Origin of the sequence: Streptomyces sp. NBC_00670 (genome assembly GCF_036226765.1) — a bacterium.
Taxonomy (GTDB): Bacteria; Actinomycetota; Actinomycetes; order Streptomycetales; family Streptomycetaceae; genus Streptomyces.
Genome location: NZ_CP109017.1, coordinates 3,211,580 through 3,268,778, shown reverse-complemented (window position 1 = coordinate 3,268,778; position 57,199 = coordinate 3,211,580). Strand labels below are relative to the sequence as shown.

The following is a 57,199-nucleotide window of genomic DNA, read 5'->3' as shown; positions in this document are numbered from 1 at the left end:
CAGCCCGAGCACCGCGAGCAGCAGGACCGTGAGGGTGTCCGCGTGCGCGTGGCCGCGCAGGGCGATCAGCCCGACCAGCTGGAGCAGCGCGAACAGCAGGACGAGGACGAGCGAGGTCATGTACACGGCCCGGCGTCCGCCGGACTGCCGCAGCCCGTTGCGCAGCAGGGACAGCTTCAGCCGGACGACGACGGGGGTCAGCCCCACCGTGCCCGGCACGGCGGGGGCGGCGGTCCGCGTGGCGGCGGTCATCGGGTGCCGCCGCCGAGCCAGTCCAGATCGGTCCCGGCGGACCGGCCGCCGGCCCCGACGAGTTCGAGGAACGCCTCCTGCAACGAGGACGCCCCGCCGCGCACCTCGGCGAGCGGGCCGTCCGCGCGGATCCGGCCCGCCGCCATCACCGCCACCCAGTCGCACAGGGACTCGACGAGCTCCATGACGTGGGAGGAGAAGACGACCGTGGCGCCGGAGCCGGTGTACCGCTCCAGGACGCCGCGGATGGTCTGCGCGGAGACCGGGTCGACGCCCTCGAACGGCTCGTCGAGGAAGAGGACCTCGGGGTTGTGGAGGAGGGCCGCGGCGAGACCGATCTTCTTGCGCATGCCGGTCGAGTAGTCGACGACGAGCTTGTGCTGGGCGCCCGCGAGGTCGAGGACGTCGAGCAACTGGGTCGCCCGCTTGTCGACCTCGGCACCGGGCAGCCCGCGCAGCCGCCCGGTGTAGGAGAGGAGTTCGCGCCCCGACAGCCGCTCGAACAGCCGCAGCCCCTCGGGAAGCACGCCGATCCGTGCCTTGACGGCCGCCGGGTCGCGCCACACGTCGTGCCCGACGACCTCGACGGTGCCCCGGTCCGGGCGGAGCAGCCCGGTGATCATGGACAGAGTGGTGGTCTTCCCGGCCCCGTTCGGCCCGACCAGCCCGACGAACTTCCCGGCCGGCAGCACGAGATCGACGCCGCCCACGGCGATCTGCTCCCCGAACCGCTTCCAGAGCCCCTGGACACGCACGGCCGGACGCCCGCCCTCGCTTCCCCTCACTCCTTCACTCATACCAACACCCTAGGGGCCAACGCCTGCCTTCAGGGGCGCGGGGAACTGCGCGACAAGCCACGACGCAGCCGCACCCGGCAACGCACCCCAACCCGGCAGACGCACCCCCGCAACGCCCCCACCGCACCGCCCTACCGATCCCTCCCGCACGCATAGGAGAGGGAGGAGACCATCTCCTCCACATCCGGCAACCACCGATTCACCGCGGTCGGCCGGCAGGCCCACTGCACCGCACCCCGCGCCCCGAACCGCGACGGCGGCGCCGCCACGTACGTGCCCTCGCCGAGCCCGGTCATGTCCAGCGACTCCGGCGACCAGCCCAGCTTCCGTACCAGCTCGGGGAGTTTGGCCGCGCCGCCCGGCAGGACGAAGAACCGCATCCGGCGGTCGGGGGCCAACGTGACCGGGCCGAGTGTCAGTTGCATCCGCTCCATGCGGGCCAGCGCCAGGAATCCGGCCGTCTCAGGGACGTCGACCGCGTCGAACGTGCGCCCCGTGGGCAGCAGGATCGAGGCCGTCGGCTGCCGGGACCACAGTCGGCGCGCGACGGTCGCGCTGCCCGTGGCCTGCGTCGTCCAGTCCTCGCGCGCCGGGTGCACGCCCGGTTCCGGGCACGCGGGGTCCGCGCAGGAGCAGCGCTGCACGCCGTCGACGACTTCCAGCCAGGTGCCCGGGACGACGTCCCAGTGGCGCTCCTCGGCGTAGCGCACGGCGGCTTCCAGCAGCGATTCGCCGCGCTGCTGCGGGATGTGGGCAGCTTGGGTGGGGGCGGTTTCCGCGCCCGCGATGGTCTCTTCCACGAGGAGCACAACTCCCGCCGTCACGGGGGGTTACGCCCACCCGTGCGCGGGGGAGGGGCACCCCTTTGAGCGGCGGGGCGCACGGTTGCACGTACGGGGGCGCGTACGAGGAAGGACACCGTCGAGCGGGTAGCCAGGAAGGGCAGACAAGGGCCGGGTGGGGGAGGGACGACGGCCCGGGCCGTCACCATTACCCGGCAAGCCTGGCATGTCCCGCATTGTCGGCATGTAGCGCATGCAGTGCGTGCGGGCGGGGCATTGATCTTCACGGCCGGATCCTTGCGGTGCCCGACGGAAGGCGCCGGCCGCCGAAGGCACGTCAACCGGTGCGTGGGCAGGCACCGCAGCCGCCAGAAACAGGGGGTTTCGCCATGGCCGCAAGGCCTCTCGTCGCCAGGCAGCCGAACGAACGGCTCCAGGCGCTCATCCAGGAAGCGGGCTGCTCCAACGCCGGTCTGGCCCGCCGGGTCAACATGTGCGGCGCGGAGCACGGGCTCGATCTGCGCTACGACAAGACGTCGGTGGCCCGTTGGCTGCGCGGACAGCAGCCGCGCGGGCGCGCCCCGGCGATCATCGCCGAGGCGCTGGGCCGCAAGCTGGGCCGTACGGTCACGATCGACGAGATCGGCATGGCCAACGGCAAGAACCTGGCGTCCGGTGTGGGGCTGCAGTTCTCGCCGACGGTGCTGGGCGCCATCGAGCAGGTGTGTGAGCTGTGGCGCAGTGACGTGGGCCGGCGGGACTTCCTGTCCGGGTCCTCCGTCGCCGCGTCCGCGCTGGTCGAGCCCAGCCGGGACTGGCTGATCTCGACGCCCGACGCCCAGGTGGGGCGGACGGGCGGGCCGCGGGTCGGGTCGTCCGACGTGGCGGCGGTGCGGGCGATGACGCAGGCGCTGGTCGACCTCGACCACACGTACGGGAGCGGGCATGTGCGTCCGGTCGTCGTGCACTACCTCAACAGCGTCGTCTCCGGGCTGCTCGCCGGGTCCTACCGGGAGTCCGTGGGGCGGGAGTTGTTCGCGGCGGTGGCCCGGCTGACCGAGCTCGCCGGGTACATGGCGGTGGACACGGGGCAGCCGGGGCTGGCGCAGCGGTACTACATCCAGGCGCTGCGGCTCGCGCAGGCGGCGGGGGACCGGGGGTACGGGGGGTATGTGCTGGCGGCGTCCATGAGTCACCTGGCGGCGCAGCTCGGGAACCCGCGGGAGATCGCGCAGTTGGCGCGGGCGGCGCAGGAGGGGGCGCGGGGGCAGGTGCCGGCGCGGGCGCAGTCGATGTTCTGTGCGGCGGAGGCGCGGGGGCATGCGTTGATGGGGGACGTGCGGGGGGCGCAGGCCGCCGCGGGGCGGGCGGTCGCGGCGATGGAGGCGGCGGGGGGGTCGGGGGGTGGCTCCGGTGCCGGTGCCGGTGCCTCGGCCGACGCCGGTTCCGGTTCCGGTTCCGGTTCGGGTTCCGGGGACGATCCCGTGTGGATCGCGCACTTCGACGAGGCGTACCTCGCCGATGAGTTGGCGCACTGCTACCGGGATCTGGGGCAGGCGGACGCGGCGGAGCGGTGTGCGCGTGAGGCGCTCGCGGGGCATCCGGAGGGGCGGGTGCGGCGGCGGGCGATCGGGTTCGTGCTGCTGGCGACGGCGCAGGTGCAGAAGCGGGAGGTGGAGCAGGCGGTGCACACCGGGATGAAGGCGGTGGAGCTGCTCGGGGGGTTGCGGTCGAATCGGGGGGCGGAGTACCTGGAGGACTTCCAGCAGAGGTTGGAGCCGTTCGGGGAGGAGGCGGTGGTGCGGGAGTTCGGAGCCCGGCTGGAGTTGCGGGCCGCGTGATCTTTTCCCCTCGCCCCCGCCGCCCCTGCCCTTCCCTTCAAGGGGCTCCGCGCCCCTTGCTGTTGAGGGGCGCGGGGAACTGCGCGACCAGCCCCCACCGGCCGTCAGCCGACTACGTGCCGAACCGGGTCTCGGGGGAACCGCCGTTACGGTTCCCCCGAGTTCCGGCCGACCGCCGGGGGTACTCCGCATGGCATGCCCTCGCAGAGACCCGGTAGCGTGAGCCGCTGATTCTCTTGGTCGCCCAGTCGGAGGAGTCCCGGTGACGCAGAGTGGACAGGGTGGGGAGCCCTCGGCGCGGCCCGCGCGGGAGGGCATCGTGCTGCCCTCCGACGGCGGTGCCCCCCTGCTGCCGGGCAGCCAGGCCGAGCCGCCGGCCCCGGCGGGCGGTCAGTCCTGGGGCGGGCCCTGGGGCCCGGACCAGCAGGCCGCACCCGCACCGCCCCCCGCCCCCGGCTGGGGCGAGGACCCCGGCCCCCAGTGGGGTGCGCCGGGCGGCGGCGCACAACTGCCCCCGGAGAGCGCACAGGCGCCCACAGGGGGCGCACACCCCGGGCACGGAGCTCCACCGCACTCCGGGCACGCGGCCCCCACCGGCGGCTACTCCGCCCCGCTTCCCCCGGCCACCCCGCCCGGCGCGCAGCCACAGCCGCAGCCGTACCCCTCCGGCGCCTTCCCCTCCGCGCCGCTGCCCGCCACGAACGAGGGGGCGACGCAGTACATGCAGTCGCCCGCGGACGAGGGGGCGACGCAGTACATACCCCCCGTCATGAACGAGGGCGCGACCCAGTACATACCGCCGGTGGCGGACGAGGGCGCCACCCAGTACATCCCGCCGGTCCCGGGCGGCGCCGGTCCGATGCCGCCCGCGGCGGGACCGGACGCGCAGGCCACCCAGTACCTCCCGCCGGTTCCGAGCGGCGGCGGCGCCCCCGCGCAGCCCGCCCCGCCGGCCGAGTTCGACAACCTGTTCCGCACCGAGGGCGCCCCCGCCCCGGCACCCGCCACCGAGCAGCTGCCGCAGATCGGCGAGGCCGTCTCCGTGCCGCCTCCGGGCGGCGGCCGGGCCGGCGCCCGGCGGGGCGGCGACGAGGGCGGCGGCAACCGCGGCGGCCGCGGCGGCCGTACGGGCTCCCGCGTGCCGCTGATCGCCGCCATCGGCGTCGGCATCGTGGTCCTCGGCATCGGCGCCGGCGCGCTGCTCGGCGGAGGCGGCGGCGACAGCAAGGGCGACGACAGCAAGAACGTCTCGGCGACCGGCCCCGCCACCGCCGACTCCTCCGCCCCCGCCGCCGACCCGGCCAAGGCGCAGGCCGACGCGCTGGACAAGCTGCTCGCGGAGAGCGGCAACAGCAGGCAGAGCGTGATCGGCGCGGTGGCGAACGTCCGCGCGTGCAAGAACCTCGACCAGTCGGCCACCGATCTGCGCGACGCCGCCAAGCAGCGCAACGGTCTGGTGACGAAGCTGTCCGGGCTCGCCGTCGACAAGCTCCCCGACCACGCCGCGCTGACCGCCTCGCTCACCGCCGCCTGGCGGGCCTCCGCCTCCGCCGACAACCACTACGCGGCCTGGGCCGACCAGGCCAAGGGCAAGAAGGTGTGCAAGAAGGGCCACGCCCGCACCACCAGCCAGACCGTGGCGGGCAACACCGCGAGCGGCACGGCCACCGAGCAGAAGAAGAAGGCGGCCACGCTGTGGAACGCCATCGCGAGCAGGTACGGACTGACCCAGCGTCAGCCCACCCAGCTCTGAGCGCGCGGGTGGGCCGCGCCCAAGGCCCTACGACGACGTCGGTGTCTCCAGCGTCTTGGAGACGTTGACGAAGCCCTTGCGGGCCGAGACCAGCCGGCCCTCGCGCACCACCTGGTAGGTGACGTCCGAGTTGACCAGGCGGGGGTAGTCGATCACCGCCGCCAGGTCCTCGAAGCGCCAGCTCAGGGTGGGGGTGAGGCCGCCGGTGGTGACCTTCAGGCCGCCGTCCAGGGCGTGCTGCACCGCGCGGGCGGTCACCTCGCCGTCGCCGAGGGACCGTACGACCTGGCGGAGCGCGGTGTAGGCGAGCCAGGTGGTCTGCACGCCCGCGTCGGCGGCATCGATCCGGTTGTCGCCGAAGGCGTTGTCCTTGATGACCTTCTTCATGGTGTTCCAGCGGGCGTCGCTCGCCACCGGGTACCAACTCGTCGCGTACGCCCCCTCGTACGCGCCGGACGCCCCGCCGGCGGCGTCGACCACCGACTGGTCGACGCTGCCGAGGACGGAGGCCGTGCGGACCTCCGGGTAGTCCGCGCGGACCCGGCGGAAGGAGTCCACGAACGTGTCCGTGCGCTCGCCGAGCACCGGGACGACGCAGCCCTTGCCGGAGGCGCCCGTGGTTCCCCCGGTGCCGCCGGTGACCGTCTCCAGCGCCTGCTTCGCCTGGTCGTCGTACGCGGTGGCGCCCTCGGCGGCCCGTACGTCCGTCGCGGCGGCGTGCCCGGAGGCCTTCAGGCCCGCGTTGAAGGGCACGGCCAGTTCGTCGCCGGCGATCGTGTCGGGCCGTACCAGCGCCACCCGGCCGCAGCTGCGGCCCAGTTCCTCGCCGAGCCCGGCCAGCAGCGCGGGCTCGCCGCCGTTGACCGGGTACGACAGCGGGCTCTTGAACTCCTGCTTGGTCAGGCCGTAGCCGCCGAGGTAGGGGATGCCCGCCGACTCCAGCGGGCCGAGGAAGGAGTCGCTGTGCTGGCTGTAGGAGCCGACGACGGCGACGACGTGCTCGTCGGCCGCGCGGCGGGCGCACGCGGCGGCGTCCGCCGCGCTGTTGTGGTCGTTGCAGACCAGCACCTTCAGCGTGCGGCCGCCGAGGCCGCCGTGCGCGTTGACCCAGCGGGCGTAGGCCTGCGCCATCGCCGGCATGCCGGGCTTGTTGGTGGCGGAGGTGTCCTGGGGCGCCCAGGTCATGACGGTCACGGTGTCGCCCCCGCCGCCCATGACGCCGGGGACGGCACCGCAGCCGACGGCCACGGCCCCGCAGACGGCGAGCGCGCCCGCGGAGAGCAGGGCGGTCCGCACGGGGCGGGTGCGGCGGGAGCGGGGGATGCGGGGGGTGGTCGTGGACGTGCGTCGCCTGCCGGTCATGGGTCCGCACGATTCCGCCACACCGTCAACTGGGGAGTGAGCGAAGGGCAACACAGGGTGACGGGCAGGTGAATTACGGGGGCCGGTGATCACTCCGGCGGGCGGAACGTACGATCGATGACCGTGCAAGCTCCGGAGAACCCTTCCCGTCGCGGGCGTCGCTCGTCCACCATGGGCGCCATGCCCCTCAATGACATGCCGTGGTGGCGCTGGCGCAGCAACGTGCGTTCCGCGCTGCACATGCTTTCCGACCCGGCCTTCCAGCGGGACGTCTGGCTCGCGGGCACCGAAGGGTACGGGGACGTGACCGACGCCGTGTACCGGCTGGTGGAGGACACCTGGCTGGACAACTGGTCGGCCGAGAAGTACGTCGGGACGATCTTCCGCGACGCCCAGGAGGCGGCGCTGGTGGACACCGCGGTGCTGCGGGTGCTGCGGATCATGCACCAGGTCGGGCCCGACGCGCCGGTTTCCACGTACCTCGAGAACCCGTCCTGGCCGGACGCGGTGCGGGCGGCCCGGGAGGCCCACGTCCGGCTGGCGACGGCGGACGGGGAGGACCCGGAGACGCCGCCGCGCTCGCTGGAGGTGCTGCGGATCATGACGCGCTCGGCGTGAGCGGCGGCCGTGCCGGCGCGGCACGACCGGCCGGTGTGACCGGATCTGATCCACGGGGGTTCCGGCCCTTGGGACAGTTGTCCACCGCCGTCGGCCGTGTGCGACCCTGTGCTGCATGACTGAGCAGTCCACGCGAGACGCAGGTGCCGCCGCCGACGCCGGTGAGCAGTACGTCCTCACCCTCTCCTGCCCGGACAAGCAGGGCATCGTGCACGCGGTGTCCAGCTACCTCTTCATGACCGGCTGCAACATCGTGGACAGCCAGCAGTTCGGTGACCAGGACACGGGGCTGTTCTTCATGCGGGTCCACTTCTCCGCGGAGCCGTCCGTGACGTCTCAGAAGCTGCGGGCGAGCTTCGCCGCGATCGGCGACTCCTTCCAGATGGACTGGCAGATCCACCGGGCCGACGACCGGATGCGCGTCGTCCTCATGGTCAGCAGGTTCGGCCACTGCCTGAACGACCTGCTGTTCCGGGCGCGGACCGGGGCGCTGCCGGTCGAGATCGCGGCCGTCGTCTCCAACCACACGGACTTCGCCGAGCTGGTGGCGTCGTACGGGATCCCCTTCCACCACGTGCCGGTGAAGCGGGACACCAAGGCGGAGGCGGAGGCGCGGCTGCTGGAGATCGTGCGCGAGGCGGACGTCGAGCTGGTGGTGCTCGCCCGCTACATGCAGGTCCTCTCCGACGACCTGTGCAAGCAGCTGAGCGGGCGGATCATCAACATCCACCACTCCTTCCTGCCGAGCTTCAAGGGCGCGAAGCCGTACCACCAGGCGCACGCCCGGGGCGTGAAGCTGATCGGCGCGACGGCGCACTACGTCACGGCGGACCTGGACGAGGGCCCGATCATCGAGCAGGAGGTCGAGCGGGTGGGCCACGACGTGACCCCGGACCAGCTGGTCGCGATCGGCCGTGACGTGGAGTGCCAGGCACTGGCCCGCGCGGTCAAGTGGCACGCCGAACGCCGCATCCTCCTCAACGGCCACCGCACGGTGATCTTCGCGTAGCCCCGCACCTCCTACGCGGGCACCGCGAGTCCCGGGCGCCGTTCGCCGCGGATGCGGCGGATGGTCAGGGACATCAGGGCCGCCACCGCGCACAGCGCGCCCGCCGCGTACCAGACCACGTCGTACGAACCCGTCAGGTCGCGGACCACGCCGCCCGCGTAGGCGACGGCCGCCGCGCCCACCTGGTGGGAGGCCAGCACCCAGCCGAAGACGATCGCGCTGTCCTCGCCGTACTGCTCGCGGCACAGGGCCAGCGTCGGCGGTACCGTCGCCACCCAGTCCAGGCCGTAGAAGACGATGAAGAACACCATCGGCGGGTGCACCGACGGGCCGAGCAGCACCGGCAGGAACATCAGCGACACGCCCCGCAGCGCGTAGTAGAGCGCCAGCAGGCGGCGCGGTTCGAGGCGGTCGGTGAACCAGCCGGAGGCGATCGTGCCGAGTACGTCGAAGACCCCGATGACCGCGAGCAGCGAGGCCGCCGCCGTGATCGGCATGCCGTGGTCGTGCGCGGCCGGCACGAAGTGCGTCTGGACCAGGCCGTTGGTCGTGGCGCCGCAGATCGCGAACGTCCCGGCCAGCAGCCAGAAGGGGCCGGTGCGGACGGCGGACGCCAGCACGCCCACCGTGCGCCGGGCGGCGCCCCGTACGGGCTCCGGCTTCGGCACGAACTCGGCGGCCCCGTACGGCGCCTGGCCGATGTCGGCCGGGTGGTCGCGCAGCAGCAACCAGACGAAGGGGACCACCGCGAGCGCGGCGAGGGCGACCGTCACGGCGGCCGGCCGCCAGTCGTGCGTCTCGACGATCCAGGACAGCACCGGCAGGAACACCAGTTGCCCGGAGGCGGACGCGGCGGTCAGGATGCCGGTCACCAGCCCGCGCCGGGCGGTGAACCAGCGGTTGGTGACGGTCGCGGCGAAGGCCAGTGCCATCGAACCGGTGCCGAGCCCGACCAGCAGCCCCCAGCAGAGCAGCAGTTGCCAGGCGGCGGTCATCCACACGGTGGCGCCCGAGCCGACGGCGATGACCACCAGCGCGCCCGCGACGATCCGGCGGATGCCGAAGCGGTCCATGAGCGCGGCGGCGAACGGCGCGGTCACCCCGTAGAGCGCGAGGTTGATCGAGACGGCGGCGCCGATCGTGCCGCGCGACCAGCCGAACTCGTCGTGCAGCGGGTCGATGAGCAGCCCCGGCAGCGACCGGAAGGCGGCCGCGCCGACGATCGTGACGAAGGTGACGGCGGCCACGAACCAGGCCCGGTGCACCCGCGTCCGGCGTACGGGCAGACGGGCCTCTTCCGGGGCTTTTCCGAGGGCGTCTCCGGCTTCGGCAGTGTCTCCGGTTTCGACGGTGTCTCCGGCTTCGGTGGCTTCGGCGGTGTTGTCGGCTGTCTGGCTCACGTCACAGAGCTTCCGTGAGCCGGCCGTCCCGAACGAGTGGCCCGAAAGCCAGCATTCGCTAGGATCGGGCCATGGCCACCGTCGGCACGCCCTTCCGCCCGCACCGTGTCGCCGTCCTCGCCCTGGACGGACTGCTCCCCTTCGAACTGGGCATCCCGCAGCGCATCTTCCGGCGCGCGCGGGACGCCGAGGGCCGGCATCTGTACGACGTGCTCACCTGCTCGGTCCGGCCGCCCGGCCCGGTCGCCACCGACGCCGACTTCGACCTCCTCGTCGCCCACGGCCCCGAGGCGCTGGCCACCGCCGACACCGTGGTCGTGCCCGCCTCCTACGAGCTGGGCCCGGTGCACGAGGAGGGCAGGCTCACCCCCGAACTGGCCGCCGCCCTCGCGCACATCCGGCCCGGCACCCGGCTCGTCGCCATCTGCACCGGCGGCTACGTGCTGGCCGCCGCCGGCTACCTGGACGGCCGGCCGGCGACCACGCACTGGGCCTCGGCCGAGCACTTCCAGCGGCTCTTCCCCAAGGTCCGGGTCGACGCCGACGTGCTGTTCGTCGACGACGGCGACGTGCTCACCTCCGCCGGGGTCGCGGCCGGCATCGACCTGTGCCTGCACCTGCTGCGGCGGGACCACGGCACGGCCGTCGCCAACGAGGTCGCGCGGCACACGGTCGTACCGCCCTACCGGGACGGCGGGCAGGCGCAGTACATCCAGCGGCCGCTGCCCCAGCCGCAGCAGGCGGGCACGGCGGCGGCGCGCGCGTGGGCGCTCGGCCGGCTGCACGAGCCGATCCAGCTGCGGGACATGGCGGAGCGGGAGTCGATGTCGGTGCGGACCTTCACGCGGCGGTTCCGCGAGGAGGCTGGGATCAGCCCGGGGCAGTGGCTGACGCGGCAACGGGTGGAACGCGCACGGTACTTGCTGGAGTCCAGCGATCTGTCCATCGACCGGATCGCCCGGGACGCGGGCTTCGGCACGGCCCAGTCGATGCGCCAGCACCTGCAGACGGTCCTCGGGGTGACCCCGACGGCGTACCGCAGAACGTTCCGGACGGGCGGGGCCGACGGGGCGGACACCGCGGCGTAGGCCTGTACTGCCTGTACTGCCTGTACTGCCCGTGCGGTGGCGCGAAGTTGTCCACAGGGTGTGGACAACGCGTCGGCATCCCCCGTACGGTCCGGCCGGCGGCGCGCTGCCGGCCGCCCCGAGCACGGGACCGCGCGCCGCCGCACACGATCCGCACTCGCCGAGGTCCTCCGTCACCGGAATCCTCGCCGTCCCCTCGCCGCGAATCGCTCACCACAAGCGTGATCAAACGGACACCGATCGTCAACACCCCTTGCGCGAATGGTCCGTTATGTGCCTTTCATGATTCCGCGTACGGGAGCACGTCCCGGCGCATCCGGCTCCGGTTCGCGGCACGGGAGGGCGCCCGTGCGGTCGCATGCCCAGGCGCGCGCGTCCCGGGAGCGCCCCCGGGGAGCGCCGTACGCCGCTCCTGGACCGGCCCGCAGAGCGTCTAGACCGCCTCGTAGGCGAAGCCTCCGTGCGTCGCGGCCGTCCCGCCCGGGTTCCTGGGGCCGCCCGCGGGGTCCCCGGCCGTCGCACGGTCCATCTCGCACCAGATGCGCTTGCCGGTGCCCTCGGGGGTCCAGCCCCAGCGGTCCGCGAGGCCGTCGACGAGGGCGAGGCCGCGGCCGCCGGTGGCGTCGCCGTCGGCGTGTCTCGGCTCCGGCGCCCGGTCGCAGGAGTCGGCCACCTCCAGCCGTACCGTCCCGGCCGGCCCGCCGGCGGCGTCCTCGCACACGCCCGTCAGCAGCAGCCGCAGCACGGCCGGACACCCGGTGTGCACGACGGCGTTGGTGACGAGTTCGGAGACGAGCAGCACCAGCGTCTCGGCGACGGGCTCGTCGGCACTTATGCCCGACCCCGCGAGCCGCGAACGGGCCCACTTCCGGGCCCGCCCCACCTCAGCGGGGTCGGGCCGGATCTCCAGCTGCACTTGAAGCACCTGCACCGCTCACACCATCCGAACCGGCGGACACATCGCCTCGCGCCCCATGGGCGCCACGGTCGTGGTCATCCTCTGCACGCACGGAACCGGGATCACGGACCGTGATTCCCTTGCACGGCAGCATGGTTGACGTACAGTCACCTCAACAAGCGCTTCGGGCATATTCCAGCGCGAAGGAGTACGCGTACGGCATACTGTGCGACGCCTGCTCCGGTGAGTCGAACAAGCAACGGCGACGGTCCGCCCTGCCCTGCGAGCGGCGTACATCGCGCGATCCGGCGCCGTCCGCGGCGCCGCACCACGACGGCTCGGCCTGTGCACCACTCGCATCCACCACAAGGTACCGGAGAGACCCGCCGACGACGGTCCGTGACGGGTCGGAGGTGTGAGACGGCCCCGTGCCTACGCTCCGTCACCACATCCGGCGCGTGCCGCGGAACCGGTCATTCCGCCCCGGCCTCCGCCCCGGCCTCCGGCCCGGCTTCCGTCCCGGGTTCCGGGCCGGACTCCGGGACGGTGAAGTAGCGCGCGAAGGCCGTGACGACGTCCGGTTCGGCGATGCGGCCGTCCGTGTCGGGGTCCAGCGCCGGCGCGGCCGTCGCGGCCACGGGCTCCGGGACGCCGAGCGCCCTCAGCACTCGTACGGTCTCCTCGACCGTCACCGCGCCGTCCCCGTCGCCGTCCGCCACCGCGAACGCCGCGTGCAGGAAGGGGCGGGCGATCTCGGCGAACCGCTCGGGGTTGTCCCGCAGTCGCTTGACGGCGCCGCCGACGAACTCCTCGCGCGTGATGCGCTGGTCGCCGTCCCGGTCCGCCATCCCCGCCATGCCCTGCCAGAACGCCTCGGCCCCGGCGTAGAGGGCCTGGCCCTTGTCGCAGCGGGCCGTGGTGCCGAACTCGGCGAGCAGCGCCTTGGCCGCCGCGTTGAAGTCCTCGCGGTCGATCCAGCCGTTGCCGTCCTGGTCGAAGCCGGCGAACCGGGCCGCGATCCTGCGCTCGTACTCGGTGCTGACCATGTGTTCTGCGCCGCCTCACATGACGTCGGGTCCTTCTCGCCCGGAGCGTACGACGCCGGGGCGGCCCGGGGAGCGGGAAAACCACGCTTGTGCCAGGACCGGGGGAATTCCGCGACAACTCTGGGGAAAACCCGCACACGCGTGTGACGCGCGCCACCGGGCGTGGCGGTGGTGGCCGGGCCTGTCCTCTCAGGCCGAGAGCGGATCGGCGTCCTCCGTGACGGCGACGGCGACGTCCGGGTACACGTCGAACAGACGGCGCACGCCGAGCGCGGCGAGGACCCGGTTGACGTGGGAGCCCTCCTCCGTGCCGTGCGCGGGCAGGATCAGCCGCAGTCGTCCCCGGCAGGAGCGGATCAGACGGCGGGCGGCGATGAGTACGCCGACGCCGCTGGAGTCGCAGAAGAAGACCCCGGAGAGGTCGAGGACGAGCCGGTGGCGGCCGTCCGCCACCACGTCGTGCACGCGCCCGCGCAGCGCCGGCGCACTCACCAGGTCGAGTTCGCCCGACACACGGAGCACGGCCCACTCGCCGTGCCCGGCCTCCGTCACCGTGAGCGCCACCGCCAACGCCTCTCGCTCGCCCGCCCGTCCACTGACCGCCAAGGCGGCCGCCCCGGTCCACACCCCAACCGGAACCCGCCCCTACGTTTTTCGTCGGCGCGCCTTCCCCACCGCCTCACCATGAAACACCTGTTCTCGATCCAATGCCTGTGGTATATGAGCCATTCCAAACAAGTTCGGTCGAGTACGGTCATCTTTGGGCAGAGTTGATCTAGGTCGGCTCCAACGGACGGTCCTGCGGGCGGGCCCCCTACCATCCGTGGTCGGCCGGGGGGCGCGCATTGTCACAAAGGGGCGTGCGCCGTCGGACGTGCCGACTACATTCGAGAAGGCCTTGGGCACAGGCTGGACCAGGACAGGGCCGCGGACCGCACCGGGGAGGGGGCGCAACCGGATGGCGACGAAGGACGCACCACCCCGCTGGGACCGGCGGATGCAGCAGCGGCTGGCGCACGGCGAGGCGGCGGCGCTCGGCGAGCTCTACGACCGGTTCGCCTCCCTCGTGCACGGGCTGGCCCACCGCGTCCTCGGCGACGACCGCGCCGCGGACGCCCTCACGCGCGAGGTGTTCGTCCACCTCTGGGAGCACCCGGAGACGTACGACCCCAAGCAGGGGCCGCTGCGCTCCTGGGTCGCGGCGGTGACCCACCGGCTCGCGGTGCAGCGGCTGCGGGCGGGCGGGAACCGCGCCGGTGCGGAGCCGGACCCGGAGCAGGACCCGGAACTGGAGCGGACCGTGCGGCACGCGTCCGTCGCCGCTCGCGCCGACTACATCGTCACGTCGCTGCCCGCCCCGCTGAAGGCGGCGCTGGAGCGGGCGTACTTCCAGCGCCGTGACTACCGCCAGACCGCCGCCGACCTCGGTATCACGGAGGACGAGGCGCGCCGCCGGCTCCGGCTCGGCCTGCAACTGCTGGCCACGGCGCACGACGCGGGCGGCCCGGGCGCGCCGGCCGGCCCCGGCTTCCTCGAGGGCCCCGGCGGCCCCGGCGGCCTTCCGGAACCCGGGGGTCCGGTGTGAACGGCGGACCGGGGAACCCCGAGGAGTCGCGGGCGCACGGCGACGGACGGGACGGCGCGCCGCGCATCCCGCCGCCGCGCACGTCCGTCGAGGACGGCGACCGCCCGCTGCCGCCGGCACCGCGACCGCCCGCCGTGCCCGTCCTGGAGCACCGGGTGCTGATGTCGCTGCTCGGCGCCTGGGCGCTGGCCGCCTGCTCGCCGGAGGAGACGGCGGCCGTGGAGGAGCACCTCGGCGACTGCGGCGCCTGCGCCGAGGAGGCGCTGCGGCTGCGGGACGCCGTCGGGCTGCTCCACCCGCCCGAGAGCCTCGACCTCGACCCCGGGCTGCGCACCCGCGTCCTGGACACCTGCCTCGAACGCCGCCGGCCGCGCATCCCGGTGCCCGGCTGGGCGGCGCCGTACGACGCGGAGACGGCGCGCCTCGACGCGCTGCTGCAGGACATCGGCGACGCGGAGTGGCACGCGCCGGTGCGGCTGCGCTGGTTCGACGGGCAGGCACCGGCCACCCGCCGCACGACGGTCGCCGGCGTCCTCACCCATCTGCGGTGCGTCGACGGACTGGTGGCGGCGGCGCTCGGCCTGGAGGACCCGCTCGCGGAGACCAGCACGGACAAGGAAGCGACGACCGGTTCCCCCACCGGGCGGACGGAGGCGTACTGGAACGCCGCACGGGTGCCGCCGACCCGGGCCGTGCGCGGGCCCTGGCGGGAGCAGAGCCACGCCGTCGTGCGCACGGCCGCGTTCGCGGGCGGCAGCAGCGGCGAACTCGCCGTCTCCTACGGCGACTTCACGCTGCCGCTGCGGGACGCTCTGCTGGACCGCGCCTTCGAGTGCTGGGTGCACGCGGACGACATCGCGGAGGCCGTCGACTACCCGTACGAGCCGCCCGCGCCCCGGCATCTGCACGGCATGATCGACCTGGCCGCCCGGATGCTGCCGCTGTCACTCGCCGCACGGCGCCAGGCGGGACTGGCGGAACCGGCGCCACGCGGACGCCACCTGGTGGCGGCGGGCGCGCCGGGCCGGAGCCTGCGGCTGGAGATCGAGGGGCTGGGCGGCGGCGAGTGGCTGATCCCCCTCGACTCCCCCGGCGCGGCGGCGTCCCTGGACCACACGGTGGCCCACATCGCCCTGGACGGCATCGAGTTCTGCCGCCTGGCCGCGGGCCACGTCCCCCCGGCCGAGGCCGCCGCCGGCCACTCGGGCGACCGCACGGCCATCCAGGAGGTCCTGCTGGCGACGGCGTCGCTGAGCCGGCTGTAGTCAGGAGACGTGGCCTTGGCGGCCGCACGTCGAGCTCACTGTGGTACGGCTGAGTATCGCTCGATGCTCGCGCGTGCTGTCGATCGGTCGAGTAGGCGCAGCTCCCACGGGCCCGTGTTCACGTCGAAGTCCTTGCCGAACCCGACCCATTTGCCCGCCATGCGCCGGCCCGTCGGTTCGATCAACAGCTGGATCGCACCGTGGTACCGGGCGCCCTGGTAGTACCCGTCGGCCGCTGTCTGTTCGGTCCACGTGCCGGTGACGATGTTCCGGTCAACGGTGAGGTCCAGGGACAACGGGCTGTCCGGGTTGGTCGACGCTCCGGGCAGGCTCTGAGCCGTCAGCCGGTTACCGTGCTGGACAATCACGACGTGATGCTTGCAGTCGAACGTCTCGTCACGACTGGACGAGTAGAACTCGTAATGGGACAGCCAGATGCCCGTGTACTCGCTCTGCGGCTCCGACTCCGGGCGCGTGGCAGCGTCGGCCGTGCCGACTTCTCCAGCCTGCATGTCGTGGCCTCCTGCCCCGTCCGAGTGGACGCGCGCCATCGGGATCGCGAACCCCAGTGACTCCGGGGTACGGCCGGTGAACTGCTTCAGTGCCCGCGCATACAGCGGGCGGCATGTCCTGGTCTCTCCGGACTCCCAGCGTTGCACGAGTCGCTTGGAGGCGTCGTTCGGCTCTCCCAACTCCTCGCCTGCGCCACGTAAGCCCCGGGCGAACTCGTCTTGGCTGAGGTTCATCGACTTGCGCACAGAAGTCAGCACGTCATTCGGGATGCGCTCCCGCTCGGCCGGAGTCGTCATGATCCGAGGGTAGTCACGTCACGCCTGCAATGACACCGGTTTGACGCCCTTGGGGTGACACCGACATGACGCCCGAGGGGCGCCTTGAACGTCGCCGCGATGGCCGCGACCAATCCGGAACATGGTCGCCATGTCCATCCGTATCAGCGCTTACACGGTGAGAGCCGACGGCACGCAGACCAGGCCACGGACCCTGTACGAGGGTGAGGGCGGGGAACCTCTCGCCACTGGCCTCATGCCGCCGTGCCTGTGCCTCAAGTGCAGGAGCGGGCGACATGACCGGAGTACCACGGACCCCCAATTACGTGGAGGCAAGCCAGCATGAGTACGGCAGTAGTGATCCGCGACCCGAAGGCGTACGTCACCCCGGACGTGTGGGAGCGGGAGGTAGCCCTCCTCCTCCGCAACCCGGAGAACACGCGCGAACTCGCAGAGGCCAAGTTCGGACAGGCCATCGCCTACCTGGTCACGTGCGGCGAGAACCCGGACCTGCTCATGGGCCCGTCCAAGCAGGTGGACGAGGCATGGCACTCGTTCATGCTCGACTCGATCCCGTACCACCACTTCACCAGCCGGCACTTCGGCCGGTACATCCACCACGTACCGGAACTTCCGGGGACGGCGGCTGGTGCCCAGTGCGTCAGCGACGACAAGGCGACGCTGGACGGCCACGACCTCAAGACCGGCGGCCCGCTCGTCCTGGAACAGACGATCGAGGCCATCAAGGCGGCCGGGTTCCAGATCGACCCCCATCTGTGGGGCATGGAGGACGCAGCCGACTGCAACCAGTGCCACGCCGGGTGCCACGACTCGCCCAAGTAGTAGTGAGTGGCAGGTGAGTTGGGGCCTACCTTCGTACGTTGGGGGTGGGCCCCTCCTGCCGGAAAGGATCACTGCATGTCGTTGTCTGAGTCCTGGGACAGGTATGCGGTCGCGACCAAGCCACGCCGAACTGTGAACGCCATGGGCGATACGACCTGGCTGAACTGGACTCAGTACGCCGATCACGGACCGAACGAGAGCGTTCTGGGCCCCGTGGCCGGACGCCGGGTACTGGAACTCGGCTCGGGGAGCGGCAGCAACCTCGCGCACCTCGTGACGCTCGGCGCGTCAGGTTTGGGGGTAGACATCGCCCCCGCCCGCGAGCCGGTCGCGCGGGAGCGCTGGGGTGGCCTGCCGGGCATCGAGTTCCGTACGGCGGAGGCGACTGAGTTCCTGCACGAGACGGACGAGACCTTCGACGTCGTGCTCTCGATCTTCGGGGCCGTGTGGTTCGTCGACCCGGACATCCTGCTCCCGCTGATCCGCTCGCGCATGGCGCCCGGCGGCATCCTGGCCTTCTCGCACCTGCCTCCCGGCAGCCAGGAACCCCAGTCCGGCCGAGCCGGGGTGCGGTACGACCGCACCCCGGACGAGTGGGAACGCGCCCTGACGACGCACGGCTTCTCCGATGTGCGCGTGACGCTGATCGATCCGCCGGAGGGCAGGAGCGAGGGCACGATGCTCGCCCGTGCCCTGGCGGCCTGACCTCTGTTGCCGCGCGCCTTCGGCCGGAAGCCGCCTCGGCCGGAGGCGGCTTCCGGCTCCGGGCCGGTTTCAGTCGTCCGCTGCCGCGAGCCGTTCGCCGCGCAGTTCGGCGACGTTCACCGCGTCCGCCAGGCACTCCGCCGTTCGACGCAGCATGACCCAACTCTCGTCCGCCGTGAGGTGCGGTCCGGCGAGGACTTCGCGCACCAGCCCCAGGACGACGGCCGCGGATTGGAGCAAGTCGTTCTCGATGGCGTCGCTCATCGCCGCCACCATTCCGCCGGGCTGACAGAAGCCCGTGCGCCCGTCCGCACCCGGCAGCATGCGGCGAAGGCCACTCATGCCGACACTCCCATGGTTGTGCGGTGCGGTGCGCGGTGCCTTCCCCTGCCGGGGTCGAGCCCGCGAAGAAGTGCGCGCAGTAGGGTCGTCATCAGCCGGAGTTCCCTTCCGGTCAGCCCCAGGTGCCGGACCTTGCCCGTCCGCCCTGGGGTGTTTGCGTTTCCTGGGTTCACCATACCCGTAGTTATCCACGGTTATCCACGGATGCGTGGGAACCCGTGGTCACCCACGCTTGGCGGCATGGAGCTTGATCGCACACGTCCGCTGTGGCGGCAGATCGCGGCGGAGATCATCCGGCGGATCGAGGACGGGACCTATCCGCCGGGGAGCCGTGTGCCGTCCACGCTGGAGATCGCCCGGGAGTTCGACGTCGTCAACGCGACGGCGGCGAAGGCCATGCGGCATGTGCGTGAGGAGGGGTGGACGCGTGGGGAGGTCGGGCTGGGGACCTTCGTCGTGGATGCGTTGCCGGGGGCCGAGTAGAGGGTGGGGAGCGCCCCGGCTCACTTCCCCGTCCGTACCCCCCGCGCCACCGCCCGCGCGATCCGTTCCGCGTCCCGGGCCAGCTCCCGCAGCATGCCGCTGATCGGGTTCGTGTAGCCCGTGAAGTACAGGCCGGGGGCGGTCTGCGGGGTGCGGGCGCCGCTCACCACAGGGCGGCCGCGACCGTCCAGCACGCCGAGGTGGCCCAGCAGGGGTTGCAGGCCGCGGGCGTAGCCCGTTGCCGCGATGACCGTGTCCGGTTCGATGCGGGTGCCGTCGGTGAGCAGGACGCCGTCCGCGTCGAAGGACTCGACCGCCGCGACGATCTCGACCTTCCCCGTGCGGACCGCGTCGATGATTCCGACGTCCTGGACCGGGATCGCGCCCTGCTTCACCCTGCTGTACAGGCCCGTGTCCGGACGCGGCAAGCCCCGCGAGGACAGGTCGGGCACGCTGATCCGGCACATCACCTCGGACATCCGGTCCACCAGCCGCACCGGCAGCCGCCGCACCAGCACCGCGCTGTACTGCGCGGCCCACCCCGCCGTGGACCGGCGCACGATGTGCGGCACCGTCCGCACCGCCAGCCGCACCCGCCGCGCACCGCCCTCGACCAGGTCCACCGCGATCTCCGCCCCGGTGTTGCCGGCGCCGACGACGAGCACGTCACGTCCGGCGTACGGCTTCGCCGAGCGGTAGCTCCCGGCGTGCAGGAACTCGCCGGTCCAGTCGGCCCGGCCGGGCCACTCCGGCACGTACGGCGTGTGGTTGAAGCCGGTCGCGACCACCACCGCGCGCCCGGTCAGCTCACGCCCGCCGGACGCGCGCAGCAGCCAGCCGGCGCCGTCCGGCGCGGGCTCCACCCGGGAGACCTCGACCCCGGTGACGATCTCCAGCTCGTGGTACTCCGCGTACTTCTCCAGGTAGCGGACCACGTCGTCGCGCGCCACCCAGCGCCCGAAGGACCGCGGCATCGCCAGGCCGGGCAGCGCCGACAGCCGCCGCGTGGTGTGCAGATGGAGCCGGTCGTAGTGGCCCCGCCAGGACGAGCCGACCCGGTCGGACCTCTCCAGCACCACCGCCCGTACTCCCTGCGCGCGCAGCGCCTGCGCCGCGGCGAGGCCGCCCGGGCCGCCGCCGATCACGTAGACGGGACGGTCCTCCTGGCTCGGCACCGCGCGCGGCCCGGAAGAAGCGGAGGAAGCAGTCGAGTCGGCCATGCATGCGAGCGTAATGACGCCCCGGCTTGATGGGTATCGGTCAAGACCGGAATCGGTTGCGAAACGATCACGGGTGGGGGGCGGGCAAGCCGGAGGACCGCTTCCCGGACGTGTCACCTCGCGCCGTACGGGTTTCAATGGGCGGATGCCCTCTGTCGACGCACACGTCCCGCCCCGGCCCGGTGACCCCGCCCCCTCCTTCCCCGACCTGCGCGGCCACGGGCTGCGCCTGCGGCCCTGGGACCCCGGCTCCGACACCGACGCCGAGGCCTGGCTGCGCGGCCAGACCGATCCGGAGTTCCGGCGCTGGAACACCCCGCTGCGCCCGGTCCGGGACATCGACGGCGCCCGGGAGTCGATGCGGGCGCGGGCGGAGAGCGTGGCCAAGGGGACGAGCGTCGCGTTCTGCGTCACCGACGCGGACAGCGGTACGGCGCTGGGGCACATCGGTTTCAACGAGATAGACCCCGTCGTGCGCTGCGGCCGCATCGGCTACTGGGTGCTGCCCGAGGCGCGCGGGCGCGGGGTCGCCACCCGGGCGCTCGCCCTGGCCGCGCGCTGGGCGATCACCGACCTCGAACTGCACCGTCTCGAACTCGGCCACGCCCTGGGGCACGAGGTGTCCTGCAAGGTCGCCGAGCGGTGCGGCTTCCGTTACGAGGGGACGCTGCGGGACGCGATGTTCGAGGCGGAGCGGCACGACGCCTTCCGCGACGTCCATCTGCACGCCCGCCTCGCCACCGATCCGGAGCCCGTACTGGGCTGACCGGTGCCCGCGCCCCGGGTCACGGCCACAGCAGCTCCCGCGCCCAGGGCGCCGCCCCCGCCCCGCGCCGGTAGCGCAGGCGGACGTGGCGGCGGCGCGGGTCGCCCTGGAAGAACTCGGCCTCCACCGGGGCCAGCCGGTAGAGGGTCCAGGTGGGGGCCGGGGCCTCCGGCTCCGCGGCGGCCCGCTCCCAGGCCGTGTCCGAGCGCGCCGCCAGCTCGTCCAGGGAGTCCAGTACCTCGCTCTGCCGGCCCACCAGCGCGGCCGCCAGCGCGCCCGTCGAACGGGCGTGCAGATCGGCCGCGCCCTCGGCGGCGGGGACCCGCGTCACCGGGCCGCGCAGCCGGACCTGGCGGCCCAGCGCGGGCCAGTAGAAGCCGAGCGCCGCCTGCGGGCGGGCGGCGAGCTGACGGCCCTTGCGGCTGGTGTCGTGCGTGCCGAACGACCAGCCGGCCGCGTCCGCGCCGTGCAGCATCACCGTGCGGACGTCCGGCAGCCCCTCCTCGTCCACCGTCGCCAACGACACCGTGTGCGGCTCCGGCTGACCCGCCGCCACCGCCTCCGCGAACCACGCGGTGAACAGCGCGAGCGGTTCGCCGGGCGCCCCGGCCGGGTCGAACCGCCTCAGTTCGGTGACCTCCGGGTCCCACACCCGCAACGATCTCAGCAACGCCTGAAGGTCTTCGGTCATACGTCGAGTATCACTGGGACGAACAGCGGGGGACCCGGTGACGGGCGAGGGCGACGGCGAGGGAGACGTGGTGGCGACGAGGGCGTGGCGTACGGCGGGTGTGGCGCTGGGCGGGTCACTGCTCCTGGCGGGCGGGGTCACCGGCTGCGCGGCGGCGGACACCGACCGCGGCCCCACCACGTTCGTGAGCGCCCCCGACCTGTTCTATCTGCGCCCGTACGGCGACAAGGCCGGCGCGGCCAACCGCACCCCCTTCCACGTCTCGGCCCGCGACGCCGAGTCCCACGACCCCTACGGCACGTACGGCCACCGGCTCACCGTGGACGCGAGCGACGCGGGCGGTGCCGTACGGCTGAAGATCACCGGGATGAGCCACAGCGGGCCGCGCTGCTCCGGGAGCGCGCGGCGGGTGGTGTGCCGGGTGGACGCCGAGTACGACAGCTGGTCGGCGCTCGACCGCGTCCGCCCCGTCGCCGCCAAGGGCAGCGAGCCGGGGGAGGGCGGGGTCGTGCGGTTCACCTTCACCACCGAGGACGGCACGAAGCACACCACCCGCACCCGTGTGGTCGTCGGCGAACCGGTGGTGCAGGTGCGCAAGTCCGCGCCCTACGAGGACGTCTCGCCGGGCGGGGACCTCACCGCCGCCCTCGTGGTGCGCAACACCGGGGAGGTGCCCGTGCGCGGACTGGGGGTGAAGCTGAGCGCGGGCGAGTTCGAACTGCGGCGCCGGTACGCCAACTGCCGCTATCCGGCGCAGTACCACGCCCACGTGGCCCTCTGCGAGCTGCCCGACGTGCGGATCGAGCCCGGCGAGACGGTCACGCTCGGCCCGGCGCTGCGGCTGCGGGCCTCGGACACCGCGATGAGCGCGTCGTTCAGCCGTGCGGTGTGGCCGCTGGACGTGGGACCGGACAAGAACGAGACGGTGCCGGACGGGGGCGAGAAGGGCGAAGGGCCGCGTCTGGAGGCCGTGCGGACACCGAAGGCGGGCGGTGCGTTCGCGCAGGGGACGGTCTCGACGGCAGTGACGCTGGACACGACGTCCGACTTCCGGGTCGAGGCGGTGCGGACGGACGTCGGCAAGGGGCGGAAGATCCACCTCACGGTGCACGACGACGGGCCCAGCGACCCGGGCTCCGGGGTGCGGCTGGTGTTCACGCCGCCGCCGGGGGCGGTCGTCCGCGAGCAGCCCATGGAGGCGCTCGACGAGGACTACTACGAGCCGTACTGCGAGCGGGAGCGGGGCACGTACGTGTGCGAGGTGGGCAGCCTGCGACCGGGGAAGAGCCGCACCTTCGACTTCACGCTCGACCTGGACCGGGCGGGGGAGGGCACGGTGGCGCTGCGGCCGGGGAAGACGGCCCTCGACCGACGCGATCCGCGGCCGGGGAACGACACGGCGAGGATCACGGTGGAGCGCTGAGCCGCCGGTTGCCCGGGCGACCTCGGCGGTCGTCCGTCCGGCCGTCCGCATGACAGGACTCGGACGTCCGGACGGTGCTGCCGGGCGGGGTGTTGCCGCTCTTGGTCCCGCCTTGCCCGCGTCCTACTTCGTCGGCTTCTTGCCGGTGACGCCCAGGTAGACCAACAGGGCGAGGTTGGGCCGCAGTTCGGCGGCCTTGATGCCGAAGGACTGGGGGCCCTTCTGGTGCGAGGCGACCGCCGCGAGCATCGTCACGATCGAGCCGGCCATCGCCGCGGGGCTGACGTCCTTGTCGACGCGGCCCTTGGACTGGAGTTCGGCAATCGCTTCCGAGAGCGAGCCGTGCAGCGTGTTGAGGGTCTTCGATCTGATCTTGTGGAAACGTTTATCCCCTTCCGCGGCACCGAGCTCCACCACCCGGAGGATGGCGTCGTTTTTGCGCCAGAAGTCGAGGAAGCCGTCGACGAATTCCTGGGCGGTTCCCCAGCCGGAGCGGCCCACCCAGGAGCGTCCCTCGACCAGCTCGCCCAGCACCGCGCTCTCGCCGGCCATACGCTCGGCGATCTCCAGGACGGCGCCTTCGACGTCCGGAAAGTACTGGTAGAAGGTCGCGGGTGACGTGCCCGCCTTCCGTGCGACGTCGATGACCTTGACGTCCCGGTAGGGCGAGGAACTGAGCATCTCACCGAGGCAGTCGAGCAGTTTCTGCCGCGTCGCCTGCCCGCGCCGACCGGCCACGCGGCCGTCGACGGTACGCACTTGTCCTGTCATGTCGTCAGCTTACCGAGGGGTGATCGGAGCGCGATTCGGCCGACTGCAAATGGGGAGTGCGGTCCTCGCGACCCCCTTTTTCCGGGCTCGCGCGGCCGGGTGGGAGCCGCCCCGGAGCAACCCCGCGCGCGAGCCGGCGCCCACGCGGCTACGTTCACCACATGGCCGAAAACCCGCCCCCCACCGACGACAGGGACACCGCCGCGGAGGCGCCGGACACGGGGGCGCCCGACAACGACGAGGCCGGCACCGACGCGCGGGACGCCGAGGCCGGTCCCGCCTTCGCCGAAGGCGTTCCCTGCTGGATCGAAGTGCAGCTCTCCGACGTGGAGGCCGGGCGGCGGTTCTACGGGGAGCTCTTCGGGTGGAGCTTCGAGGCGGCCCCCGACGGCGCGGTGTGGGCCTGCCGGGACGGTGACTCCGTCGCCGCGCTCGTGCCCAAGGGGGACGGGCGGATGCCGACCGTGTGGACCGTGTACTTCGCCGCCCCCGACCTCTCCGCCCTCACCGGGCGCGTCCGCTCGGCCGGCGGCCAGGTGATCACCGGGCCGAGCGCGGTGGACACGCTCGGCGTCATGGCGCTCGTCGCCGACCCCGAGGGAGCCGTCTTCGGGCTCTGGCAGCCCGGCACGCACGCCGGGTTCGCCCGCCGGCACGAGCCCGGCACGTTCACCTGGGCCGAGCTGTACACCCGGGACACCGGCGCCGCGAACGACTTCTACGCCGGCCTCTTCCACGACGCCCTGTTCGGCCCCGGCGCCGCCCCCGACTTCGGCCGGGCCGCCGTCGCCGACGTGTTCCCGCCCGAGATGCCGCCGCACTTCCTCGTCCACTTCGGCGTCGGCGACGTGGAGAAGACGCTCGCCGGCGTCCACCGTCTGGGCGGCCGCACCCAGGCCGGCCCGTTCGGGACGTCGTACGGCACGGTGGCGGTCGTCACGGACAATCAGGGCGCCTCCTTCGCCCTGCTGGAACGGTAGGGCGCCCCCCGACGTTCACCGGACGCGCCCGCGGGGCCGCGCCCGGCCCTTTTGTCCGACAACACCCCGTTCCGCCCGCGGGTTCGCCTCAGGGGCTCCGGACAGGAAGAATCGGGGTGCGTGCCGCCATGGCGGTGCGGTGGTGAGACGCTGCACGGGGTCGCGTACTGGACGAGGGTCACGCGGGCCGTACGGGGAGGTGGCAGGCAAGTGGTGGATCAGCTGACGCAGCACGATCCGCGGCGTATCGGGCCGTTCGAGGTACTCGGACGGCTGGGCGCGGGCGGCATGGGGCTGGTCTATCTCGCGCGCTCGGCGTCCGGGCGCCGCGTGGCGATCAAGACGGTGCGCACGGAGCTGGCCGAGGACCAGCTCTTCCGCGTGCGCTTCACCCGCGAGGTGGAGGCGGCCCGCGCGGTCTCCGGCTTCTACACGGCCGCCGTGGTCGACGCCGACCCGCGCGCCGCGGTGCCCTGGCTGGCCACCGCGTACGTGCCGGCGCCCTCGCTCGAGGAGATAGTGAACGACTGCGGGCCGCTGCCCGCCCAGGCGGTGCGCTGGCTGGCCGCCGGTGTCGCCGAGGCGCTCCAGTCGATCCACGGCGCCGGACTGGTCCACCGCGACCTGAAGCCGTCGAACGTCCTCGTCGTCGAGGACGGCCCCCGGGTCATCGACTTCGGCATCGCCTCCGGCGTTTCGAACACACGTTTGACGATGACGAACGTCGCCGTCGGCACCCCCGCCTACATGTCGCCCGAGCAGGCCAAGGACTCCCGCAGCGTCACCGGCGCGAGCGACGTCTTCTCGCTCGGCTCGATGCTGGTCTTCGCCGCCACCGGCCACCCGCCCTTCCACGGCGCCAACCCGGTCGAGACGGTCTTCATGCTGCTGCGCGAGGGCCCGGACCTGTCCGGGCTCCCCGACGAGCTGCGCCCGCTCATCGAGTCCTGCATGCGGATGGAGCCCACCGCCCGCCCCAACCCCGCCGACCTCCAGGCCCAGCTCGCGCCCCATCTGTTCGGCGCGGGCACCGACGACAGCGGCACGGCCTCGGCGTGGCTCCCGGAGTCGGCCGTCGGCCTGATAGAGACCCGGCGCGGCGGACGGACGACGGTACGGCCCCCGGCACCGCCCGCCCCGCGCGGCGGACCGGCCGCCCCCGTGGTGCCGCCCCCGCCCTCGCACGACCCGGTGCCCATGCCGCTGCCGGCGACCGCCCCCGGCCCCGGACCCGGCGGTGCGCCCGACACCGGTCCGGTGCGGCTCGCGGGCGTCCCGGTGCCGATCGGGCCCGGGCCCCGTGTCGCCGACATGCGCGCCACCGCGATCAAGCCGCTGCCGCCGGAGTCCGCGCTCACCGCCAGCTGGTCCAGGCCGCGCCCCGGCGTCAACGGCGCCGACCCGGCCCCGACGGCCGCCCCGCCCGCCCCGCCGGAGGCCGCGCCCGCCGGCTGGCGGCCCTGGCGTTTCCGCATGTCCAACGACGTGTGGGGCACCCCCTCCGTCGCCGGCGACCTCGTCTACGTCACCTCCTTCGAGGTGCACGCGCTCGACGTCGCCACCGGCCGCCGCCGCTTCAAGACGCGCGACGTCGCCTGGTCGATGACGGTCGCCGACGGCCGCATCCACGCCTCCGACGGGCCGACGCTCGTCGCGCTCGACGCCCGCGAGGGCGGCGACCTGTGGCGGGTCTCCACCGACGCCTGGGTCTACTCGCTCCAGGCCGACCGCGGCACGGTCGTCACCGGCACCCGCGGCGGCGGCGTCCAGGCGTGGGAGGCGTCCACCGGGCAGAAGCTGTGGGAGCTGGCCGGCGCCCAGACCGACTTCGAGGCCCCCGAGGCGGGCCCCGCCGTCCACGACGGCACGGTGTACGTCTGGAAGGACGCCCGGCTGCGCGCCCTCGAGGCCCGTACGGGCGAGGAGCGCTGGTCGTACCCGATCGGCGACGCCGCGTCCTGCGGGGGAGTGCCGGTACGGCTCACCCACGCATCCGACGGCTTCGTGTACGTCTCGGCCGGCACGCGTGTCATGGCCATCGACGTGGCCGGCGGGCATGTGCGCTGGCACTTCGAGGCGCCCGCGGTCTTCCTGTGCCCGCCGGTGTTCGTGCCCGGACCGGCGGTCATCGGCGGCGGCGTCTACCTCGCCGACTACCTCGGCACGGTCTACGCCCTCGACGCCACCGACGGCCGCGACCGCTGGCGGATCGCCACGGAGGCGCGGGCCTCGATCGAGCCCGTGCTGGTGGCCGGCGGCCATGTGCACGTCGGCAGCGGCAAGGGGCTCTACACGCTGGACGCGGTGACCGGCACGCCGAAGTGGCGGTTCCAGGCGGGCGGCGACATCGTGGGCGCGCCGGTGGTCGCGGAGGGCCGCGTCCACTTCGGCTCCACGGACCACCTGCTGTACACGCTCAAGGCCGACGACGGCCGGCTGCGGTGGAAGCTGGCGACGGGCGGGGAGATCACGGGGTCGCCGGTGGTGCGGGACGGGGTGGTGTACGCGTGCAGCAAGGACCGGTGCGTGTACGCGTTGGACGCGGAGAAGGGGACCGGTACGGCGCGTACGGGGTGACGTGCCGTCGGCTGGGGTGGGTTTGACGTGCCGTCGGCTGGGGGCGCCTCATAGCTCGGGGGTGTGCCCAGGTGCGCGGGTGCGGGTGTGTTGTGGTTGATCGCGCCCGCGCGGCGGAGCCGCACAATGTCACTGTCCCGCGCCCCTTACAAGCGCCTAGGGTGGCCCCATGCGTATACGGGGGACCACACTCAGGCTGACCGCTGTCTCGACGCTCGTCGTTCTCGCCCTGACCGGCTTTTCGAGCCGGGGGCACGGTGGGCACGGGCACGGCGGAAGCGGCGGCGGTTGCAGCAGCTCCAGTCAGGATCACGACAGCAGCTACCACAGCAGCGACGACGACAGCGACGACTCGTACGGCGGCAGTTCCGGTGGGTACCGGGACCGGGACCCGTACGACGACAACGACGACGACTACTACGGCGACGGCAGCGGCAGCAGCACGGCGTCCGCCCTCGACGACGCCACCGTGGAACTGGTCGACTGCGCGACCACGAGCAGGCCGTACACCAAGGTCCGGGTGACCAACCCCAACGGTACGAAGGGCACGTTCACCGTCACCGTCGTCTTCAAGGCCGACCTGGACTACGAACTCGACACCGTGCGCAAGGACGTCGAGGTGCCGGCCAACGGCACGGTCACCGCGAAGGTGCGACCCAGCGACGACTCCTTCGCCGCCGAGATCGAGGAGTGCGACCCCGAACCGCAGGCGTCGGAAGCCTCCTGACCCACCGCCTGACCCACCGTCCCGCGGACACACCTCGGCCCCGGCGTCTCCCCAGACGCCGGGGCCGATCCCCGTGTGGGCCCTCCCCGTGGGGCCCTGTTGTGCCCGGCCGCGGTGGCGCTCCCCCCCGCGCCCGCCGCGGCCGGTCCCCCGTGCGGGAGAGGTCCGGTCAGACCGGCTCGTCCGTGGCGTGGACGTTGTCCGTCGACGCCTCGCCGGTGTCGCCGAGCTTCGCCGGCTCGATCGTGGCGTGGACGTTCTTCGCGGCCACGGGCTCGCCCGTCGCGTGCACGTTGCCCTGCGGCTCGGCGACCGGCTCGCCGGTGGCGTGGACGTTGTCCGTGGTGTTCTCGTCGCTCATCTCGAGTTCCTCCCCTGAATCTTCCGGAACGACCTTGCGGTGGAGGGCGGGATCCGCCCGGCAACTCCCCCGTGGACTGCCGGACGGCTCCCGCCTGGCCGGTTCACCATGAGTGCCCGGCCACTCGCCGGTCCGCCTGCCCCCCGACGCGACGGCTCGACATGTCGAGAGTGCCGTACGGCGATAAACGAACGATGAACGTCCGCAGCCGGCCCCCGCCGGACCCGGCGGACGCCCCGCTCACGCGACCGACGCCGGGTTCAGCAGCGTCCGCACCTCGTCCGCCTCCGGCGCGCCCAGCGCCTCGAACAGGTCCAGCGCCTCGCGCCAGCAGACCTGGGCGCGGCCGTGCTGCCCTATGCCGTGCAGCGCGCGTCCGAGGGCGGTCAGGACGTTGCCGCGCCGCCAGTCGCCGCCGATGCCGCGCAGCAGCGTCAGCGCCATCTCGGCGTTCGAGGCGGCCTGGGCGGGACGGCGGGCGGTGAGGTCGAGTTCGGCGAGCCGGAAAAGGGTCATGCCCTCCCACAGCCGCTGCCGGGAGTCCCGGAAGACCAGCAGCGCCTGCTGGAGGCAGTCCGTCGCCTCCACCAGCTTGCCGCTCGCGGTGAGCGCGAGGCCCAGCGCGTAGCGGCCGTTGGCGCCCTTGAGGGCGTGTCCCATGTCGTCGTACATCGCCGTGCCCTGGCGGGCCAGCGCGACCGCGCTGCCGGTGCGGCCGGTGGCCAGGTGGATGCGGGAGAGGTTGCACAGGGCGCTCGCCTCGCCGGGCCGGTCGCCGAGCGCGCGGAAGCTCTCGATGGCGCGGGTGAAGTGCTCCTCGCCGTCGTCGTGGCGGTTCTGGTAGAGCGCGACGACGCCGCTGATGTTCGACGACCAGCAGCAGGTGAGCGGGTCCCCGGCGGCCTCGGCCAGCTCGGTGGCGCGCCGGGCCTCCTCCACCGCCACGTCGAAGCGGCTGCCGGAGATGTGGTGGACGAACGCCAGCGCGGTCAGCGCCCGGGCCTGGGTGCGCGCGTCCCGGGTCTCCTCGGCGACGTCCCGCAGCAGCGCGGCGACCGCATTGTACTCGCGGGAGTTGGCGCCCGACTCGGCCAGGTCGACCGCCGCCCACAGCACGTCGGCGGCGCGGCGCAGGGTGCCGGGGCGCGCGGACTGCCGTACGCAGGCCAGCAGGCAGACGGCCTCCGCGTACAGCCAGTCCTGCGCCGCGTGCCGGTCGGAGAAGGTCAGCCCCGGGTAGGCGGCCCGCTCCAGGTGGTCCACGAGCCGGTCCCCGGGCCGCTCGATGGCGTACCCGCCCGCGACCGTGGCCAGGTAGAAGTCGAGCAGCCGGGAGAGCGCGGCGGCCCGCTCGCCCGGCGTGTGCTCGTCGCGTTCGGCGCAGGAACGCGCGTAGAGCCGTACGAGGTCGTGGTAGCGGTAGCGGCCGGGCGCGGCCGACTCCAGCAGGGACATGTCGACGAGGGACTCCAGCAGGTCCTCCGTCTCGTCAACCGGCAGGTCCAGTACGGCGGCCGCGGCGGCGAGCGAGATGTCCGGGCCGTCGGCCAGGCCGAGCAGCCGGAACGCACGGGCCTGCGCGGGCTCCAGGGCGCCGTAGCCGAGTTCGAAGGTGGCCTTGACGGCGAGGTCGCCGGCGCGCAGTTCGTCCAGCCGGCGGCGCTCGTCGGCCAGCTTGGCGGCCAGCACCGACACCGTCCAGGTACGGCGGGCGGCCAGCCGGGAGGCGGCGATGCGGATGGCGAGCGGCAGGAAGCCGCAGGCGGCGACGACGTCGAGCGCGGCCTCCCGCTCGCCGGCCGCCCGCTCCTCGCCGACGATCCGGGTGAAGAGCTGGAGCGCCTCCTCGGGGGACATCACGTCCAGGTCGACCAGGTGCGCCCCGGCCAGGTCGACCATGCGGATGCGGGAGGTGATCAGCGCCGCGCACCCCTCGGTGCCGGGCAGCAGCGGGCGGACCTGGGCGGCGTCGCGGGCGTTGTCCAGGAGGACGAGGACGCGGCGGCCGTCCAGCAGCGAGCGGTACAGCGCGGCCCGTTCGTCGAGCGAGTCGGGGATCGCGGAGTCGGCGGTGCCGAGCGCGCGCAGGAAGGAGCCGAGGACGGTCTCCGGTTCGGCGGCGCGGGGGCCGGCGCCCTGGAGGTCGACGTAGAGCTGGCCGTCGGGGAACGCGGCGCGGGCCTGGTGCGCCACGTGCACGGCGAGGGTGGTCTTGCCGACGCCGCCGATGCCGGCCAGCGCGGAGACGGCCATCACCCGGCCGTTGCCCTCGGCGGAGGCGAGCACCTCGCCCAGTTCGGTGACGAACGACGAGCGGCCGGTGAAGTCCGGGACGGTCGCCGGGAGTTGGGCGGGCCGTACGGGGGCGGCGGCCGGTTCCTGGGCGGGCGCGGGGGGTTCGGCGAGGGCGGGGTCGGCGCGCAGGATGCGCTGCTGGAGCTCGCGTAGGTCCGGGCGGGGGTCGACGCCGAGTTCCTCCGCGAGGAGGCGCCGGGTGTCGGCGTAGACCGCGAGGGCCTCGGCCTGCCGGCCGCTGCGGTACAGCGCCAGCATCAGCAGCTCGCGCAGCCGTTCGCGCAGCGGGTGGGTGGCGGTCAGCGCGGTGAGCTCGGAGACGGCCTCGCCGTGGTGGCCCTGCTCCAGGTCCATGTCGAGCCGGGACTCCAGGTGCTGCAGCCGCCACTCCTCCAGGCGGGTGCGCTGGGTCTCGGCGTACGGGCCCGGGACGTGCGCGAGCGATTCGCCGTCCCACAGGGCCAGCGCCTCGTCGAGCAGTGCGCGGGCCCGGGCCAGGTCACCGGAGGAGCGCGCCTTCTCGGCGTCGGCGACGAGTTCCTGGGCGCGCAGCAGGTCCAGCTCGTCGCCCTCGGCCAGTCTGAGCGCGTAGCCGCCGGACTCGCTGTGCAGCACCCCGGAGCCGAGCGTCTTGCGCAGCCGGGAGGCGTAGGTGCGAATGGTGGCCAGGGCGCGGGAGGGCGGTTCGTCGCCCCACAGGGCGTCGATCAGCTCGGACGCGGTCGCCGTACGGCCCTCGCGCAGCAGCAGCGCGGCGAGCTGGGCGCGCTGCTGGGGCGAGCCGGTGGGCAGCGGTTCGTCGCCGCGCCAGGCACGCACCGGGCCGAGCACGCCGAAGCGCAGCGCCGCCGCCCGCTCGGCCCGCCCCTGCTCCGGCACCCGCGGTCCACCGTCCATCGCCGCCTCCGCCCCCCTGCGCCACCGACATCATGTCAACGAGGCAAGTCTGCCTTGTCCTTGGCGAATGCGTCAGCCGTGCGAGACCGCGATCACAGGCCGCCGTGCGGCATACCACCGAACCCGCACACGCTCCCCACACGTTCGCACGGGGGAGTGCAGCCCGTGGGGCCCGAGTGGGGGACGGCCGTTCCGCCCGGCCGGGAAATGCCTCGACAGCGGGCCCGGGGATCGGAGACCCTTCGCGCGATGACCAGAATCGACGACACGCCTCCCGCATGGGACGAGCGCACCCAGCTCACCACGTTCCTCGACTACGCCCGCGACACGGCCCGCGCGAAGTGCCAGGGGGTCTCCGCGGAGCACGCGCGCACGGCGCTCCTGCCCGGCTCGCCGCTGATGACCATGAGCGGGGTGATCAACCACCTCCGCTGGGTCGAGTACTACTGGTTCCAGGTGGTCTTCCTCGGCGAGGAGGACCAGGGACCCTGGACGGACGAGGACCCCGACCGCGAGATGCGGATCGCCGTCGACTTCCCGCTTCCGCAGCTGCTCGACGAGTACGCCGAGCAGAGCGCCCGGTACCGCGACCTGGTCGCCCGCAACGCCCTGGGCAACCGGGCCCGGCGCCCCGTCCGCGACGGACTCCACGTCGACCTGCGCTGGATCCTCCTCCACCTCACGGAGGAGACGGCCCGCCACAACGGCCACCTGGACATCCTGCGCGAGATGCTGGACGGCACGACGGGCGACTGACCCCTTTGCGGGGAGCCCCGCGTGCGGCCCGTTCAGCCGTCCAGATCCACCCGCACCGTCAGCAGGTTCGTCCCCAGCGCCCGGACGACGCCGCTGTTGCCCCGGGGCAGCGTGCGCAGCCGGGCCACGGGGTCGTCGTCGGGCAGCGGGTGCGCCGTCCCGGTGTGCCAGCGCCCGCGCAGCCGTACCCGGACCCGGGGGTCGGCGAGGATGTTCCGCACGTACTGCGAACGCTCCCCGAACTCCGACACCAGCCAGAACGCGTCCCCCACCCGCCGCCCCCCGACCGGCGTACGCCGGGGCAGCCCCGACACCCGCCCGGTGGTCTCCAGCAGCACCTGCCCCGGCATCCGCCGGCTCAGCGGATTGGCGACGTACCGCTGGAAGGCGGTGGTGAGACGGAAGCGGAGATCGACGTCACGGGTCATGATCCTCGGCTCCTTCGGGGCGGCGGACGCGGACGGGACCGTACGGCCACCCTACGCATCCCCGGCTCACCCGTACGGTGACCCGCGCACTCCGCCGGCCCGCCTGCCCCGCCACCCCCGTTCCCCCTGATCACCCCCTACGTATCCTCGAAGGATGACGACTTCCGCGACCTCCGGGACCGGGTACCCCACCGAGAACTCCATGCGTCGCGCGCTGAAACGCGCCCGGGAAGGCGTCGCGCTCGACGTCGCCGAGGCGGCCGTGCTGCTGCGGGCGCGTGGCGCGGCGCTCGACGATCTCGTCGCCTCCGCCGGACGCGTGCGGGACGCGGGGCTGGAGGCGGCCGGCCGGCCCGGGGTCATCACCTACTCCAAGAGCGTCTTCGTCCCCCTCACCCGGCTCTGCCGGGACAAGTGCCACTACTGCACCTTCGTCACCGTCCCCGGAAAGCTCCGCCGCGCCGGGCACGGGATGTTCATGTCGCCGGACGAGGTCCTCGACATCGCCCGCGAGGGCGCCGCCGCCGGCTGCAAGGAAGCCCTGATCACCCTCGGCGACAAGCCCGAGGACCGCTGGCCCGAGGCCCGCGAGTGGCTCGACGCGCACGGCTACGACGACACGATCGCCTACGTCCGCGCCATCTCCATCCGCATCCTGGAGGAAACGGGGCTGCTGCCCCACCTCAACCCGGGCGTCCTGAGCTGGACGGACTTCCAGCGGCTCAAGCCCGTCGCCCCGAGCATGGGCATGATGCTGGAGACCACCGCCACCCGCCTGTGGTCCGAGCCCGGCGGCCCCCACCACGGCTCCCCCGACAAGGAACCCGCCGTCCGGCTGCGGGTCCTTCAGGACGCCGGCCGCTCCTCCGTGCCCTTCACCTCCGGGCTGCTCATCGGCATCGGGGAGACGTACGAGGAGCGCGCCGAGTCGCTGTTCGCGCTGCGCCGCGTCTCCCGCGCGTACCACTCGATCCAGGAACTGATCATCCAGAACTTCCGCGCCAAGCCCGACACCGCGATGCGCGGGATGCCGGACGCGGAACTGGACGAACTCGTCGCCACCGTCGCCGTCGCCCGGCACATCATGGGTCCCGCCGCCTGCCTCCAGGCGCCGCCCAACCTCGTCGACGGCGAGTACGAGCGGCTGATCGCCGCCGGGATCGACGACTGGGGCGGGGTCTCGCCGCTCACCATCGACCACGTCAACCCCGAGCGCCCCTGGCCGCAGATCGATCTGCTGCGCGAGCGCTCCGCCGACGCCGGGTTCACGCTGCGGGAACGCCTGTGCGTGTACCCGGAGTTCGTGCGCCGCGGCGAACCCTGGCTCGACCCCCGGCTGCGCCCGCACGTGGCCGCCCTCGCCGACCCGGAGACCGGGCTCGCCCGGGAGGACGCCCTCCCGCGCGGCCTGCCCTGGCAGGAACCCGAGGAGGCCTTCACCGCCACCGGCCGCACCGACCTGCACCGCACCATCGACACCGAGGGCCGCACCAGCGACCGCCGCGACGACTTCGACGAGGTCTACGGCGACTGGGGCGCCCTGCGCGAGGCCGCCGCCCCCGGCATGGCACCCGAACGCCTGGACACCGACGTCCGCGCCGCGCTCGCCACCGCCGCCGACGACCCGACGAAGCTCACCGACGACGAGGCCCTCGCCCTGCTGCACGCGGACGGCCCGGCCCTGGACGCCCTGTGCCGTATCGCCGACGACGTCCGCGCGTCCGTCGTCGGCGACGACGTCACCTACATCGTCACCCGCAACATCAACTTCACCAACGTCTGCTACACCGGCTGCCGTTTCTGCGCCTTCGCCCAGCGCCGCACCGACGCCGACGCCTACACCCTCTCCCTGGACCAGGTCGCCGACCGCGCCCAACAGGCGTGGGACGTGGGCGCGGTGGAGGTGTGCATGCAGGGCGGCATCCACCCCGACCTGCCCGGCACGGCGTACTTCGACATCGCGCGGGCGGTCAAGGAGCGCGTCCCCGGCATGCACGTGCACGCCTTCTCCCCGATGGAGGTCGTCAACGGCGCGACCCGCACCGGCATGTCCATCAGGGAGTGGCTGAGCGCCGCCAAGGAGGCGGGTCTGGACTCGATTCCCGGCACGGCGGCCGAGATCCTCGACGACGAGGTCCGCTGGATCCTCACCAAGGGCAAGCTCCCCGCGGCAACGTGGATCGAGGTCGTCGAAACGGCCCACGAACTCGGCATCCGGTCCTCGTCCACGATGATGTACGGCCATGTGGACCAGCCCCGGCACTGGCTCGGCCACCTCCGCACCCTCGCGGGCATCCAGCAACGCACCGGCGGCTTCACGGAGTTCGTCACCCTGCCGTTCATCCACACCAACGCCCCCGTCTATCTGGCGGGGATCGCCCGCCCGGGCCCGTCGACGAGGGACAACCGTGCGGTGACGGCGATGGCCCGCCTTCTGCTCCACCCGTGGATCCCCAACATCCAGACCAGCTGGGTGAAGCTCGGCACGGAGGGCGCCGCCGAGATGCTCCGCTCCGGCGCCAACGACCTCGGCGGCACGCTGATGGAGGAGACCATCTCCCGCATGGCGGGCTCCTCCTACGGCTCCTACAAGTCCGTACGCGACCTCGTCGCCGTCGCCGAGACGGCCGGCCGCCCCGCCAAACCCCGCACCACGCTGTACGGCGAGGTCCCGGAGGAACGCCGGCGAACGGCCGCGTCCTCGGACGGCCATCTGCCGGAACTGCTGCCGGTGCTGGAGTAGGCCTACGAAGCGCCACGCCCCGTGGATGTGGGGGTGTGGCGCAGGAGGACCCGTGGGCCGAAGCGCAGCGTCTCCGTTCGATTACAGTGCCGCTCGTCGGACATGCGGACGGTGGCCGTGAGGAGGCCTGGGTGGGTGCGACAGCCGGTGCCGTCTGGGGCCGTACCGAACAGCAGGACTTCCGCAGCCGGGTCCGCGGAACCCTGCTCGGTGCCGCCCTCGGCGACGCGCTCGGCACCCCCCTCGACGCCCTGTCCACCTCCCGCATCCACGAGGAGTACGGCACCGACGGCCCCGTCGAACTCGCCGTCCACCACGGCCGGCGCGGCACCGTCTCGCACCTCACCCAGCTCACCCTGTTCACCCTGGACGGCCTCATCCGCGCCCAGGTCCGCCGGGACACCGGCGCCTGGCACCCGCCGACGGACCTGCACCGCGCGTACCGCCGCTGGGCGGCCACCCAGCGGGACTGGGGCCCGGATTTGCGGCGCACGGAGGACGGCTGGCTGGCCCGCGAGGAGTGGCTGTACGCCCGTCGCGCCCCGACCCGGGCCTGTCTGCTCGGCCTCGGCGACGACGTGATGGGCACCCCGGCCGCGCCCAAGAACCCGGCGGCGGTGGGCCCCGAGGCGGTGGCCCGCTCCGCGCCGTTCGGACTGCTGGTGGGGTGGGAGCCGCAGCTCGTGCTGCAACTCGCCCTGGAGTGCGCCGCCCAGACCCACGGGCACCCCACGGCGTACCTCGCGGCGGGCGCGTACGCCGTCGTCGTGCACGCGCTCGCGCGCGGCGAGGACCTGGACGCCGGGGTGCAGCGCGCGCTGCACCTGCTGTCCGTACGGCCGGGGCAGGCGCCGGTGGCGGAGGCGCTGCAACGGGCACTGGGGGCGGTGCGGCAGGGGCTGCCGTCGCCGGGGCGGGTGGAGGAACTGGCGGACGGCGGCTCGGCGGAACGGGTGCTGTCGGCGGCGGTGTACTGCGCCCTGGTGGGCGAGGACGTACGGCACGGACTGCGCCTGGCGGTACGCCACGGGGGTGCCTCTGGCACGGTGGGCGCGCTGGTCGGGGGCATGCTGGGCGCGCTCTACGGCGAGACGGCGCTGCCCCCGGCATGGCTGGTGGAACTGGAGGGCCGCCCGACCATGCTCGTCCTCGCGGACGACTTCGCCATGGAAATGACCCAGGGCCCGTCCCTGCACACACCAACGGGGGCGGCCCCGGGCTGGCTGTCCCGCTATCCGCGGGCGTGAGGAAGTGTTCTCGCCCCCGCCCATCAGATCGCGCAGTTCCCCGCGCCCCTGATCAGGGGCGCGGGAAACTGCGCATCCTTCGGGGGTCCGGGGGCTTGCCCCCGGGGACGGGAATGGGCAGGGGCGGCGGGGGCGAAGAGAATCCCCGCCGCACGCTCAGTCCCGCACCGTCGAGTCCAGGGCCGGCTTGCCCTCGGGCGGTTCCGCCGGCTCCGCCGGGGCCGGCGCGGCGGCCTCCGCGCCGCCGCCGTCCGTGTTCAGCGTTTCGATGACCGCCACCCGCTCCGGTGTGTCCTCCGCCCGCAGGAACCCGAGTCCCACGTACAGCACCAGGGAGATCACCATCGGCACCGCCACCTGGTACTCGAGGCGTACGTCCGTGCGCTGCGAGAAGTCCAGGTTGTAGTTGACGAAGAAGAACGCCAGCAGCCCCGCCGCCCAGCTCGTCAGGGCCGCCGTCGGGCCGGAGCGGCGGAACGGCCGCAGCAGGCCGAGGATGAACGGGATCGCGATCGGGCCCATCAGTCCGGCCACCCACTTGATGACGACCGTGATGATGTCCTTGAACGTCGGCGAGTTCACCTGCGTCGCCACCGCCATGGACAGCCCGAGGAACGCCAGCGTCGTCACGCGCCCGGCGATCAGCCCGGCCCGCGAGTCCCACGCCCGCGCCGCCCGCGACAGCACCGGCATCACGTCCCGCGTGAACACCGCCGCGATCGCGTTCGCATCGGAGGAGCACATCGCCATGGTGTGCGAGAAGAACCCGACGACCACCAGGCCCAACAGCCCGTGCGGCAGCAGCTGTTCGGCCATCAGCCCGTAGGAGTCGGAGCCGTCCGGCTTCTGCGCGGTCACCAGCAGCGGCGACAGCCACATCGGCGTGAACAGGATCACCGGCCACACGAACCACAGCGTGGCCGACAGATACGCCGACTTCCGTGCCATCCGCGCATCGCCCGTGGCCATGTAGCGCTGCGCCTGGTTCCACATGCCGCCGTTGTACTCGAACAGCTTGATGAACAGGTACGCGATGAAGAAGACGGTGAGGTACGGCCCGGCGAAGCCGTCCCCGTGCCCGTGCAGCTTCGGCGAGTCCAGCGCGTCGCCCAGACCGCCCTGCTTCGCTATCTCGTGCAGCGCGATCACCAGCATGGCGAGGCCGGCCAGCACCTGGATGACGAACTGCCCGAGCTCGGTCAGCGCGTCCGCCCACAGCCCGCCGATCGTGCAGTACACGGCCGTGATGCCGCCGGTGATGATGATGCCCTGGGTGAGGGTGACGCCGGTGAAGACGCTCAACAGGGTCGCGATCGCGGCCCACTTGGCGCCCACGTCCACGATCTTCAGCAGGATGCCGGACCAGGCCAGTGCCTGCTGCGTCGGCACGTTGTAGCGGTCCTTGAGGTACTCGAGCGGCGAGGCCACGTGCAGCCGGGAGCGCAGCCGGTTCAGCCGGGGCGCGAACAGCCGGGCCCCGACCAGCACACCGATCGCGATCGGCAGCGCCCAGGTGACGTACGAGGTGACGCCGTAGGTGTACGCGATGCCGGCGTAGCCGGTGAACATCACCGCGCTGTAGCCGGACATGTGGTGGGAGATGCCGGAGAGCCACCAGGGCATCCGGCCGCCCGCGGTGAAGAAGTCGCTCACGTTGTCCACGCGCTTGTGGGACCAGACGCCGATCGCCGTCATCACACCGAAGTACGCGACCAGGACGGCCCAGTCGAGACCGTTCATGTGCCCCCTTCCAGGGTCCGTCTTCTGAACATCGCTCAACGGGCTGGCACTTCGCCCCATGGGTCGACAGAACCGGAAGTAGCCGCTGGAGACCGCGGAAGGCCGCGAAGTGCCCGCTCATCCTGGGTTCGGGGCCCGGTGGGCGGCAAGCGAGTGGAAGGTCAAGTCGCGGTAAAATGGTTCTGCTACATGAACAATCTCCGTCTACATGAATCGATCGCAGATCGCTGTTGTCCTGAAACAGACGTTTGGCGGGCAGGGAAAAGCCCCCTCGGCTGGGACGGCGGCCAGTCGAGAGGGCGTCAGCGGTGGTGCGTGAAAAGGGTGGTGCGTGTGTCGTGACTACGGTGACGCGCGCTCAGCCCATGTCCGGCGTGCGCCGGCCCACCTCCGTCACGAAGGCGTTCCACGCGTCCGCCGGGAAGGCCAGGGCGGGACCCTGGGGGACCTTGGAGTCCCGGACGGCCATCGCCGCCGGAACCGGGGACTTGACCTCGACGCACGCGCCGTTTCCCGTGGAGTACGAGGACTTGGTCCAGGTCTCGGTGGCGCCCTGCTGAATTGCCATGTTCGCTCCGCTAGTGCTGTTCGGCCGGTCGTGATGTGCTGTCTCCGCGCCGCGGACCCGCCTCGCGGACCCACGGCACGGTTCGCGCCAACATTGCTGCTCCATTGGCGTGATCGACGCTACTCGTCACGATCGGCGGGCGGAGTGAGCATTCACTCGACCGGGTGGCATATTCCAGAGGGACTTCCGCCGGAACCACCCAAGGTGTACCGTCCGGCCTTTCCTCGCGGCCGCGCTCGACGGCCCGCGCTCGACGGCCCGTGCCCGACGGCCCGCGCCCGACGGCCCCCGGCCCCCCTCAGCCCCGGTACTCCCGCGCGTACTCCTTGGCGAGGCGCGAGATGACCTCGCGGGACTGCTCCACGTTCAGCGCCTGCGCCCGCAGGTGCTCGTACATCACGCTGTACTTCTGCACGTCCGCGGCCTTCTCCAGATACAGGTCGCTCGTGACACCCTCGATGTAGACGACGCTGGAGTCGGCCGCGTCCGGGAACTCCAGGATCGCGTACTGCCCGTTGAGCCCGGGGTGGGCGCCCATCTCGAACGGGATCACCTGCACGGTGACGTGCGGCAGCTGGGACTGCTCGATGAGGTGCTCCAACTGCTCCCGCATCACCAGCCGGCTGCCGACCACCCGGTGCAGCGCGGCCTCGTCCAACACCGTCCACAGCCGCAGCGGGTTCTCCGGCGCGGAGATGCGGTCCTGCCTGCGCATCCGCACCTGCACCCGTTTGTCGATGTCCGCCTGCGCGGTCTCGGGCAGCGCGCCCGCGATCAGCGCCTCGGCGTACGGGCGCGTCTGCAACAGGCCGGGGACGACCTGGGGGTCGTAGATGCGCAGCGAGGCCGCGTCCGTCTCCAGACCGATGTACACGCTGTACGGGATGTCGCCGAAGGAGTGCCACCAGCCCTGCTGGCGCGAGTCCTTGGCCATCTGCATCAGCGAGTCGACGATCCTCACGTCCTCGACCTCGTACACCCCGCACAGATCCCGTACGTCGCGCTGGCTGATGCTGCGCCGTCCGTTCTCCAGACGGCTGATCTTCGACTGCGAGACCAGCAGCCGCTCGGCCACTTCCTCGGCCGTCATGCCCTTCAACTCGCGGAGCCGGCGCAGCTCCTGGCCCAGCCGGCGGCGCCGGACGGTGGGATTGACATTGGACGCCACGGGACGTGCACCTCCGGCTGCCTGCAAGGCTGACTATGCGTATCTGCTGTTGAGCAGATTGCCACCAAGGTGCTTACTACCGCTGGGAAACGGTGGATATGCGGCACGTACACGCCAGTTCGGGACCGCACACGCCCGGGTGGGAACCCGTGGGATCCCCGGGGTCCGGGACGCCGTACGGGGCCGGGTGGACGTGCCCGCGCGGGGGCGGTGGGGCCGTGACGGCTCCCGGACGCGGGGTGCGTCCAGGGGTGTACGGCTCCACCGCCCCGCGCGGGCCTGCGGCTCCCGGAACGGGTCGTGGGGACTGCGGTGCGGCGGTGGTGTGGCGCGTGTCAGTGCGCCACGACGCGTGCCATGGGGCTGGAGCCCCGGTGCGGCTGCATCGGCACCCCGCGTGCGGGCTCGGGACCGGCGGGGCCACCGGCCGGCCGGCCGTTCGCCGGACCCCGGCGCGGCTGCCCGGCCGCCCCGTTCTGGACGTCCATCACGGCGTGCGCCACGAGTCCGCCCATCGGGTCGTGCCGGATCAGGTCCCGCAGCCGGGAACGGGACGAGCGTCCCTCGTTGCCCGGGTACAGGTGCTTGCCGAGACCGACCGCGTGGGCCAGCGCGGCGAGCGCCGCGGTCCGCGGGTCCGGCGGCACGCCGGTGCGGATCGCGGAGTCCAGCCGGGCCCTGATCTCCCGGCTGATCGCGTTGTCCGTCGCCTGGTAGCGCGTCGTCGGCAGCACCCCGCACATCTGGCCCGCCACGGCATGCACCATGCCGCACCGCTCCAGGTGCGAGAGATACGTCTGACGCAGCCCCAGCCGGGGCCCGCCGATCCAGTGGACCGCACGCACCGGAGCGCCGCGCCTTCGCAGCAACTCCAACGCGCAGTCCAGAGTCGGATCTCCTGTCGGCCGTGGTACCACCACGGCGATACGATCCCCGTCCGGGGCTATCCGTCCGGCCAGCGCCAGCTCCACTAGCTGTGCTCCGGCCAGACCCAGGTCGAGCGACTGCGGCTGCGCAGTGGTACCCGTGGCCGGGTCCAGTGCGAGCAACAGAAGCTCCTCCGGAAGTGTTCTGCGGCTCCTGCCCATCCATGCCTCCCCGCGTGGATGAATGACAGGGTGACCCCTCTCACATTGGTCTGTCGAGGGTGCGTGACCGGTTCGTAGTGGAACCAGCAGGTATGTCGTTTCCATCTACACCGGGGGGCGAGCCCCCACACAGGACACTGGTACATGGTTCGGACAGCGGTGTCCGGGCGGCGGTTCACGGTTCGGGTCAGGGCGCACGGGTGAGTGTGCGCGATGGAGGAGGCATCGGTGGCGGGCGAGTCCCCCGACAGGTCGAAGCAGCAGGAGTCGTCGAAGGAGCCGACGTCGGGGAGTGGGTCGGCGGTTCCGGGCCCGGCCCGCCCGTCGGAGAGCGGGACGGCCCCGGCACCGGCCGACCCCCGGCTGACGGTGGCCCGCGAGCGGGTACGGGTCGACCAGGCGACGGCGGTGTTCTCGACACGCGCGCTCAAGGAGGCCGTACGGCCCTCCGGGGCGGAGGCGGAAGCGGAGGACGGCGCGGAGGAGGGCCCGGACGCCGCCGACGCCGCCGAGGGGGCCTTCGGCGGCCCGGAGGCGCCCGGCGGGGCCGGGAAGCCCGCGGGGGCCGACGAGGAGGACCTCAAGGCCGCGGTGGCGTCGTGGGTGCGGAGCGCGGACCGGGAGGACGACGGGGACGGCGCGGACGGCTCCGGCGACTCGGGTGGCTCCGGCGACTCGGGTGGCTCGGGCGACTCGGGTGGCTCGGGCGACTCGGGTGGCTCGGGCGACTCGGGTGGCTCGGGCGACGAGGGCGGGGAGGCCGGGGCGGACGCCGCTGACGCCGCCGAAGCGTCCGACGACGACGCCGACGACGACGCCGACGGCGACCGCGAGGCCTCCGAGGCCAAGCCCGAGCCCGAGCCGGAGATCCAGTCCAAGCCCGAGACCAAGTCCGGGAGCGACCCCGAGCCCCGTCCCGCCGTCGATCAGGCGACCGCCGTCTTCAAGGTGCCGCGGCCCGCCGTGGACCGTCCCACCACCACGCTGAAGCGCGGCGATGGAGACGGCGACGGCGACGGCGCCGACAAGGCGCCCCCGAAGGACACCAAGACCACCACCCTGCGCAGACCCAAGGACTCCGACACCGCCGAGCCCGACACCGCCGAGCCGGCAGCGACAGCGGCCGACAAGTCCGGCTCCGCCGAGCCCGCGGCCGACGCGCCCGAATCGGAGGCCGAGCGCACGAGCACCTTCGTCCCGCTCAAGTCGCTGGACGACCCCGAGGCCGGCAAGCCGCGCCCGACCCCCTCCGCCACCGCCGGCGCCGGTCGGACCGACACCAAGAACCTCACGGCCCCCAAGGACGCGAAGCCCCCGTCGGCCGCCAAGAGCACCACCGCCCCCAAGGACGCCAAGGACGCCAAGGACGCCGCCGCCCCCGTCCCGCCCCCCGCCCCGACCGCCGCGCTCCCGCGGGTCGGGCCCGAACGCACCACGCAGCAGCCGCTTCCGCCGAAGCCGCCGCTGGATCTGCTCGCCGAGCTGACCAACACCCCGCCGCCCCCGGAGACCCGGGTGCGCACGCTCGTGCGGCGGGTCAAGATCTGGACGCCGCTGGTCGTCCTGCTCGCGATCGTCTTCGCGGTCGCACAGAGTCTGCGTCCGCTCCCCGACCCCACCCTGGATCTCACCGCCCAGTCGACCTACGCCTTCAAGGGCAGCGCGACGGACATGCCCTGGCCGTCCGAGGGCCAGGCCGCACTGGACGTCCTCGGCATCGGCTCCTACGGCTCCTCCGGCGAGCAGAAGCCGGTGCCGATCGCCAGTGTCACCAAGGTCATGACGGCCTACCTGATCCTCAGGGACCACCCGCTCAAGGGCGGCGACGGCGAGAAGATCAAGGTGGACCAGACGGCGGAGGACCAGGCGACCGCGGACGGCGAGTCGACGGTCAAGGTGCACGCCGGTGACAGCATCACCGAGAAGGAGGCCCTGCAGGCCCTCCTCATCGCCTCGGCCAACAACGTGGCCCGGCTGGTGGCCCGCTGGGACGCCGGCTCCGAGAAGGCGTTCGTCGCCAAGATGAACACCACCGCCAAGCGGCTCGGCATGACGAACACGACGTACACCGACCCCTCGGGCCTGGAGAAGACGACCGTCAGCACCGCCAAGGACCAGGTCAAGCTGGCCAAGGAGGCGATGAAGAACGACAGCTTCCGGCAGATCGCGGCGATGATGCAGTACACCGACTACAAGGGCGACAAGCACAGCAACTGGAACCGTCTGGTCGGCTACAACGGCGTCGTCGGCATCAAGACCGGCACCACCACGGCCGCGGGCGGCAACCTGGTCTTCGCGGCGGTCAAGAAGGTCGGCGGCGAGACCCGCACGATCGTCGGCGCGGTGCTGAGCCAGGGCCCGGGCGGCGAGGACAACACCATCCTCAGCGGCGCGCTCGACGCGGGCGACAAGCTGATCCGGGCCGCGCAGGGCTCGCTGGAGTCGGCGACGATCCTGAAGAAGGGCACCGTCGTCGGAGCCGTCGACGACGGTCTCGGCGGCCGTACGCCCGTGGTGATCACCAAGGACGTCAAGGCGGTCGGCTGGCCCGGACTCACGGTGAAGCTGAGGTTCGCCGCGGACGACGACCTGCCGCACACCGCGAAGTCCGGCGCCACCGTGGGCTCGCTCACGGTCGGCGACGGCACGGGCAGCGCGGTGAAGGTGCCGGTCAGCCTCCAGCGGAACCTCGAGGAGCCCGGCTTCACCGACAAGCTCACGCGCGTGAGCTGACCTCCCCGACCTCCCGTGTCCCTGTCCGCGCCACCGCCGTGTGGTGCGGACGGGGGCGGGGAAGACGTTCCCCTTGTGAGGAGCGCGGGCTGTACGCAGGCTGTCCGGGTCCCGTCCGGATCCTGTTCGGATCCTGTCCGGTTCAGGCGGCGGGGGTGGTGCGTGCTAGCGTCGCGAGACCGGGGAACGCCGGGGAACACCGGGGGAGCGGTCGGGCGGGGGCCCGACGGACATCAGGGAAGACGGGACACGGGGAGTGCCTTGACGTGGCCGCAGCGGAGCCGACACATGCCGACGACTCCCGTCCGGGGAGCCGGCCCACTTCGCGAATAGCGCTGCCCGCCGACGGGCCGGCGGCCCCAGGGGCCGAGGACCGGCGCGGCGGCCGCTTCGCCGCCGCCTTCGCGCCCCTCGTCCGGGTCTTCCGCCGGCGCCCCGTGCTGGCGGTCACCATTCTCTCCGGGGTGCTGCACCTCGTCTGGTTCTTCACGTTCGCGAACAGTGGTGGTGACCTCGCCGCGCAGGACGCGTGGGCCGAGTTCGTCGGCCGGCACCCCGACTCGGCGTACAACCTCGCCTGGTACGGCGGCATGCACCCGGTGTCGTACAGCGTCGTGTCGCCGTATCTGATGTCCGTGCTCGGCGTCCGTACGACGATGATGATCGCGGGGACGCTCTCCGCCGGGCTGCTGACCATGATCCTGATCCGCAGCCGCGCGGTCCGCGACCCCCTGGGCCCCGCGCTCGCGGGCGTCTTCGCGCTGCTGTGCAACGCGGCCTCGGGCCGGGTGACCTTCGGCCTCGGCATGATGTTCGGGCTCGGCGCGACCGCCGTGGTGTTCTGCTGGCCCCACCGCTGGCGCTACAAGCGGTGGGCGAAGGCGCTGTGCGCCGCCCCGCTCGCCGCGCTCGCGACCATGGCCTCACCGGTGGCGGGGCTGTTCGTCGGCCTGGTGGCGGTCGCGCTGTTCCTCCAAAAACGCCGGCCGGGCGCCTGGGCGCTGGGTCTCGCGCCGAGCCTGGTGGTGGCGCTGTCGGCGTGGCTGTTCCCCTTCTCCGGCACCCAGCCGATGTCGATCGGCTCGGTGATCCTGCCGTTCGTGTACGCGGCGCTGGTCTACGTGCTGGTGCCGAAGAAGTGGAAGACGGTACGGATCACGTCGGCGGTGTACGGCGTCTCGGTTCTTCTGGTCTGGCTGATCAACTCGCAGATCGGCTCGAACATCACCCGGCTCGCGATGCTGTTCGGCGGCGCCGTGCTGCTGGCCGCGCTGCCGTTCACCGTGCCGCGCAGCCGCAAGTGGTACGCCATCGTCATCGCCAGCGTGGGCTTCGCGACGTGGATCGGGTTCAAGTCGGTCGACGACGTCGTCCACACCACCCCTGCGGCGTCCTGGGCGCGCGAGCTGGCGCCGCTGGTCAACCAGCTCCAGAAGGTCGACGCCGACAAGGGCCGCGTCGAGGTCGTCCCGGCCCGCTCGCACCGCGAGGCCTCCGCGCTGGCCCCGTACGTCAACCTCGCGCGCGGCTGGAACCGCCAGGCCGACATGGAGCGCAACCCGCTCTTCTACGACGACACGCTCAACTCGGCCAACTACCACGAGTGGCTGCGCCGCTGGGCCGTCCACTACGTCGTCCTGCCCAAGGACGAGCCGGACGGCGACGGCGGTGAGCGGGAGCGGCAGCTCGTGCAGCGCGGGATGCCGTACCTGAAGCAGATCTGGGGCGACACCAACTGGCAGCTGTTCGCCGTGACAGACCCGATGCCGCTCGCCGACCCGCCGGCCGTGGTGGACCGCGCGGACCAGGGCGAGCTGACGATCGAGGTCAAGAACGCGGGCCGGGTCCTCATCCGTATCCCGTACTCGCCGTGGCTGGGCCTGGTCGACGCGGACGGCAAGGGCGTCAAGCCGCCCCAGGAGACGGACGCGTCCAAGCACCGCGCGGAGGGCGAGCCCAAGTCGTTCGACAACGTCAACGGCTGCCTGATGGAAACCCCGGAGGACACCTCCGGCGACAAATGGACCGAACTCCTGGCCCCGAAGCCCGGCGTCTACCGCCTGGGCGCCCCGTACCAACTCCCGAGGGGCACACCGTGCCCGGACGAGCTGCGCCCCTGAGGGGCCGCCCCTGAAGGGGCGCGGGGCTGTGTCGATCTGCGGCTACCGCCGCGCGGGCGCGAGAAGCCCCACCGGCGGTCAGCCGACCACGCACCCCCGGGGTCCAAGGGGCGGAGCCCCTCGAAGGGACGGGAAGGGCAGGGGCGGCGGGGGCGGAAACCTACCCCAGCACCCCCTCCACCGCGGCCACCACCTCCGCGGACTCCGGCTCAACCTGCGGAGCGAACCGCGCGACCACCGCCCCGTCCCTCCCCACCAGGAACTTCTCGAAGTTCCACCGCACATCCCCGGCATACCCCTCCGCATCCGCGACCCCGGCCAGCCGCGCATACAGCGGATGCCGCCCCTCCCCGTTCACCTCGACCTTCTCGGTCATCGGAAAGGTCACCCCGTACGTCGCCGAGCAGAACTCCGCGATCTCCTCCGCACTCCCCGGCTCCTGCCCGAGGAACTGGTTGCAGGGCACGCCCAGCACGGTGAACCCCCGCGAGGCATACCGCTCCTGCAACCGCTCGAGCCCCTCGTACTGCGGCGTCAGCCCGCACTTGGAGGCGACGTTCACGACGAGGACGGCCCGCCCGGCGTACTGCGCCAGCTCGGCGGAGCCGCCTCGCAGCGCACCGATCTCGACATCGAGGACGGAGGACGTGGGGGATCCGGAGTTCTCTACGGTCGTCATGTCCGGATGCTAACGCTCCACGAGCACCCGGACCCCTACGCGCCCCGCCCCCTACGCGCCCCCCACCCGCTGCGCGGCGACCAGTACCTCCCCCGCCCCCGTCCGCCCGTACAGCACCGACCTCCCCACCCGCCGCCGCTCCACCAGCCGCGCGTCCCGCAGCACCCGCAGATGACGGCCGACGGAGCCGAGCCCCTGTCCCGTCAGCGCGACCAGTTGGCTCGTGCTGAGCGGGGAGTCGAGCAGGACGAGCACCCGCGCCCGCGCGGTCCCGAGGAGCGCGCCGAGCCCCTCGGGCACGACGGCCCCGCCGGGATCGGCCAGCGCCCCGGCGCACGGGTAGACGACGGCGTAACGTTCCGGCTCCTCCCACGACACCCACCCGATCCGCTGCGGCGTGACCGGCACGAAGGCGAGCCGGGCCCCCGCGATCTCCTGCGGCGGGTACGCGTGCGTGTTGACCTGGAGCCGGTTGCCGCCGAGCCAGCGCTTGCCCGGGCCGAGCCCGTCGAGCGCCGCCGCCCAGCCGCCCCGGCCGACCTGTTCCGTGCGGGTGGCGACGTCGGCCTCCAGCACGCGGCGCCGCCGGTCCCAGTCGGGCCGTACGGCCTCGGTCCACACGGCGGTGAGCAGGGCGGCGGCACGGACGGGCAGGTCGTCGCGGTCGAGGGCGGCGGGGAGCGGGGCGCCGCGCAGCGCGCGCCGGACATGGCTCCGGGCCGCGTCGGGGCGGGCGTCCCGCACCCGCGCGACCTCCTGCTCGAAGGTCTCGCCGCCCCGGGGCGTGGGCGTGAGGAAGTCGGCGATCCAGTCCGGTCCGAGCCCGGCGCGGACGAGCAGCGCGGTGACCGGGTCGGCCGCCAGCCGCCGCCGGTGGGCGGGCAGCCGGGCGTCCAGCCAGGCCCGTTCGCCCGGGTGCCGGGCCTGCCCGGTGTGCAGCAACCGCAGCGCGGCGAAGGTCTCGGCGAGCGGCGAGACGACGAACCGGCTTCCGGCGAGCGTGTCGGCGTTCACCTCCCACCAGCCCACGGCAGCCGCCCCCTTCCCCCCTGAGGTTTCGCGGAACGGCGAAACAATAACCACCCCGCCGCCCCCCTCCCCACACTGCCGGACATGCGCAGCCACTCCGCGGGCTACTCCGCCCTCTTCCGCACCCGGGAGTTCACGCCCCTCTTCCTCTCCACCGCCCTCCAGACCGCCGCGTCCACGATCGGCGGCCTGGCGCTCGGCACGCTGGTGTACCGCGCGACAGCCTCGCCGCTGCTCTCCGCGGTGAGCATGTTCGGCCCCCAACTCGCCCAGGTGGTGGGCGCGTCGACGCTGCTGTCCGGCGCGGACCGGCTGCCGCCGCGCACCGCGCTCACCGGTGTCTCGCTGTGCTTCGCGCTCGCCACGGCGGCGATGGCGGTGCCGGGCCTGCCGCTGGGAGCCGTCTTCGCGCTGCTCCTCCTCCAGGGCCTGGTCCAGTCCCTGGCCGGCGGCGTCCGCTGGGGCCTGCTGAACGAGATCCTCTCCACGGGCCCGGCGGAGATCCACGTCAAGGGCGGCTATCTGCTGGGGCGTTCGACGTTCAACATGATGAGCGGCCTCACCCAGATCACGGGCTTCGCCACGGGCGGCGTCCTGGTGACCCTGCTGTCACCCCGTACGACGCTGCTGACCTCGGCGGCGCTGTACGCGGCGGGCGCGCTGCTCACCCGGACGGGACTGTCCCGCCGGGAACCGAGGGCGACGGGCCGCCCGTCGCTCGCCCGCACCTGGCGGGCCAACGTCACGCTGCTCGCCGACCGCCCGCGCCGGCTCGTCTATCTGGGGCTGTGGGTCCCCAACGGCCTGATCGTCGGCTGTGAGTCGCTGTACGTGTCGTACGCGCCGGACCGCGCGGGTCTGCTGTTCGCGTGCGGGGCGTGCGGGATGTTCGCCGGCGACGTCGTCACGGGCCGCTTCCTGCCCCCGGCCGCCCGGGCCCGTCTCGTCACACCGCTGCTGCTTCTCCTGGCCGCCCCGTACCTGCTGTTCGCGCTGCACCCGGCGGTGCCGGTCGCGGCGGCGTGCGCGGCGCTGGCGTCGGTCGGCTTCGGCGCGAGCCTGCTCCAGCAGGAACGCCTGATGTCCCTCACCCCGGACGCCCTCACCGGCCATGCCCTCGGCCTGCACTCGGCGGGCATGCTGACGATGCAGGGCGTCAGCGCCTCGGCGGCCGGCACGCTCGCCCAACTGACGTCCCCCGCCACGGCGATGACGGCCATGGCGGCGGCCTCGCTCGCGGTGACGGCCTCGCTGGGACTCGCGGCGTCCGGGTCCGCCCGGCCGCCGGTCGTGCTCAGGGCTGGTACGGCGGCTGCGCCTGCTGCGGGGGCTGCTGCGGCTGCTGGGCGGCGGCCTGGCCGGCGGCGGCGTGAGCCAGGAGCTGGTCGGCCTGCTCCTTGATGATCTTCTGCTCGGCACCGCAGAACGTGCACTGCGTCGCGTACTTCGACGACACGGGGAACAGCGGGATGAAGAACAGCGTGAACTTCGTGACGCGCTTCCTGAGCGTGTGCGCGGCGGGGTTACCGCACCGCCCGCACACCAGCGTCAGTATCGCGAGCTGGTACAGGTAGCCCCTGGTGCCGAAGATGATCACTGTGCCGGTCCTTCCCGGTTCGGTGCCCCGCCCCGGGCCGTGGACCGCCGCTCACCGACCGGTGGTGGCCCGACCGGTGGCGCGGGCGTCGTCGGCGTACAGGGTACGCCGGGCGCCCCCGGCGGCACCGCCCCCGGGTAGTGCCCCCGAGTCTGTCCGCGTGTCCCTGTGCCCGGTGGCGGGGGAGCCGCAAGCTGCCCGTGCGGCCACTGAGACGGCACGTGCCACCGGCCGTCTCAGTGCATGACAGCCCCGTGTGCGGGCGGTGCCAGGGGGCCCCGGCACTGTGGGTGCCGAGGGCGGGGCCCGTACGGCCCCGGCACGGGAGAACCAGGACGGAGACACGAGGACCATGAGCGATTCCGCGGCAGCGCACGGCAGGCACGAGCGACAGGACCTGCACGAGGGGCAGGACAGGCGGGGGCAGCCCTACGGCCGGGAGGTGTCCGGGGACGCGCATGACGCCACGTACGACGCCACGTCCGACGCCACCCCCGACGCCACGTACGACGTCGTCGTCGTGGGCGCCGGGCCGGTCGGGCTCTTTCTCGCGACCGAGCTGCGGACCGCCGGCGTGCGCCCGGTCGTACTGGAGCGGCTCACCGAGCCCGACCTCGGCATCAAGGCGGCCGCGGTCGGCGCGGTCGCGGCCGAGGCGCTGGAACGGCGCGGCCTCGGGCCCGCGCTCGACAAGGCCGAGGTGACGCTGCCGATGGCCAAGGCGGCGCGCGCCCGCCCCGGGAAGGCGCGGAGGCCGGGCGGCCACTTCTCCGCGCTGTTCGTGATCGACCAGGACCTCCAGCGCGACCCGGACCGGCACAGCCGCATGGTGCCGCAGGACGCGCTCGAACGGATCCTGACCGCCCGCGCGCTCGAACTCGGCATCGAGATCCGCCGCGGCGTCGCCGTGGAGGACCTCACGCAGGACGACGAGGGCGTACGCGTCGAAACGACCGCCGGCCCGCTGCGCGCGAAGTACGTCGTCGGCTGCGACGGCGGCCGCAGCACCGTCCGCAAGCTCGCCGGCTTCGCGTTCCCCGGCACCGAACCGACGCTCACCGGCTACCAGGCCGCCGTCGAACTGGACGCGCCCGAGAAGCTCACGCCGGGCTGGCAGCGCACCCCGCGCGGACTGATCACGTCCATCCCGGGACGCGTCTTCACGGCGGAGTTCGACGGCCCGCCGGCCGACCGCGACGCGCCCCTCACCACGGACGAGGTCGAGGCGGCGATCCAGCGGGTCAGCGGCACGGACGTCCGCGTCCTGTCGATGGAGAAGGCGACCCGCTGGACCGACCACGCGCGCCAGGCGGCCACCTACCGCGAGGGCCGCGTCCTGCTCGCGGGCGACGCCGCGCACGTCCACTCGCCCTTCGGCGGCCAGGGGCTGAACCTCGGCCTCGTCGACGCGGCCAACCTCGGCTGGAAGCTCGCCGCGGCGGTCGGGGGCCGCGAGGAACTGCTCGACTCCTACACCGCCGAGCGCCACCCCGTCGGGGCGCGCGTCCTGGAGAACACCCGCGCGCAGGTCGCGCTCGTACGCCCCGATCCGCTCACCGACGCGCTCCGCACCATCGTCGGCGACCTCATCAGGCTCCCCGAGGGCAACCGCCTCGTCGGCGAGATGCTGTCGGGCGTCGGCATCCGCTACGACCTCGGCGACGACGACCCGCTCGTCGGCACCCTCGCGGCCGACCGGCTCCTCACCCTCGCCGACGGCACGGTGGAGTACCTCTACGTGCTGATGGAGGAGGGCGGCGGACTGCTCGTCTCGCCCTCGGTGCGCCCGCTGCCGCACGGTGTGCGCCACGCGCACACCAAGGAGGGCCCGTCGCTGCTCGTCCGCCCCGACGGCTGCGTCGCGTGGACGGACGCCTCGGAGGCGTCGCTCGACGAGGCACTGGGACGCTGGTTCTGAACTTCCGTGCTCTACAGAAAGGTTGAGGTCATGCCAGAGCGCAGCGACAAGCACACGGAGAACTGGATCGCCACCTGGGGCACGGCGCAGCAACTCGCCCGCCCCGCCGAGCCCGGGGGAGGACCACAGCTGCCGGACGAGCCGTCCGGGGAGGCGGCGGCTGACGAAGCGGCGATTGACGACGCGACGGTCGACGAGGCGCCGGCCGAGGAGGGCTCGGCCGCGCCGGTGAAGGTGGGCGCGGCGACCGTCCGCATGGTGGCACGCGTCACCGCCGGCGGCACCGCCCTACGCGTCGCGCTGTCGAACTCCTTCGGCCACGCGCCGGTACGCATCGCCGCCGCACGCATAGCGCGGTACGACGGCGGCGCGGCGATCCGCGCCGACAGCACCCGGAGGCTCACCTTCGGCGGACGCGAGGAGGTCGTCCTGCCGACGGGCGCGCAACTGCACAGCGACCCCGTCGCGTACGACGTCCCGGCGGGGACCGACCTGGCCGTCTCCCTCCACGTCCCCGACCAGGACGTCACCCCCACGACGCACGACCTCGGGCTGCGCCCGGCCTGGCTCGCCCCGGGCGACCAGACCGACGCGCGGGACCTGCGGGACGCCACCGGGTTCGCGTCCTATCTGTGGCTCGCCGGCATCGACGTCCTCGCGCCGTCCGGCGCCGCGACCGTCGTCGTCCTCGGCGACTCCCTCGCCGACGGCGCCGGCACCACGCCGGGCGCGGACCGGCCGTGGCCCTCGGTGCTGGCCCGCCGGCTCGCCGCCCGGCCGGACCTGCCGCCGCGCGCGGTGGTCAACGCGGGCATCGCGGGCAACCGCGTCCTGCGCGAGACCGACGGCCTCGGCGCGAGCGCGCTGGCCCGCTTCGACCGCGACGTACTGGCCCGGCCCGGTGTGCGCTGGGTGGTGCTGGCGGAGGGCGGCAACGACATCGGCTTCGGCTTCATCCCCGGCATGCCGGAGAGCGAGCGGGCGACGGCCCAGGACGTCATCGCCGGTCACCGCATGCTCATCGACCGCGCACATTTGCACGGCCTGAGCATCATCGGCTGCACGGTGACGCCGTTCGGCGGCACGTTCGTGTACACGGAGGAGAGCGAGCGGATGCGCCAGGAGGTCAACGACTGGATCCGCGGCGGCGGCGAGTTCGACGCGATCGTCGACACGGACGCGGCCCTCCGCGCCCCCTCCACCCCCACCCACCTGCACCCGGACTACGACTCCGGCGACCACATCCACCCCAACGACACCGGCAACGAGGCGATAGCGGAGGCATTCGACCTGGAGGTGTTCCGGGGGGCGGAGTAGGGACGGCACGCTGCGGGGCGCCCCGCAAGGGGCGCGGGGCTGTGCCGGGTGTGCGGCTCCGCCGCGCGGGCGCGAGCACTTACCGCGCCCCTGTAAGGGGCGCGGGGAACTGCGCGAGAAGTCCCCACCCACCCGCACCCGCCGAACGACCCCACCCACCCGAGCTCTCCCGCGCCCTCCCCACCCCCCGGTTCCCCCACCCCCCCCCGGGGGGCCTGGGGGCGGAGCCCCCAGGTTCAGGACGGGAAGGGTAGGGGCGGCGGGGGCGAAAAACTCAACACCCCACCACCCCCGCCGGATCAACCCGCCGCACCGCCCCGACCCCCTCCAACCCCCACCCCTCCCCATACGCCACCCCGAACGCACTCTCCCCCAGCACCGCCCGACACCGCCCCACAACCCCCCGCACCTGAAGATCACTCCGATCCTCCGCCCCCCGCAACCGCGCAGCCACCCCCACCCACACCACCGCCTCCCGACACAACCCCCGCGCCGACACCCACTCCGCCCCCGTCACCGCCACCACCGCCAGCACCGGCAGGTCCCCACTCCCCACCGCCGCCGCATACGCCCGCCCCAACGCCACTCCCGCCCCCTCGACATCCCCCCGCCGCAGACACAACTGCGCCCGCACGGCCCCCACGAGCGCCCGCCCACGCCCTCCACCGTCCGACACCCCACCACCCCCCGCCTCCACCGAGACCCCCGCCTCGGCCGCGTCAAGCCGCACCCCCGCCCGCTCCACATCCCCCAACCGCAACCACAACCCGGCCTCCAACGCGCCCACCACGACGCCGAGTTCCGGCACCCCCGCCCGCACCACCCGCTCGTGCAGCCCGTCGAGCAGCGCCCGCGCCCGCGCGTCCTCACCCCGCCGCACATGCAGATCGATCCAGCGCACGTCGAGGAACACCTCGTCGGACAGGCTCAGCGAGCCGAACTCTCGCGCGTGGACCCGCGCTTCGGACAGATCCGCCAACGCACCGTCGAGATCACCGTCGTACTGCCGCAGCAACGCACGCATCGGCAGCGCGGTGGCCAGCCCCCACCGGTCCCCGGCCCGCCGATAGGCGTCGAGGGCGGCGGCCACGTCGACGCGCACCGTCTCCAGATCGCCCTCGTTCTCGGCGAACGAGGCGCGGAACATGTGGGCGAGCCCGGACAGCCACACGTCGGGACCGTCGACGAGACGCCGCATCAGCGCGCGCGAGGCCTCGTGCTCGCGCAGGAAGTGCAGCGCGATGGCGGCGAGGACACCGGCGAACCCGGACAGCGAGGGATGCGCGAGCAGCCGGCCGGCGAGGTCGCGCAGGACGGCCTCGTTCTCGTCCACCGCCTCGACACCGAGCGGCGAACGGGCGTTGATCCGATTGAGCAGCAGCACGGCCTCGGCGGTGTCCCGACCGACCGACCCCACCCCGAACGCACCGGCACCGGAACCGAACCCGGAACCGACCGCACCGGAACCGACCGCACCGGAACCGAGCGCGCCAGAACCGACCACACCGGAATCCGAGCCACCAGGCCCCTCCACACCCCCCTCGGCGACGGGCAGGGCCAACGCCCGCTCCTGCCAGTACGCCGCCTCCGCATGCCGCCCCAGGATGTGCCAGTACCAGGAGAGATCCATCGCGAGCGCGACGGCCGCCCCCGCGGCACCGCTGTCGCACAGATGCCGCAGCGCGGCGAGCGCGTTGTCGTACTCGCCACGCAGTACGCGCAGCGCGTCGAGCTGACCGGGCCCCCGCAGCAACGGCTCCTCGCGCGCGACCAGCCGGGCGAGATGCCGCGCGGCGAGATCCCGTACGGCACGGAGGTCGCCGCGCTCGGCGAGCCGCTCGGTCCCGTACTCGCGCAGGGTCGCGAGCATGCGGTAGCGGCCGGTGCCGGGCGCCCGGTGGAGCAGCGACTTGTCGGTCAGGGCGGCGAGCAGCTCGGGGACGCCGTCCGGGGGCACCGACGTGCCGGCGCAGAGCGCGGCGGTGGACTCCGGCGTGACGCCGCCGGGCAGGACGGAGATCCGTTCGGCCACCGTGCGCTCGGCGTCGTCGAGCAGGTCCCAGCTCCAGGCGATGACCGCGCGCAGCGTGCGGTGGCGCGGGGAGGCGGCCCGGCTGCCCGTGGCGAGCAGCCGGAACCGGTCGGACAGCCCGGCGACGAGCTCGGCCGGCGACAGGGTCCGCAGCCGGGCCGCCGCCAGCTCCAGGGCGAGCGGCATGCCGTCCAGGCCGCGCACCAGCCGGACGACGTCGGCGCGGGTCCGCTCGTCGACGACGAACCCGGGGCGTACGGCGGCGGCCCGCTCGGCGAACAGCCGCACCGAGGGGATGCTGCGGACCCGATCCAGTCCGCCCGCGTCACCGTTACCGCCCCCGCCCCCGCCCCCGCCGTCGCCGTCGTCATCGTCATCGGGGAGGGGCAGCGGGCCCAGCGGAACCAGCGCCTCGCCGTCGATGGCGAGCGGCTCGCGGCTGGTGGCCAGCACCCGCAGGGCGGGGCAGCGCGGCAGCAGCGTCGTGAGCAGCCGGGCGACGGCGTCGATCAGGTGTTCGCAGTTGTCGACGAGGAGCAGGCTCTCCCGGCCGCCAAGCCGGTCGACGAGGAGGTCCACCTCGTCGGCGCCGGTGTCGGTGCGGAGCCGGCCCCCGGAGGCGTCGAAGAGCGCGGCGCCGCGCAGCCCGAGGGCGGTGAGCACGGCCGCGCCGACCTTGGCCGGCTCGGCGACCGCGGCGAGGTCGACCAGCCAGACCCCGTCGCGGTACGCGCCCTGATGCCGGCGCCCCGCCTCGACGGCGAGCCGCGTCTTCCCGGCCCCACCGGCCCCGACGACGGTCACCAGCCGCCCGGCAACGAGCAGCGCACCGACCCGCCCGAGATCCCCCTCACGCCCGACGAAGCTGGTCAGAGGGGAGGGAAGGTTACCGACGGCAGGGGAGGGGACACCCCCGGGAGCCACGCCGGACACGGCAGCACCGGCCGCACGGGCGGCACGGGCCGCACCGGGCGCACCGGGCGCACCGGCCGGGCTGGGCGCCCCCGCCACCCCCGAGGCCCCAGACACCACCCCCGGCGCCCGCAGCAACCGCACATGACGCTCGCGCAGGGCCGTGCCGGGGTCCGCGCCGAGCCGGTCGGCGAGGCTTTCGCGGACGCGTTCGTAGACGGCGAGCGCGTCCGCCTGGCGCCCCTGCGCGGCGAGCGCGTCCATCAGGAGGGCGGCCGGCCGCTCGTCCGCCGGATGCTCGGCGAGGAGGGCCGTCAGCCGGGCGACGGCGTCGTCGGCGCGGCCGAGTGCCAGCTCGGCCTCGGCCAGATCCGCGGCCGCCTCGACGACGGCACCCTCCAGCCGCGTCGCGACCGCCGGAGCGACGGCGGCGATGACCGACGGTTCGTCGTAGAGCGCGACGGCCTCGCCCAGCGCCTCCGCCGCCGCGCCGGAATCCCCGGCACGCAGCCGGTCGCGGCCGTGCGCGGCGAGCCGCTCGAACCGCAGGACGTCGACGTCGTCCGGCGCGAGGCGGAGGCGGTAACCGCTCTCGGACCGCAGCACCGTCCGGCCCCCGCCGAGCAGCCGGCGCAGCCGGGAGACCAGCGACTGCAGGGCGTTCGCCGGGTCGGCGGGCAACTCGGCTCCCCACAGCGCGTCGACCAGCGTCCCCGCCTCGACCGCGCGCCCCCCGGCCAGCGCCAGCCGCACGAGCAGCCCGCGGAGCCGGCCCCCGGAGACGTCCACGACGGCGTCACCGCACCACACCTCGAACTCGCCGAAGAGCACCACCCGCAGCCGCACCCGCTCATCCCCGCGCACGCCACGATCCTCCCGCGTACGACCCGGCGACCCAAGCCGGGTCCGGGACCCACCGGCCCGTGACCAGTGCCGACGGGTGCCGTACGGCACCAAGGCCCCTCGACGTGTTACCCGATCAGAGGTGCAGATGACCGCAGAAACCCCGCTCGACCGAATCGACGACGACGACTACCCGGCCTACACCATGGGGCGGGCGGCCGAGATGCTCGGCACCACGCCCGCCTTCCTGCGTGCCCTCGGTGAGGCCCGCCTCATCACGCCCCTGCGCTCCGAGGGCGGCCACCGCCGCTACTCCCGCTACCAGCTGCGCATCGCGGCCCGCGCACGGGAGATGGTCGACCAGGGCACCTCCATCGAGGCGGCCTGCCGCATCATCATCCTCGAGGATCAGCTCGAAGAGGCCCGGCGCATCAACGACGAACTGCGCCGCGGTGCCGCCGGCCCCGGCCGCAAGGCGGACGCCTGAGCGTATCCGTACGGCAGACGGCAGACGTCAGTGTTCGGAGTAGCTGAAGTCGCCCACGGTCCACGCGCTGACGTCCTCGATCGCGACGCGGTACATTCCGCCCGTCTCCGGGATTCCCATCGTGCCCTGCAGGATCCGGGCGACGTGGAAGTGCAGGTGTGTGGGCGGTCCGTCCCTCTTCACGACGGTGTCGAAGATGGCGGCGAACTCCTTCAGCTGGGCGGAACCC

48 protein-coding genes and 1 pseudogene (2 of these 49 cut by a window edge) are annotated in these 57,199 nt (G+C 73.3%); 24 read left to right on the top strand and 25 right to left on the bottom strand.

Translation table 11 applies throughout. The features are described from left to right. The 3 genes from OIE12_RS14490 to OIE12_RS14480 form a co-directional block, all read right to left on the bottom strand. Nucleotides 1-252: the beginning of a transporter gene (locus tag OIE12_RS14490; protein ID WP_329135407.1), read on the bottom strand. 1,386 nt of this gene lie to the left of the window's left edge; the window shows 252 of its 1,638 coding nt (coding positions 1-252); its start codon is at nucleotides 250-252; the stop codon falls past the left edge of the window. Beyond that, nucleotides 249-1,049, bottom strand: coding sequence for an ABC transporter ATP-binding protein (locus OIE12_RS14485; RefSeq protein WP_329135405.1), 801 nt, complete (start codon nucleotides 1,047-1,049; stop codon nucleotides 249-251). Before OIE12_RS14485 ends, OIE12_RS14490 begins: the two co-directional genes overlap by 4 nt. 131 nt (nucleotides 1,050-1,180) lie before the next feature. Next, a complete protein-coding gene (locus OIE12_RS14480) occupies nucleotides 1,181-1,849 on the bottom strand; it encodes a bifunctional DNA primase/polymerase (RefSeq protein ID WP_329135403.1) in 669 nt (222 codons plus the stop codon). A gap of 371 nt (nucleotides 1,850-2,220) precedes the next feature. Here OIE12_RS14480 and OIE12_RS14475 point away from each other — a divergent pair, with 371 nt between their 5' ends. After that, a complete protein-coding gene (locus OIE12_RS14475; RefSeq protein WP_329135401.1) occupies nucleotides 2,221-3,672 on the top strand; it encodes a transcriptional regulator in 1,452 nt (483 codons plus the stop codon). 262 nt (nucleotides 3,673-3,934) lie between these two features. After that, a complete protein-coding gene (locus tag OIE12_RS14470) occupies nucleotides 3,935-5,425 on the top strand; it encodes a hypothetical protein (RefSeq protein ID WP_329135399.1) in 1,491 nt (496 codons plus the stop codon). A gap of 27 nt (nucleotides 5,426-5,452) precedes the next feature. Here the strand turns inward: OIE12_RS14470 and OIE12_RS14465 are convergent, their stop codons facing one another. After that, nucleotides 5,453-6,787 (bottom strand): ABC transporter substrate-binding protein, encoded by a 1,335-nt coding sequence (locus OIE12_RS14465; RefSeq protein ID WP_329135396.1) that lies wholly within the window; start codon nucleotides 6,785-6,787, stop codon nucleotides 5,453-5,455. A gap of 117 nt (nucleotides 6,788-6,904) precedes the next feature. On the opposite strand from OIE12_RS14465, the gene OIE12_RS14460 reads away from it, so the two are divergent. Both OIE12_RS14460 and purU read left to right on the top strand, forming a co-directional pair. Next, nucleotides 6,905-7,405, top strand: coding sequence for an SCO4402 family protein (locus OIE12_RS14460; protein ID WP_329135394.1), 501 nt, complete (start codon nucleotides 6,905-6,907; stop codon nucleotides 7,403-7,405). 115 nt (nucleotides 7,406-7,520) lie between these two features. Then, nucleotides 7,521-8,414, top strand: coding sequence for a formyltetrahydrofolate deformylase (purU, locus tag OIE12_RS14455; RefSeq protein ID WP_329135392.1), 894 nt, complete (start codon nucleotides 7,521-7,523; stop codon nucleotides 8,412-8,414). A gap of 11 nt (nucleotides 8,415-8,425) precedes the next feature. Here the strand turns inward: purU and OIE12_RS14450 are convergent, their stop codons facing one another. Continuing rightward, nucleotides 8,426-9,700 carry an MFS transporter gene (locus tag OIE12_RS14450; RefSeq protein ID WP_329141954.1) on the bottom strand — a complete coding sequence of 425 codons (1,275 nt, stop codon included), beginning with the start codon at nucleotides 9,698-9,700 and terminating at the stop codon, nucleotides 8,426-8,428. Between the two features lie 185 nt (nucleotides 9,701-9,885). Here OIE12_RS14450 and OIE12_RS14445 point away from each other — a divergent pair, with 185 nt between their 5' ends. Continuing rightward, entirely contained in the window at nucleotides 9,886-10,902 is a 1,017-nt protein-coding gene (locus OIE12_RS14445; RefSeq protein ID WP_329135390.1) for a GlxA family transcriptional regulator, read from the top strand. Nucleotides 10,903-11,335: 433 nt separating this feature from the next. On the opposite strand, the gene OIE12_RS14440 is transcribed toward OIE12_RS14445, so the two are convergent. The 3 genes and pseudogenes from OIE12_RS14440 to OIE12_RS14430 form a co-directional block, all read right to left on the bottom strand. Then, on the bottom strand, nucleotides 11,336-11,833 hold the full coding sequence (locus tag OIE12_RS14440) for an ATP-binding protein (protein WP_329135388.1): 498 nt from the start codon (nucleotides 11,831-11,833) through the stop codon (nucleotides 11,336-11,338). Nucleotides 11,834-12,336: 503 nt separating this feature from the next. Beyond that, nucleotides 12,337-12,846 (bottom strand): annotated as a pseudogene (locus tag OIE12_RS14435) (EF-hand domain-containing protein); the annotation flags it as partial. A gap of 189 nt (nucleotides 12,847-13,035) precedes the next feature. Continuing rightward, nucleotides 13,036-13,410, bottom strand: coding sequence for an STAS domain-containing protein (locus OIE12_RS14430; protein WP_329141952.1), 375 nt, complete (start codon nucleotides 13,408-13,410; stop codon nucleotides 13,036-13,038). A gap of 394 nt (nucleotides 13,411-13,804) precedes the next feature. Here OIE12_RS14430 and OIE12_RS14425 point away from each other — a divergent pair, with 394 nt between their 5' ends. Both OIE12_RS14425 and OIE12_RS14420 read left to right on the top strand, forming a co-directional pair. Beyond that, complete coding sequence (locus tag OIE12_RS14425; protein ID WP_329135386.1) at nucleotides 13,805-14,431, top strand: sigma-70 family RNA polymerase sigma factor; 627 nt, start codon at nucleotides 13,805-13,807, stop codon at nucleotides 14,429-14,431. Next, the gene (locus tag OIE12_RS14420) at nucleotides 14,428-15,696 is read left to right on the top strand and encodes a zf-HC2 domain-containing protein (protein WP_329135384.1); all 1,269 of its coding nucleotides are present in this window, start codon (nucleotides 14,428-14,430) and stop codon (nucleotides 15,694-15,696) included. The genes OIE12_RS14425 and OIE12_RS14420 overlap by 4 nt, the downstream gene beginning before the upstream one ends. Before the next feature lie 35 nt (nucleotides 15,697-15,731). Here OIE12_RS14420 and OIE12_RS14415 read toward each other — a convergent pair whose 3' ends face one another. Further along, nucleotides 15,732-16,505, bottom strand: a complete 774-nt coding sequence (locus tag OIE12_RS14415) for a helix-turn-helix domain-containing protein (protein ID WP_329135382.1) — start codon at nucleotides 16,503-16,505, stop codon at nucleotides 15,732-15,734. 321 nt (nucleotides 16,506-16,826) lie between these two features. On the opposite strand from OIE12_RS14415, the gene OIE12_RS14410 reads away from it, so the two are divergent. Further along, complete coding sequence (locus OIE12_RS14410; RefSeq protein ID WP_329135380.1) at nucleotides 16,827-17,327, top strand: glycine-rich domain-containing protein; 501 nt, start codon at nucleotides 16,827-16,829, stop codon at nucleotides 17,325-17,327. Nucleotides 17,328-17,468: 141 nt separating this feature from the next. Beyond that, nucleotides 17,469-18,032 carry a class I SAM-dependent methyltransferase gene (locus OIE12_RS14405; RefSeq protein WP_329135378.1) on the top strand — a complete coding sequence of 188 codons (564 nt, stop codon included), beginning with the start codon at nucleotides 17,469-17,471 and terminating at the stop codon, nucleotides 18,030-18,032. Between the two features lie 69 nt (nucleotides 18,033-18,101). On the opposite strand, the gene OIE12_RS14400 is transcribed toward OIE12_RS14405, so the two are convergent. Then, on the bottom strand, nucleotides 18,102-18,374 hold the full coding sequence (locus tag OIE12_RS14400; protein ID WP_329135376.1) for a hypothetical protein: 273 nt from the start codon (nucleotides 18,372-18,374) through the stop codon (nucleotides 18,102-18,104). 240 nt (nucleotides 18,375-18,614) lie between these two features. Here OIE12_RS14400 and OIE12_RS14395 point away from each other — a divergent pair, with 240 nt between their 5' ends. Next, a complete protein-coding gene (locus OIE12_RS14395; protein ID WP_329135374.1) occupies nucleotides 18,615-18,857 on the top strand; it encodes a winged helix-turn-helix domain-containing protein in 243 nt (80 codons plus the stop codon). Between the two features lie 20 nt (nucleotides 18,858-18,877). Here OIE12_RS14395 and OIE12_RS14390 read toward each other — a convergent pair whose 3' ends face one another. After that, nucleotides 18,878-20,077, bottom strand: a complete 1,200-nt coding sequence (locus OIE12_RS14390; protein ID WP_329135372.1) for a flavin-containing monooxygenase — start codon at nucleotides 20,075-20,077, stop codon at nucleotides 18,878-18,880. 145 nt (nucleotides 20,078-20,222) lie between these two features. On the opposite strand from OIE12_RS14390, the gene OIE12_RS14385 reads away from it, so the two are divergent. Beyond that, entirely contained in the window at nucleotides 20,223-20,843 is a 621-nt protein-coding gene (locus OIE12_RS14385) for a GNAT family N-acetyltransferase (RefSeq protein ID WP_329135370.1), read from the top strand. Between the two features lie 19 nt (nucleotides 20,844-20,862). On the opposite strand, the gene OIE12_RS14380 is transcribed toward OIE12_RS14385, so the two are convergent. Continuing rightward, on the bottom strand, nucleotides 20,863-21,534 hold the full coding sequence (locus OIE12_RS14380) for a pyridoxine/pyridoxamine 5'-phosphate oxidase (protein WP_329135368.1): 672 nt from the start codon (nucleotides 21,532-21,534) through the stop codon (nucleotides 20,863-20,865). A 70-nt stretch (nucleotides 21,535-21,604) separates the two neighbouring features. Here OIE12_RS14380 and OIE12_RS14375 point away from each other — a divergent pair, with 70 nt between their 5' ends. Further along, on the top strand, nucleotides 21,605-22,957 hold the full coding sequence (locus OIE12_RS14375; RefSeq protein ID WP_329135366.1) for a hypothetical protein: 1,353 nt from the start codon (nucleotides 21,605-21,607) through the stop codon (nucleotides 22,955-22,957). 123 nt (nucleotides 22,958-23,080) lie between these two features. Here OIE12_RS14375 and OIE12_RS14370 read toward each other — a convergent pair whose 3' ends face one another. Beyond that, nucleotides 23,081-23,728: a TetR family transcriptional regulator gene (locus OIE12_RS14370; RefSeq protein ID WP_329135364.1), complete on the bottom strand. Its 648-nt coding sequence runs from the start codon at nucleotides 23,726-23,728 to the stop codon at nucleotides 23,081-23,083. A gap of 161 nt (nucleotides 23,729-23,889) precedes the next feature. Here OIE12_RS14370 and OIE12_RS14365 point away from each other — a divergent pair, with 161 nt between their 5' ends. The 3 genes from OIE12_RS14365 (at nucleotide 23,890) to OIE12_RS14355 (ending at nucleotide 28,012) form a co-directional block, all read left to right on the top strand. After that, entirely contained in the window at nucleotides 23,890-24,708 is an 819-nt protein-coding gene (locus tag OIE12_RS14365; RefSeq protein WP_443053823.1) for a VOC family protein, read from the top strand. A 210-nt stretch (nucleotides 24,709-24,918) separates the two neighbouring features. Next, nucleotides 24,919-27,285 (top strand): serine/threonine-protein kinase, encoded by a 2,367-nt coding sequence (locus tag OIE12_RS14360; RefSeq protein WP_329135362.1) that lies wholly within the window; start codon nucleotides 24,919-24,921, stop codon nucleotides 27,283-27,285. Between the two features lie 169 nt (nucleotides 27,286-27,454). Continuing rightward, on the top strand, nucleotides 27,455-28,012 hold the full coding sequence (locus tag OIE12_RS14355) for a hypothetical protein (RefSeq protein WP_329135360.1): 558 nt from the start codon (nucleotides 27,455-27,457) through the stop codon (nucleotides 28,010-28,012). 169 nt (nucleotides 28,013-28,181) lie between these two features. Here OIE12_RS14355 and OIE12_RS14350 read toward each other — a convergent pair whose 3' ends face one another. Next, on the bottom strand, nucleotides 28,182-28,373 hold the full coding sequence (locus tag OIE12_RS14350; RefSeq protein WP_030380389.1) for a hypothetical protein: 192 nt from the start codon (nucleotides 28,371-28,373) through the stop codon (nucleotides 28,182-28,184). 240 nt (nucleotides 28,374-28,613) lie between these two features. Then, the gene (locus OIE12_RS14345; RefSeq protein ID WP_329135358.1) at nucleotides 28,614-31,565 is read right to left on the bottom strand and encodes an AfsR/SARP family transcriptional regulator; all 2,952 of its coding nucleotides are present in this window, start codon (nucleotides 31,563-31,565) and stop codon (nucleotides 28,614-28,616) included. Nucleotides 31,566-31,814: 249 nt separating this feature from the next. Here OIE12_RS14345 and OIE12_RS14340 point away from each other — a divergent pair, with 249 nt between their 5' ends. After that, nucleotides 31,815-32,321 carry a DinB family protein gene (locus OIE12_RS14340; protein ID WP_329135356.1) on the top strand — a complete coding sequence of 169 codons (507 nt, stop codon included), beginning with the start codon at nucleotides 31,815-31,817 and terminating at the stop codon, nucleotides 32,319-32,321. 32 nt (nucleotides 32,322-32,353) lie between these two features. Here the strand turns inward: OIE12_RS14340 and OIE12_RS14335 are convergent, their stop codons facing one another. Continuing rightward, a complete protein-coding gene (locus tag OIE12_RS14335) occupies nucleotides 32,354-32,749 on the bottom strand; it encodes a nitroreductase/quinone reductase family protein (RefSeq protein WP_329135354.1) in 396 nt (131 codons plus the stop codon). A gap of 154 nt (nucleotides 32,750-32,903) precedes the next feature. On the opposite strand from OIE12_RS14335, the gene OIE12_RS14330 reads away from it, so the two are divergent. Both OIE12_RS14330 and OIE12_RS14325 read left to right on the top strand, forming a co-directional pair. Further along, a complete protein-coding gene (locus OIE12_RS14330; protein WP_329135352.1) occupies nucleotides 32,904-35,492 on the top strand; it encodes a bifunctional FO biosynthesis protein CofGH in 2,589 nt (862 codons plus the stop codon). Between the two features lie 131 nt (nucleotides 35,493-35,623). Further along, complete coding sequence (locus OIE12_RS14325; protein ID WP_329135350.1) at nucleotides 35,624-36,739, top strand: ADP-ribosylglycohydrolase family protein; 1,116 nt, start codon at nucleotides 35,624-35,626, stop codon at nucleotides 36,737-36,739. Nucleotides 36,740-36,895: 156 nt separating this feature from the next. On the opposite strand, the gene OIE12_RS14320 is transcribed toward OIE12_RS14325, so the two are convergent. From OIE12_RS14320 to OIE12_RS14305, 4 genes are all read right to left on the bottom strand, one after another. After that, nucleotides 36,896-38,479 carry a sodium:solute symporter family protein gene (locus OIE12_RS14320; protein ID WP_329135348.1) on the bottom strand — a complete coding sequence of 528 codons (1,584 nt, stop codon included), beginning with the start codon at nucleotides 38,477-38,479 and terminating at the stop codon, nucleotides 36,896-36,898. Nucleotides 38,480-38,837: 358 nt separating this feature from the next. Beyond that, nucleotides 38,838-39,047 carry a DUF397 domain-containing protein gene (locus OIE12_RS14315; RefSeq protein WP_030380401.1) on the bottom strand — a complete coding sequence of 70 codons (210 nt, stop codon included), beginning with the start codon at nucleotides 39,045-39,047 and terminating at the stop codon, nucleotides 38,838-38,840. A 298-nt stretch (nucleotides 39,048-39,345) separates the two neighbouring features. Next, nucleotides 39,346-40,215, bottom strand: coding sequence for a helix-turn-helix domain-containing protein (locus OIE12_RS14310; RefSeq protein ID WP_030380402.1), 870 nt, complete (start codon nucleotides 40,213-40,215; stop codon nucleotides 39,346-39,348). Nucleotides 40,216-40,550: 335 nt separating this feature from the next. Beyond that, on the bottom strand, nucleotides 40,551-41,303 hold the full coding sequence (locus OIE12_RS14305; RefSeq protein WP_329135346.1) for a GOLPH3/VPS74 family protein: 753 nt from the start codon (nucleotides 41,301-41,303) through the stop codon (nucleotides 40,551-40,553). Nucleotides 41,304-41,531: 228 nt separating this feature from the next. On the opposite strand from OIE12_RS14305, the gene OIE12_RS14300 reads away from it, so the two are divergent. Further along, nucleotides 41,532-44,036 carry a D-alanyl-D-alanine carboxypeptidase gene (locus OIE12_RS14300; RefSeq protein WP_329135344.1) on the top strand — a complete coding sequence of 835 codons (2,505 nt, stop codon included), beginning with the start codon at nucleotides 41,532-41,534 and terminating at the stop codon, nucleotides 44,034-44,036. A 266-nt stretch (nucleotides 44,037-44,302) separates the two neighbouring features. Then, complete coding sequence (locus OIE12_RS14295; RefSeq protein WP_329135342.1) at nucleotides 44,303-46,156, top strand: MFS transporter; 1,854 nt, start codon at nucleotides 44,303-44,305, stop codon at nucleotides 46,154-46,156. A 160-nt stretch (nucleotides 46,157-46,316) separates the two neighbouring features. On the opposite strand, the gene OIE12_RS14290 is transcribed toward OIE12_RS14295, so the two are convergent. Both OIE12_RS14290 and OIE12_RS14285 read right to left on the bottom strand, forming a co-directional pair. Continuing rightward, nucleotides 46,317-46,835, bottom strand: a complete 519-nt coding sequence (locus tag OIE12_RS14290; RefSeq protein WP_329135340.1) for a glutathione peroxidase — start codon at nucleotides 46,833-46,835, stop codon at nucleotides 46,317-46,319. A gap of 51 nt (nucleotides 46,836-46,886) precedes the next feature. Then, entirely contained in the window at nucleotides 46,887-47,864 is a 978-nt protein-coding gene (locus tag OIE12_RS14285; protein WP_329135338.1) for an ArsR/SmtB family transcription factor, read from the bottom strand. Between the two features lie 84 nt (nucleotides 47,865-47,948). On the opposite strand from OIE12_RS14285, the gene OIE12_RS14280 reads away from it, so the two are divergent. Next, nucleotides 47,949-49,265: an MFS transporter gene (locus OIE12_RS14280; RefSeq protein ID WP_329135336.1), complete on the top strand. Its 1,317-nt coding sequence runs from the start codon at nucleotides 47,949-47,951 to the stop codon at nucleotides 49,263-49,265. Here the strand turns inward: OIE12_RS14280 and OIE12_RS14275 are convergent. Beyond that, nucleotides 49,159-49,461, bottom strand: coding sequence for a zinc-ribbon domain-containing protein (locus OIE12_RS14275; protein WP_329135334.1), 303 nt, complete (start codon nucleotides 49,459-49,461; stop codon nucleotides 49,159-49,161). The two genes, OIE12_RS14280 and OIE12_RS14275, sit on opposite strands and share 107 nt — an antisense overlap. 352 nt (nucleotides 49,462-49,813) lie before the next feature. Here OIE12_RS14275 and OIE12_RS14270 point away from each other — a divergent pair, with 352 nt between their 5' ends. Both OIE12_RS14270 and OIE12_RS14265 read left to right on the top strand, forming a co-directional pair. Next, on the top strand, nucleotides 49,814-51,379 hold the full coding sequence (locus OIE12_RS14270) for an FAD-dependent monooxygenase (protein WP_329135332.1): 1,566 nt from the start codon (nucleotides 49,814-49,816) through the stop codon (nucleotides 51,377-51,379). 30 nt (nucleotides 51,380-51,409) lie between these two features. After that, a complete protein-coding gene (locus OIE12_RS14265) occupies nucleotides 51,410-52,696 on the top strand; it encodes an SGNH/GDSL hydrolase family protein (RefSeq protein WP_329135330.1) in 1,287 nt (428 codons plus the stop codon). A gap of 274 nt (nucleotides 52,697-52,970) precedes the next feature. Here OIE12_RS14265 and OIE12_RS14260 read toward each other — a convergent pair whose 3' ends face one another. Continuing rightward, entirely contained in the window at nucleotides 52,971-56,504 is a 3,534-nt protein-coding gene (locus OIE12_RS14260; RefSeq protein WP_329135328.1) for an AfsR/SARP family transcriptional regulator, read from the bottom strand. 127 nt (nucleotides 56,505-56,631) lie between these two features. Between OIE12_RS14260 and OIE12_RS14255 the strand changes: the two genes are divergently transcribed. Next, complete coding sequence (locus tag OIE12_RS14255; protein ID WP_329135326.1) at nucleotides 56,632-56,970, top strand: MerR family transcriptional regulator; 339 nt, start codon at nucleotides 56,632-56,634, stop codon at nucleotides 56,968-56,970. 27 nt (nucleotides 56,971-56,997) lie between these two features. On the opposite strand, the gene OIE12_RS14250 is transcribed toward OIE12_RS14255, so the two are convergent. After that, nucleotides 56,998-57,199 carry the 3' portion of a hypothetical protein gene (locus tag OIE12_RS14250; protein ID WP_329135324.1) on the bottom strand. The gene runs 158 nt beyond the window's last position, so the window shows 202 of its 360 coding nt (coding positions 159-360); the start codon falls outside the window, past its right edge — the gene reads right to left on this strand; it ends in the stop codon at nucleotides 56,998-57,000.

Bases quoted from the DNA above. Each gene is read 5' to 3' on its own strand.
- OIE12_RS14485 (WP_329135405.1), bottom strand. From the start codon at position 1,049: ATGAGTGAAGGAGTGAGGGGAAGCGAGGGCGGGCGTCCGGCCGTGCGT.
- OIE12_RS14475 (WP_329135401.1), top strand. From the start codon at position 2,221: ATGGCCGCAAGGCCTCTCGTCGCCAGGCAGCCGAACGAACGGCTCCAG.
- OIE12_RS14465 (WP_329135396.1), bottom strand. From the start codon at position 6,787: ATGACCGGCAGGCGACGCACGTCCACGACCACCCCCCGCATCCCCCGC.
- OIE12_RS14460 (WP_329135394.1), top strand. From the start codon at position 6,905: ATGACCGTGCAAGCTCCGGAGAACCCTTCCCGTCGCGGGCGTCGCTCG.
- purU (WP_329135392.1), top strand. From the start codon at position 7,521: ATGACTGAGCAGTCCACGCGAGACGCAGGTGCCGCCGCCGACGCCGGT.
- OIE12_RS14445 (WP_329135390.1), top strand. From the start codon at position 9,886: ATGGCCACCGTCGGCACGCCCTTCCGCCCGCACCGTGTCGCCGTCCTC.
- OIE12_RS14425 (WP_329135386.1), top strand. From the start codon at position 13,805: ATGGCGACGAAGGACGCACCACCCCGCTGGGACCGGCGGATGCAGCAG.
- OIE12_RS14415 (WP_329135382.1), bottom strand. From the start codon at position 16,505: ATGACGACTCCGGCCGAGCGGGAGCGCATCCCGAATGACGTGCTGACT.
- OIE12_RS14410 (WP_329135380.1), top strand. From the start codon at position 16,827: ATGAGTACGGCAGTAGTGATCCGCGACCCGAAGGCGTACGTCACCCCG.
- OIE12_RS14405 (WP_329135378.1), top strand. From the start codon at position 17,469: ATGGGCGATACGACCTGGCTGAACTGGACTCAGTACGCCGATCACGGA.
- OIE12_RS14400 (WP_329135376.1), bottom strand. From the start codon at position 18,374: ATGAGTGGCCTTCGCCGCATGCTGCCGGGTGCGGACGGGCGCACGGGC.
- OIE12_RS14395 (WP_329135374.1), top strand. From the start codon at position 18,615: ATGGAGCTTGATCGCACACGTCCGCTGTGGCGGCAGATCGCGGCGGAG.
- OIE12_RS14390 (WP_329135372.1), bottom strand. From the start codon at position 20,077: ATGGCCGACTCGACTGCTTCCTCCGCTTCTTCCGGGCCGCGCGCGGTG.
- OIE12_RS14385 (WP_329135370.1), top strand. From the start codon at position 20,223: ATGCCCTCTGTCGACGCACACGTCCCGCCCCGGCCCGGTGACCCCGCC.
- OIE12_RS14380 (WP_329135368.1), bottom strand. From the start codon at position 21,534: ATGACCGAAGACCTTCAGGCGTTGCTGAGATCGTTGCGGGTGTGGGAC.
- OIE12_RS14370 (WP_329135364.1), bottom strand. From the start codon at position 23,728: ATGACAGGACAAGTGCGTACCGTCGACGGCCGCGTGGCCGGTCGGCGC.
- OIE12_RS14365 (WP_443053823.1), top strand. From the start codon at position 23,890: ATGGCCGAAAACCCGCCCCCCACCGACGACAGGGACACCGCCGCGGAG.
- OIE12_RS14355 (WP_329135360.1), top strand. From the start codon at position 27,455: ATGCGTATACGGGGGACCACACTCAGGCTGACCGCTGTCTCGACGCTC.
- OIE12_RS14350 (WP_030380389.1), bottom strand. From the start codon at position 28,373: ATGAGCGACGAGAACACCACGGACAACGTCCACGCCACCGGCGAGCCG.
- OIE12_RS14345 (WP_329135358.1), bottom strand. From the start codon at position 31,565: ATGGACGGTGGACCGCGGGTGCCGGAGCAGGGGCGGGCCGAGCGGGCG.
- OIE12_RS14340 (WP_329135356.1), top strand. From the start codon at position 31,815: ATGACCAGAATCGACGACACGCCTCCCGCATGGGACGAGCGCACCCAG.
- OIE12_RS14335 (WP_329135354.1), bottom strand. From the start codon at position 32,749: ATGACCCGTGACGTCGATCTCCGCTTCCGTCTCACCACCGCCTTCCAG.
- OIE12_RS14330 (WP_329135352.1), top strand. From the start codon at position 32,904: ATGACGACTTCCGCGACCTCCGGGACCGGGTACCCCACCGAGAACTCC.
- OIE12_RS14320 (WP_329135348.1), bottom strand. From the start codon at position 38,479: ATGAACGGTCTCGACTGGGCCGTCCTGGTCGCGTACTTCGGTGTGATG.
- OIE12_RS14315 (WP_030380401.1), bottom strand. From the start codon at position 39,047: ATGGCAATTCAGCAGGGCGCCACCGAGACCTGGACCAAGTCCTCGTAC.
- OIE12_RS14305 (WP_329135346.1), bottom strand. From the start codon at position 41,303: ATGGGCAGGAGCCGCAGAACACTTCCGGAGGAGCTTCTGTTGCTCGCA.
- OIE12_RS14290 (WP_329135340.1), bottom strand. From the start codon at position 46,835: ATGACGACCGTAGAGAACTCCGGATCCCCCACGTCCTCCGTCCTCGAT.
- OIE12_RS14280 (WP_329135336.1), top strand. From the start codon at position 47,949: ATGCGCAGCCACTCCGCGGGCTACTCCGCCCTCTTCCGCACCCGGGAG.
- OIE12_RS14270 (WP_329135332.1), top strand. From the start codon at position 49,814: ATGAGCGATTCCGCGGCAGCGCACGGCAGGCACGAGCGACAGGACCTG.
- OIE12_RS14265 (WP_329135330.1), top strand. From the start codon at position 51,410: ATGCCAGAGCGCAGCGACAAGCACACGGAGAACTGGATCGCCACCTGG.
- OIE12_RS14255 (WP_329135326.1), top strand. From the start codon at position 56,632: ATGACCGCAGAAACCCCGCTCGACCGAATCGACGACGACGACTACCCG.